At 54.4% G+C, this 56,140-nt stretch carries 57 protein-coding genes, 2 tRNA genes and 1 pseudogene (2 of these 60 cut by a window edge); 24 read left to right on the forward strand and 36 right to left on the reverse strand.

The window, feature by feature from the left end; genetic code table 11:
• Positions 1-397, reverse strand: partial view of a CoxG family protein gene (locus Q1B46_RS09230; RefSeq protein ID WP_299947227.1) — the 5' portion only. The gene continues 119 nt to the left of window position 1, outside the view; the window shows 397 of its 516 coding nt (coding positions 1-397); it begins with the start codon at positions 395-397; its stop codon lies beyond the left edge, outside the window.
• 145 nt (positions 398-542) lie between these two features.
• Here Q1B46_RS09230 and Q1B46_RS09235 point away from each other — a divergent pair, with 145 nt between their 5' ends.
• Positions 543-1,637, forward strand: coding sequence for a CaiB/BaiF CoA-transferase family protein (locus Q1B46_RS09235; protein ID WP_299947230.1), 1,095 nt, complete (start codon positions 543-545; stop codon positions 1,635-1,637).
• A gap of 57 nt (positions 1,638-1,694) precedes the next feature.
• Here the strand turns inward: Q1B46_RS09235 and hemE are convergent, their stop codons facing one another.
• A complete protein-coding gene (gene hemE, locus Q1B46_RS09240; protein WP_299947233.1) occupies positions 1,695-2,729 on the reverse strand; it encodes a uroporphyrinogen decarboxylase in 1,035 nt (344 codons plus the stop codon).
• A gap of 107 nt (positions 2,730-2,836) precedes the next feature.
• On the opposite strand from hemE, the gene hemC reads away from it, so the two are divergent.
• Positions 2,837-3,793, forward strand: coding sequence for a hydroxymethylbilane synthase (gene hemC, locus Q1B46_RS09245; RefSeq protein ID WP_299947236.1), 957 nt, complete (start codon positions 2,837-2,839; stop codon positions 3,791-3,793).
• Positions 3,794-4,020: 227 nt separating this feature from the next.
• Here the strand turns inward: hemC and Q1B46_RS09250 are convergent, their stop codons facing one another.
• Positions 4,021-6,255: an adenylate/guanylate cyclase domain-containing protein gene (locus tag Q1B46_RS09250; RefSeq protein WP_299947239.1), complete on the reverse strand. Its 2,235-nt coding sequence runs from the start codon at positions 6,253-6,255 to the stop codon at positions 4,021-4,023.
• Positions 6,256-6,301: 46 nt separating this feature from the next.
• Complete coding sequence (locus Q1B46_RS09255; RefSeq protein ID WP_299947242.1) at positions 6,302-7,192, reverse strand: FecR domain-containing protein; 891 nt, start codon at positions 7,190-7,192, stop codon at positions 6,302-6,304.
• Between the two features lie 362 nt (positions 7,193-7,554).
• Between Q1B46_RS09255 and Q1B46_RS09260 the strand changes: the two genes are divergently transcribed.
• A tRNA-Ser gene (locus Q1B46_RS09260) sits at positions 7,555-7,644 on the forward strand.
• Positions 7,645-8,104: 460 nt separating this feature from the next.
• Here Q1B46_RS09260 and rplT read toward each other — a convergent pair.
• The 5 genes from rplT to pyk form a co-directional block, all read right to left on the reverse strand.
• Positions 8,105-8,470 (reverse strand): 50S ribosomal protein L20, encoded by a 366-nt coding sequence (gene rplT / locus Q1B46_RS09265; protein WP_074737047.1) that lies wholly within the window; start codon positions 8,468-8,470, stop codon positions 8,105-8,107.
• 14 nt (positions 8,471-8,484) lie between these two features.
• Entirely contained in the window at positions 8,485-8,685 is a 201-nt protein-coding gene (gene rpmI, locus Q1B46_RS09270) for a 50S ribosomal protein L35 (protein WP_010443552.1), read from the reverse strand.
• A gap of 182 nt (positions 8,686-8,867) precedes the next feature.
• Positions 8,868-10,418 (reverse strand): alanine/glycine:cation symporter family protein, encoded by a 1,551-nt coding sequence (locus tag Q1B46_RS09275; RefSeq protein WP_299947246.1) that lies wholly within the window; start codon positions 10,416-10,418, stop codon positions 8,868-8,870.
• Between the two features lie 14 nt (positions 10,419-10,432).
• Complete coding sequence (locus Q1B46_RS09280) at positions 10,433-10,870, reverse strand: universal stress protein (protein WP_299947249.1); 438 nt, start codon at positions 10,868-10,870, stop codon at positions 10,433-10,435.
• A 242-nt stretch (positions 10,871-11,112) separates the two neighbouring features.
• Complete coding sequence (gene pyk / locus Q1B46_RS09285) at positions 11,113-12,558, reverse strand: pyruvate kinase (RefSeq protein ID WP_299947252.1); 1,446 nt, start codon at positions 12,556-12,558, stop codon at positions 11,113-11,115.
• 118 nt (positions 12,559-12,676) lie between these two features.
• Here pyk and Q1B46_RS09290 point away from each other — a divergent pair, with 118 nt between their 5' ends.
• The 3 genes from Q1B46_RS09290 (at position 12,677) to Q1B46_RS09300 (ending at position 14,147) form a co-directional block, all read left to right on the forward strand.
• The gene (locus Q1B46_RS09290; RefSeq protein WP_299947254.1) at positions 12,677-13,414 is read left to right on the forward strand and encodes an N-formylglutamate amidohydrolase; all 738 of its coding nucleotides are present in this window, start codon (positions 12,677-12,679) and stop codon (positions 13,412-13,414) included.
• A gap of 76 nt (positions 13,415-13,490) precedes the next feature.
• Positions 13,491-13,730: a DUF6868 family protein gene (locus Q1B46_RS09295; RefSeq protein WP_299947256.1), complete on the forward strand. Its 240-nt coding sequence runs from the start codon at positions 13,491-13,493 to the stop codon at positions 13,728-13,730.
• 102 nt (positions 13,731-13,832) lie between these two features.
• Positions 13,833-14,147 (forward strand): DUF1244 domain-containing protein, encoded by a 315-nt coding sequence (locus tag Q1B46_RS09300; RefSeq protein ID WP_299947258.1) that lies wholly within the window; start codon positions 13,833-13,835, stop codon positions 14,145-14,147.
• A 43-nt stretch (positions 14,148-14,190) separates the two neighbouring features.
• Here the strand turns inward: Q1B46_RS09300 and Q1B46_RS09305 are convergent, their stop codons facing one another.
• From Q1B46_RS09305 to dgcN, 3 genes are all read right to left on the reverse strand, one after another.
• Positions 14,191-15,051: a D-amino-acid transaminase gene (locus tag Q1B46_RS09305; protein WP_299947260.1), complete on the reverse strand. Its 861-nt coding sequence runs from the start codon at positions 15,049-15,051 to the stop codon at positions 14,191-14,193.
• Between the two features lie 30 nt (positions 15,052-15,081).
• Entirely contained in the window at positions 15,082-16,047 is a 966-nt protein-coding gene (gene dgcA, locus Q1B46_RS09310; RefSeq protein WP_299947263.1) for an N-acetyl-D-Glu racemase DgcA, read from the reverse strand.
• Positions 16,048-16,138: 91 nt separating this feature from the next.
• Positions 16,139-17,140: an N-acetyltransferase DgcN gene (gene dgcN / locus Q1B46_RS09315; protein WP_299947266.1), complete on the reverse strand. Its 1,002-nt coding sequence runs from the start codon at positions 17,138-17,140 to the stop codon at positions 16,139-16,141.
• Positions 17,141-17,436: 296 nt separating this feature from the next.
• Here dgcN and Q1B46_RS09320 point away from each other — a divergent pair, with 296 nt between their 5' ends.
• Positions 17,437-18,399: an L-malyl-CoA/beta-methylmalyl-CoA lyase gene (locus Q1B46_RS09320; protein WP_299947268.1), complete on the forward strand. Its 963-nt coding sequence runs from the start codon at positions 17,437-17,439 to the stop codon at positions 18,397-18,399.
• A 47-nt stretch (positions 18,400-18,446) separates the two neighbouring features.
• On the opposite strand, the gene Q1B46_RS09325 is transcribed toward Q1B46_RS09320, so the two are convergent.
• Both Q1B46_RS09325 and Q1B46_RS09330 read right to left on the reverse strand, forming a co-directional pair.
• Complete coding sequence (locus tag Q1B46_RS09325; RefSeq protein ID WP_299947270.1) at positions 18,447-19,025, reverse strand: PA14 domain-containing protein; 579 nt, start codon at positions 19,023-19,025, stop codon at positions 18,447-18,449.
• 118 nt (positions 19,026-19,143) lie between these two features.
• A complete protein-coding gene (locus Q1B46_RS09330) occupies positions 19,144-19,596 on the reverse strand; it encodes an Lrp/AsnC family transcriptional regulator (RefSeq protein ID WP_299947272.1) in 453 nt (150 codons plus the stop codon).
• A gap of 72 nt (positions 19,597-19,668) precedes the next feature.
• On the opposite strand from Q1B46_RS09330, the gene Q1B46_RS09335 reads away from it, so the two are divergent.
• The gene (locus Q1B46_RS09335) at positions 19,669-20,265 is read left to right on the forward strand and encodes a LysE family translocator (protein WP_299947275.1); all 597 of its coding nucleotides are present in this window, start codon (positions 19,669-19,671) and stop codon (positions 20,263-20,265) included.
• 1 nt (position 20,266) lies between these two features.
• Here Q1B46_RS09335 and Q1B46_RS09340 read toward each other — a convergent pair whose 3' ends face one another.
• Entirely contained in the window at positions 20,267-21,100 is an 834-nt protein-coding gene (locus Q1B46_RS09340) for a GyrI-like domain-containing protein (protein WP_299947278.1), read from the reverse strand.
• 121 nt (positions 21,101-21,221) lie between these two features.
• On the opposite strand from Q1B46_RS09340, the gene Q1B46_RS09345 reads away from it, so the two are divergent.
• The gene (locus tag Q1B46_RS09345; RefSeq protein ID WP_299947281.1) at positions 21,222-22,184 is read left to right on the forward strand and encodes an acetyl-CoA carboxylase carboxyltransferase subunit alpha; all 963 of its coding nucleotides are present in this window, start codon (positions 21,222-21,224) and stop codon (positions 22,182-22,184) included.
• A gap of 4 nt (positions 22,185-22,188) precedes the next feature.
• Here Q1B46_RS09345 and Q1B46_RS09350 read toward each other — a convergent pair whose 3' ends face one another.
• From Q1B46_RS09350 to Q1B46_RS09360, 3 genes are all read right to left on the reverse strand, one after another.
• Positions 22,189-23,319 (reverse strand): lytic murein transglycosylase, encoded by a 1,131-nt coding sequence (locus Q1B46_RS09350; RefSeq protein ID WP_299947283.1) that lies wholly within the window; start codon positions 23,317-23,319, stop codon positions 22,189-22,191.
• A 110-nt stretch (positions 23,320-23,429) separates the two neighbouring features.
• On the reverse strand, positions 23,430-24,077 hold the full coding sequence (locus tag Q1B46_RS09355; protein WP_299947286.1) for a GntR family transcriptional regulator: 648 nt from the start codon (positions 24,075-24,077) through the stop codon (positions 23,430-23,432).
• 30 nt (positions 24,078-24,107) lie between these two features.
• The gene (locus Q1B46_RS09360) at positions 24,108-24,800 is read right to left on the reverse strand and encodes a SprT family zinc-dependent metalloprotease (protein WP_299947288.1); all 693 of its coding nucleotides are present in this window, start codon (positions 24,798-24,800) and stop codon (positions 24,108-24,110) included.
• Positions 24,801-24,900: 100 nt separating this feature from the next.
• On the opposite strand from Q1B46_RS09360, the gene Q1B46_RS09365 reads away from it, so the two are divergent.
• The 5 genes from Q1B46_RS09365 (at position 24,901) to Q1B46_RS09385 (ending at position 29,131) form a co-directional block, all read left to right on the forward strand.
• The gene (locus tag Q1B46_RS09365) at positions 24,901-25,224 is read left to right on the forward strand and encodes a TIGR02300 family protein (protein ID WP_299947291.1); all 324 of its coding nucleotides are present in this window, start codon (positions 24,901-24,903) and stop codon (positions 25,222-25,224) included.
• A 138-nt stretch (positions 25,225-25,362) separates the two neighbouring features.
• Positions 25,363-25,438 (forward strand) — tRNA-Ala (locus Q1B46_RS09370).
• A 282-nt stretch (positions 25,439-25,720) separates the two neighbouring features.
• Positions 25,721-27,247: a site-specific integrase gene (locus tag Q1B46_RS09375; protein WP_299947294.1), complete on the forward strand. Its 1,527-nt coding sequence runs from the start codon at positions 25,721-25,723 to the stop codon at positions 27,245-27,247.
• Between the two features lie 99 nt (positions 27,248-27,346).
• Positions 27,347-28,300: a DUF2971 domain-containing protein gene (locus Q1B46_RS09380; protein ID WP_299947296.1), complete on the forward strand. Its 954-nt coding sequence runs from the start codon at positions 27,347-27,349 to the stop codon at positions 28,298-28,300.
• Positions 28,301-28,570: 270 nt separating this feature from the next.
• Complete coding sequence (locus Q1B46_RS09385; RefSeq protein WP_299947299.1) at positions 28,571-29,131, forward strand: recombinase family protein; 561 nt, start codon at positions 28,571-28,573, stop codon at positions 29,129-29,131.
• 910 nt (positions 29,132-30,041) lie between these two features.
• Here the strand turns inward: Q1B46_RS09385 and Q1B46_RS09390 are convergent.
• The 3 genes and pseudogenes from Q1B46_RS09390 to Q1B46_RS09395 all read right to left on the reverse strand — a co-directional run bounded on the left by Q1B46_RS09390 (position 30,042) and on the right by Q1B46_RS09395 (position 31,298).
• The gene (locus Q1B46_RS09390; protein ID WP_234995214.1) at positions 30,042-30,413 is read right to left on the reverse strand and encodes a hypothetical protein; all 372 of its coding nucleotides are present in this window, start codon (positions 30,411-30,413) and stop codon (positions 30,042-30,044) included.
• A gap of 6 nt (positions 30,414-30,419) precedes the next feature.
• Positions 30,420-30,665: pseudogene (locus Q1B46_RS22190) on the reverse strand (GIY-YIG nuclease family protein); the annotation flags it as partial.
• A 12-nt stretch (positions 30,666-30,677) separates the two neighbouring features.
• Positions 30,678-31,298, reverse strand: a complete 621-nt coding sequence (locus Q1B46_RS09395; RefSeq protein ID WP_299947304.1) for a thermonuclease family protein — start codon at positions 31,296-31,298, stop codon at positions 30,678-30,680.
• Between the two features lie 689 nt (positions 31,299-31,987).
• On the opposite strand from Q1B46_RS09395, the gene Q1B46_RS09400 reads away from it, so the two are divergent.
• The 5 genes from Q1B46_RS09400 to Q1B46_RS09420 all read left to right on the forward strand — a co-directional run bounded on the left by Q1B46_RS09400 (position 31,988) and on the right by Q1B46_RS09420 (position 34,798).
• The gene (locus Q1B46_RS09400) at positions 31,988-32,419 is read left to right on the forward strand and encodes a cytochrome c (RefSeq protein ID WP_299947307.1); all 432 of its coding nucleotides are present in this window, start codon (positions 31,988-31,990) and stop codon (positions 32,417-32,419) included.
• A 10-nt stretch (positions 32,420-32,429) separates the two neighbouring features.
• Positions 32,430-32,771, forward strand: a complete 342-nt coding sequence (locus Q1B46_RS09405) for a copper resistance CopC family protein (protein WP_299947308.1) — start codon at positions 32,430-32,432, stop codon at positions 32,769-32,771.
• Positions 32,772-33,283: 512 nt separating this feature from the next.
• Complete coding sequence (locus Q1B46_RS09410) at positions 33,284-33,640, forward strand: CopD family protein (protein ID WP_299947560.1); 357 nt, start codon at positions 33,284-33,286, stop codon at positions 33,638-33,640.
• A gap of 15 nt (positions 33,641-33,655) precedes the next feature.
• Positions 33,656-34,090: a c-type cytochrome gene (locus Q1B46_RS09415; RefSeq protein WP_299947310.1), complete on the forward strand. Its 435-nt coding sequence runs from the start codon at positions 33,656-33,658 to the stop codon at positions 34,088-34,090.
• Between the two features lie 405 nt (positions 34,091-34,495).
• Positions 34,496-34,798, forward strand: coding sequence for an SH3 domain-containing protein (locus Q1B46_RS09420; RefSeq protein ID WP_299947562.1), 303 nt, complete (start codon positions 34,496-34,498; stop codon positions 34,796-34,798).
• 61 nt (positions 34,799-34,859) lie between these two features.
• Here Q1B46_RS09420 and Q1B46_RS09425 read toward each other — a convergent pair whose 3' ends face one another.
• The 3 genes from Q1B46_RS09425 to Q1B46_RS09435 form a co-directional block, all read right to left on the reverse strand.
• Entirely contained in the window at positions 34,860-36,545 is a 1,686-nt protein-coding gene (locus Q1B46_RS09425; protein WP_299947311.1) for a tryptophan halogenase family protein, read from the reverse strand.
• Between the two features lie 558 nt (positions 36,546-37,103).
• Positions 37,104-38,210 carry an alkene reductase gene (locus Q1B46_RS09430; RefSeq protein WP_299947313.1) on the reverse strand — a complete coding sequence of 369 codons (1,107 nt, stop codon included), beginning with the start codon at positions 38,208-38,210 and terminating at the stop codon, positions 37,104-37,106.
• Positions 38,211-38,332: 122 nt separating this feature from the next.
• Entirely contained in the window at positions 38,333-38,929 is a 597-nt protein-coding gene (locus tag Q1B46_RS09435) for a TetR/AcrR family transcriptional regulator (protein ID WP_299947316.1), read from the reverse strand.
• A 568-nt stretch (positions 38,930-39,497) separates the two neighbouring features.
• On the opposite strand from Q1B46_RS09435, the gene Q1B46_RS09440 reads away from it, so the two are divergent.
• Complete coding sequence (locus Q1B46_RS09440; RefSeq protein ID WP_299947318.1) at positions 39,498-39,917, forward strand: hypothetical protein; 420 nt, start codon at positions 39,498-39,500, stop codon at positions 39,915-39,917.
• A 329-nt stretch (positions 39,918-40,246) separates the two neighbouring features.
• Here the strand turns inward: Q1B46_RS09440 and Q1B46_RS09445 are convergent, their stop codons facing one another.
• Positions 40,247-41,017 (reverse strand): lysophospholipid acyltransferase family protein, encoded by a 771-nt coding sequence (locus tag Q1B46_RS09445; RefSeq protein WP_299947319.1) that lies wholly within the window; start codon positions 41,015-41,017, stop codon positions 40,247-40,249.
• A gap of 454 nt (positions 41,018-41,471) precedes the next feature.
• Between Q1B46_RS09445 and Q1B46_RS09450 the strand changes: the two genes are divergently transcribed.
• A complete protein-coding gene (locus tag Q1B46_RS09450) occupies positions 41,472-44,000 on the forward strand; it encodes a TIR domain-containing protein (protein ID WP_299947321.1) in 2,529 nt (842 codons plus the stop codon).
• 487 nt (positions 44,001-44,487) lie between these two features.
• Positions 44,488-44,667: a hypothetical protein gene (locus Q1B46_RS09455; protein ID WP_058275054.1), complete on the forward strand. Its 180-nt coding sequence runs from the start codon at positions 44,488-44,490 to the stop codon at positions 44,665-44,667.
• A gap of 114 nt (positions 44,668-44,781) precedes the next feature.
• Here the strand turns inward: Q1B46_RS09455 and Q1B46_RS09460 are convergent, their stop codons facing one another.
• Genes Q1B46_RS09460 through Q1B46_RS09470 form a run of 3 tightly spaced genes read right to left on the reverse strand, consistent with a single transcriptional unit; the run spans position 44,782 to position 46,225 of the window.
• Positions 44,782-45,390 carry a dihydrofolate reductase family protein gene (locus tag Q1B46_RS09460; RefSeq protein ID WP_299947325.1) on the reverse strand — a complete coding sequence of 203 codons (609 nt, stop codon included), beginning with the start codon at positions 45,388-45,390 and terminating at the stop codon, positions 44,782-44,784.
• Positions 45,391-45,402: 12 nt separating this feature from the next.
• Positions 45,403-45,894, reverse strand: coding sequence for an SRPBCC domain-containing protein (locus tag Q1B46_RS09465; protein WP_299947328.1), 492 nt, complete (start codon positions 45,892-45,894; stop codon positions 45,403-45,405).
• Positions 45,887-46,225, reverse strand: a complete 339-nt coding sequence (locus Q1B46_RS09470) for a metalloregulator ArsR/SmtB family transcription factor (protein ID WP_010443211.1) — start codon at positions 46,223-46,225, stop codon at positions 45,887-45,889. Before Q1B46_RS09470 ends, Q1B46_RS09465 begins: the two co-directional genes overlap by 8 nt.
• Before the next feature lie 336 nt (positions 46,226-46,561).
• Here Q1B46_RS09470 and Q1B46_RS09475 point away from each other — a divergent pair, with 336 nt between their 5' ends.
• Positions 46,562-47,335, forward strand: coding sequence for a prephenate dehydrogenase (locus Q1B46_RS09475; protein ID WP_299947334.1), 774 nt, complete (start codon positions 46,562-46,564; stop codon positions 47,333-47,335).
• 4 nt (positions 47,336-47,339) lie between these two features.
• Here the strand turns inward: Q1B46_RS09475 and Q1B46_RS09480 are convergent, their stop codons facing one another.
• The 5 genes from Q1B46_RS09480 to Q1B46_RS09500 form a co-directional block, all read right to left on the reverse strand.
• Positions 47,340-47,972, reverse strand: coding sequence for a class I SAM-dependent methyltransferase (locus tag Q1B46_RS09480; RefSeq protein ID WP_299947336.1), 633 nt, complete (start codon positions 47,970-47,972; stop codon positions 47,340-47,342).
• A 38-nt stretch (positions 47,973-48,010) separates the two neighbouring features.
• Positions 48,011-48,229 carry a helix-turn-helix transcriptional regulator gene (locus tag Q1B46_RS09485; RefSeq protein ID WP_010443208.1) on the reverse strand — a complete coding sequence of 73 codons (219 nt, stop codon included), beginning with the start codon at positions 48,227-48,229 and terminating at the stop codon, positions 48,011-48,013.
• 3 nt (positions 48,230-48,232) lie between these two features.
• Entirely contained in the window at positions 48,233-48,682 is a 450-nt protein-coding gene (locus Q1B46_RS09490; RefSeq protein ID WP_299947339.1) for a hypothetical protein, read from the reverse strand.
• Between the two features lie 352 nt (positions 48,683-49,034).
• Positions 49,035-51,452: a DNA topoisomerase (ATP-hydrolyzing) subunit B gene (gene gyrB, locus Q1B46_RS09495; protein WP_299947341.1), complete on the reverse strand. Its 2,418-nt coding sequence runs from the start codon at positions 51,450-51,452 to the stop codon at positions 49,035-49,037.
• Between the two features lie 102 nt (positions 51,453-51,554).
• Positions 51,555-52,127 (reverse strand): TetR/AcrR family transcriptional regulator, encoded by a 573-nt coding sequence (locus Q1B46_RS09500; RefSeq protein WP_299947344.1) that lies wholly within the window; start codon positions 52,125-52,127, stop codon positions 51,555-51,557.
• Between the two features lie 100 nt (positions 52,128-52,227).
• On the opposite strand from Q1B46_RS09500, the gene Q1B46_RS09505 reads away from it, so the two are divergent.
• On the forward strand, positions 52,228-52,794 hold the full coding sequence (locus Q1B46_RS09505; RefSeq protein ID WP_299947346.1) for a carboxymuconolactone decarboxylase family protein: 567 nt from the start codon (positions 52,228-52,230) through the stop codon (positions 52,792-52,794).
• Here the strand turns inward: Q1B46_RS09505 and recF are convergent.
• The 3 genes from recF to dnaA form a co-directional block, all read right to left on the reverse strand.
• Complete coding sequence (gene recF / locus Q1B46_RS09510; protein ID WP_299947348.1) at positions 52,791-53,888, reverse strand: DNA replication/repair protein RecF; 1,098 nt, start codon at positions 53,886-53,888, stop codon at positions 52,791-52,793. The genes Q1B46_RS09505 and recF overlap by 4 nt on opposite strands.
• Before the next feature lie 59 nt (positions 53,889-53,947).
• Positions 53,948-55,069, reverse strand: coding sequence for a DNA polymerase III subunit beta (gene dnaN, locus Q1B46_RS09515; protein WP_299947350.1), 1,122 nt, complete (start codon positions 55,067-55,069; stop codon positions 53,948-53,950).
• A gap of 221 nt (positions 55,070-55,290) precedes the next feature.
• Positions 55,291-56,140 carry the 3' portion of a chromosomal replication initiator protein DnaA gene (dnaA, locus tag Q1B46_RS09520; protein ID WP_299947352.1) on the reverse strand. It continues 527 nt past the right edge of the window, so 850 of the gene's 1,377 nt are visible here — the last part of the coding sequence; its start codon lies off the right edge, out of view — the gene reads right to left on this strand; it ends in the stop codon at positions 55,291-55,293.

A 56,140-nucleotide genomic window follows, 5' to 3' on the forward strand; every position in this document is an offset into this window, starting at 1 on the left:
TCTTCTTAGCGAACCCATCAATCAGGCGGCTGCCCAATTGCGCCAGTTTACCGCCCACTTTGGCATCGACCTCGTAGGTTAGAACGGTGCCACCGGACGTACCGGGCTCGAACGTCACGTTTGCGCTGCCCTTGGCAAAGCCTGCTGCCCCGCCCTTGCCCTCGCCTACAATGGTCAGACGTTCAGCTTCAACCATATCGGACATGGTGACCGTGCCTTTGAACGTCGCCTTCACCGGGCCTACCTTTTGCACCACAGTCGCATGATACCCTTCGGTCGGATCGCCGGTAATCTCTTGCGCGCCGTTAATGCAGGCCTTCAGCACTTCGGGATCCAGCAAAGCAGCATATACGGCGGCAGGTGGTGCCTGAATTTCACGTGTATCGCTTAGCTGCATCTGAGAACCTCTTTTCAAACCTGCGGGTAGACCAACAAAGACCTAGCCCTGAAACATCAGTGCAAGCAACCCAATTGCGCCACACAATGAATCTTCGCTTGCATTCACAACGCCACGCAGAAACCCTGCGCCGCAGGAGAGAGCCATGCTGAACGGTATTCGCATCATCGAAATCGAAGGGTTGGGCCCAGCCCCATTCGCATCCATGCTGCTGGCAGATTTGGGGGCGGACGTCATCACGATCCATCGCACGGGTTCTGCGATCACACCGGGTATGCCCGAACAATCCCTTCTGGACCGAGGCAAACGATCCATCGCGCTGGACCTCAAGGACCCGCAGGATCTCGACACAGCCAAACGCCTGATCACAACCGCCGAGGCGCTGATCGAGGGCTTTCGCCCCGGCGTGATGGAAAAGCTGGGGCTTGGTCCGGAAGCCTGCCACACGCTCAATCCAAAGCTGGTTTATGGCCGTATGACGGGTTGGGGTCAGCAAAGCCCCTTGTCTGGCGCGGCAGGTCACGACCTTAACTACATCGCGCTTTCGGGGGCTTTGTGGTACGCGTCCGCGCCCGGTCAACCTCCTCTGACGCCACCCACTTTGGTGGGCGATATCGGCGGCGGCGCGATGTACCTGGTTACGGGTATTCTCGCAGGGCTTTTGAATGCTCGGACCACCGGCAGGGGCACTGTGGTCGATGCAGCCATCTACGATGGTTCAGCCCATATGATGAACCTGTTGATGAGCCTGCGCCAGACCGGAAACCTGTCCGATGCCCGGGGCGAAAGCTTACTGGATGGCCCCCATTGGAGCCGGGCCTACACCTGCGCAGATGGCGGCTTTATCTCGGTTCAATGTCTCGAGCCCAAGTTTTACGCATGCTTTCTGGATATCCTTGGCCTTGGCGACGAGGCAGAGTTCTCCCAGCAATATGAACGCGCTGCATGGCCCCACCTGACCCAACGGTTGGGCGGCATTTTTGCCCGCAAACCACGCGACGAATGGGCCGAATTGTTTGCGGGAACCGACGCGTGCGTCGCCCCGGTCCTGAGCCCACAAGAAGCGCAGAATCATCCTATGAACGCGGAACGTCAAACATGGATCGACCACGACAAAACCCGACAAGCCGCCGCTGCCCCAAGATTCTCAACCTACGACTGGACCCCCAAGCCCAGCCCGAAACGCGGAGAGCACACTCAAGAAATCCTGAATGAGCTCCCGCCCGCTTCATCTGGCTAAAAATACCTCGGGGGTGAATTGGCCGCAGGCCAAAAGGGGGCTGGCCCCCTCACCGGCTCACCGACTGCGCACCGTGTCGATCATCAACTGAACATTCTCAGGATCCGCATCCGGCGTAATCCCATGCCCCAAGTTGAAGATATGTGGCCCGTTCGAGAATGCCTCGACGATACGGCGTGTCTCATCCACCAGTGCCTGACCACCCGTTACCATGTGCGATGAGGCCAAGTTCCCCTGAACGCACCCATCAATCTGCACATTTTCAACCGCCCATTCAGGCGACACAGAGTTATCCAACGCGACACAGTCCACCCCAGTGGTCTTGGCGAAACCGATATACCCCTGATCCGCTTCACGAGGGAAGCCGATGACGGGAATGCCCGGATGGCGGGCTTTGATGGCCCCGGTTATGACGCGGCAGGGTTCAACCGCGTATTTCTGGAACGAGTCACCTTTCAATGATCCCGCCCAGCTATCGAAAATCTTGACGACCTCTGCCCCGGCATCGATCTGAGCGGACAAGTATTCAATTGTGGCCGCTGTTATTCGATCCAGCAACGCCTCAAACAGCGCTGTGTTTTCTTCGCGCAGCGCATGGGCTGGCCCCTGATCCGGGGTTCCCCGGCCAGCGATCATGTAGGTCGCCACGGTCCAGGGTGCACCCGCGAATCCGATCAGAGTTGTCTCGGACGGAAGCTCGCGCGAAAGAATACGTACGGTCTCATAGACAGGTGAGAGGGTTTCGTGGATATCCTCAACGGCTTTCAACGCATCGAAATCCGATTGCTGCGTGATTGTCGACAACCGTGGCCCCTCACCGGTGACAAACCACAAATCCGCACCCAGCGCTTGGGGCACCAGCAGGATGTCAGCAAACAGGATTGCGGCGTCGAACCCATAGCGGCGGATGGGTTGCAGAGTAACCTCGGCGGCAAGCTCCGGGTTATAGCACAAAGACAGGAAATCCCCAGCCTGAGCACGCGTGGCCCGGTATTCGGGCAGATAGCGCCCGGCCTGACGCATCATCCAGATCGGCGGAACGTCCTGAACTTCACCCGCCAGCGCCCGCAGCAATTTCTTAGTCTCGGCCATTCGTGCCCCCAGTCTTCCGGTTTGATGCAACGGGTCAGGCCTCAGTGGCAATTTGTCAAGCTCTGCCCCCATTGTCAGGGCAATGTGACGCGACTAAAGCTGTGCACATGAGTCTGATATTGCCTACCCCCGCATCGCCTCTGAAAATCGGCACCCGTGGATCACCACTGGCGCTGGCGCAGGCCTACGAAACCCGCCAGAGGCTCAGCGCCGCTTTCAACCTGACCGAGGATGCGTTCGAGATCGTGGTGATCAAGACCACCGGCGACAACCGCGCCATGATCGACGCGGACCGCCCGCTGAAAGAGATCGGCAACAAGGGCCTGTTCACCAAGGAAATCGAAGAGGCAATGCTGAAAAGCGAGATCGACATCGCCGTACATTCAACAAAGGACATGCCGGTGGAACAGCCTGAAGGGCTGGTGCTGGATACGTTCCTGCCACGCGAAGATGTACGCGACGCCTTTATTTCTCCGACCTTGAAATCAATTCACGATCTGCCGGAAGGGGCGGTGGTCGGCACATCATCGCTGCGACGTCGGGCACAATTGCTGAACCGGCGGCCTGACCTGAACGTGGTTGAATTTCGTGGCAACGTGCAGACGCGGCTTAAAAAACTGGCAGATGGCGTGGCAGATTGCACGTTCCTGGCAATGGCCGGGTTACGTCGGCTGGATATGAAAGATGTCCCCGCCACCGCCATCTCGCCCCAAGATATGCTGCCCGCCATCGCACAGGGCACGATCGGGATCGAACGGCGCAGCGATGACAGCCGCGCCGCTGAGATGCTTGAGGCCATTCATCATGTTGAAACCAGCCAGCGTCTCGCAGCAGAGCGGGCGTTGCTGGCGGGTCTCGACGGCTCGTGTGAAACCCCGATCGCGGGGTTGGCAGAAATTCACGACGGTCAGCTCCATCTGCGTGGCGAAGTTCTGCGCCCGGACGGATCAGAGGCGATCAGTGAAGAATCCGACGGACTGGTTGGCAGTGGGGCCGAGATAGGACAGGCCATGGCCGCTTCGCTTTTGAGGAAAGCTGGACCGGGTTTTTTTGATTGGAAATAAGTTTCAATAAATTCAAGCCAATGTGAACTGCTTCACTGTGGTCACTCCGAAAGTGATGCAATATGGGTTTATTCCAATGAGGATAGAGGATCAGTCTCGAATATATCGAAAGTTTTAGCCCGTTTTTTTTTAGATAGTATTCGAGGGGGCGAGATTGATCTTTCTGGTGGGGCGCGGTTGTTTTGACCGCGCCCTGCTTTCGTTTAAGCAACTATAAACTTACGCTTCTATTCAGCAGCTTTGCGCTGACCGTTGTGATGGCTGAACAGGGGACCCCCGGTATGTATCTCTGCTCGGAAATCCGCCGCACGGCCAGGCAACGCCCGATAGAAAGGTGTCAGGCCCGGCTCAACTGCCACCGCCAATCTGGCACACTCATCGCACCGCTCTGCGACAACAGCTTGTGAAGCCTGCTCGCGAATGGCAGCCAACAAACTCAAATGTGCGGCCTGCAATGCCTGAAAGTCTGCACTGCCCGCCAGATCGGTATCACCGACCAGAACATAAACCGGTTCGGGTTCACGCTTGCCTTTCAAATCGACATATCCCGCCTCAAGCAAGGCAAGGTCGGATCGAGTGACCTGTTGCACCGTGTGCGAGACCAGAACATCGTAATCCACATGTCGACAGTTCTGTTCGATCCGGGCCGCCACGTTCACCACATCACCGATCACGGTATAATTGAAACGCCGCCGTGACCCGATATTGCCGACACAGGCAGCACCGGTTGCAACCCCGGTCGCCAACGCGATCGGCGATCGCCCCTGCATGAGATGAGAGGCATTAAAAACATCAAGTGCCTTGCGCATCTTAAGCGCAGCCATCGCCGCACGACACGGGTGGTTTTCCAGCGGGAGCGGCGCGTTCCAGAACGCCATGACCGCATCACCGATAAACTTGTCGATGGTTCCCCGCTCGATCAATATCTGGTCACCAATCTCCGAGAACAATTCGTTCAGCAACTCCACCAAATCGGTGGCCGATACCGATTCCGAAAGCGGTGTGAACCCCCTGATATCCGAAAACATCACCGTGATTTCCTGAGTTTCGCCCCCCAATCGCAGCTGGTGCCCATTGGCTTCCATTTCATCAAGGATCTCTGGCGCGACATAGTGCGAGAATGTCTGACGGATCACCCGCTTTTCCCGCTCGGTTGAAACAAAGAGATAACCTGCAAGCAATCCAAAATTTGCCATTCCGCCCGCCAGCGGGAACGTTGCATCAAACAGGACCGACTGATTTTGAAAGGCCAGCCAACTGATAGCCATTACAACCGCTGCAGCCATCCCGCCCGCTATGAACGAGGCGACCGCACCAAAGCTGGACATCACGACAGTGACGACGACACCGAGAATGACAAATGCCAACAACTCCAACGCGGCGGTCACGTCAGATCGGCTCAGCATATCGCCCAATATGATCTGCTCAATGATCTGCGCATGGATCGAAACACCGGGAACGGACTCACCCAGCGCGGTCTCACGCATATCGAAAAGACCTGCGGCAGAGGTGCCGACCAAAATTATCCGCCCTTCGATTTCGGCCCTGAGTGCAGGATCGTCGGCATCGCGCATGACATCATCTGCCGAAAGATACAGGCCGGGATTGTCCCGACGATATCGCACCCAGATTTCGCCGTTCTCTGTGGTTGGCAAAAGAAAGTCGCCAACCCCTACTTCAAGCATGATGCCCAGCTCGTCCTGCGAACCTTCGGCGAAATAAACCGGCTCACCGATTGCAACCCGCAAAGCCTCGACCCCTAGGCCGGGCATGACGCCGCCGGGCCCGGACCACAAGACAGGCACCCGCCGTACCACGCCCAACCCCCCAAGCGGTGAAACATTGACGCCACCTACACCCGCCGCACTTTCGCCCAAAGGCGGCGCCAACGACGTCCAGTGCGAAACGCCCACCAGGCCAGCAGCCGGGTTTTCACCAATTTCCACAAGCCCCGCCTTCGGAACGATGTCCGAGGCACTTTCAGACCCGCGTGCAGCAACACCAAGAACAACCGGCCATTTCACGATTTCTGCTGCAAACTTGACATCGTTATCCAAGTTAATGGCAGATCGATCCACCTGCAGAATCCCCGACAACGAAGGGTCCTGCAGCAAACGTATCGGCGAGTATCGATCCGGTTCGGCAAACAAAACGTCAAACGCGATTGCCGCCGCGCCATAATCTCCCAGCCGCTCGACCATTTGCCCCAGCTGCGTGCGTGGCCATGGCCATTGCCCCCATGCTGTCAGGGATTTTTCGTCGATGTCCACAACGCGAACAGGTAGATCCGGATCAAAAATCCGTGGCGAAATCCGCTGGAGGATATCAAAGTAAATCAACCGCGACATCTGTACGGGATACGGATCCACAATCCGCACAAAACACCCGATCAGGATCAATCCCAGACCCACAAGCCGAAACCCCAGCCGGCGTCCGATTCTATCCGTTATCTTCACCGCCACTTTTGCCTCCCTGATGCGGGGAGATATGAATTATGAGTCTGTTCGATTACCAGCCAGCCGTTGCTGTAACACCGCCTGCGGATGCCGTGGCCCTTAGGCCCGAACCACCCGAAACGCCAGCCGATACACTCACACCACCGGTGGAACTGACACCTGACCGAGAAGCCGGGCCCAATCCTGCCTCGGCGCTGGCCGATGCCCTTTCTGGCGGCTCGGTCTGTTCCTGTGCTGGTGCATCGCGTTCGGACTGCACTTCGGCCTCCGCACGTTTCGACTGCCGCGGCTCCGCGCCTTCACGCTCGATCCTCGGTGCCAATGCGGTTCTGCCTGAACAGCCCTCGGCTCCTACCTGAAACGGTGGCAGCAAATCTTTCTGCGAGCTTTGAAACGGGAAACCACCCTGCAGTGCTTTGTCATACTGTATCTGGTCTGCGGGGCGACCCACCCGACCACCGGGGCTGGTCGCAAACAAGCTGCACTGGCGACTTGCCGACCGGCAAGAACCACTCCGCCCACACATCTGAACTGTGCCCTCGATCACCAGCATCGCGCTTTGGTTTCCAGACGTGATCCACATATCGAAAGTCGTTCCTCGCACCGCCATCGTAGCGCTTGGTGTTTTGATCGAATACGCCCGCTTTCTGCTTTTGCCCGAAATGAACCGGAAACTGCCCCCCAGGGCCTGGACTGTGAAATTCTTGGCCTTGCGGTTCCCACGCAACATAGAGACATCCAGAACCATACGGGCATTCGGACCGACCGCAATTTTGGTCTGATCTGCAAACAGCAGCTGAACCAGACCCGATTTGTTGGTTGAAATGGTGTCACCTGACACCACCTCCATTCCTTCGCGCAAGCGTATAGTCTTTCCGGCCCGGATCACATCCGCACCTTGATTGACACTCAGAACTTTTCCGATTGATGCCTTTGCTGACACTGGCAGCACCGTCAACATAACTAAAACACAACACAATTTTAACCAGGCCAAAACCAAGTTCCTTCCCCCAACAAGGATCTCAATGAGGTGCCTAAACACCCCACGCCCGATATCTGTTGCCCCCTTGAATGCTAAATTTTCTTAGTCATCGAAATCATCAAGTATCCGCGAATATGCGCCAGAACGGGTGGTTTTGGCAAGTTAACGATTCTTTTCCAGTCGGTTTCACCTGTCAGCTCACCCTTCTTTTCGCGGCAAACTGGGTGGTCCTCTTTGGATTCAAACATCGGATTTCAGAAAAATATTCCTGACACCGAAATTCGTCTTGTATCTGGATGACCGGCGAGGATATACCGGCCAGCGGAGACGTGGCCGAGTGGTCGAAGGCGCTCCCCTGCTAAGGGAGTAGGCCCGGAAGGGTCTCGAGGGTTCGAATCCCTTCGTCTCCGCCACACATCTTTTTCATTCGATTGAAGTGGCTCCAAGTTTTCAGACGGTTGCAGATTTTTGAGGTGTACCAACCACCCGATCTGACATTCGACCTTTTGAGTCCCTTATGCGTTGTCCCTGTCACTTTGTTGTATTGGATCAAACACCAGCTCTAAGGATCGCACGTGCATTCACGCAACTAGGGCCGGTTTGATCTGGTAGCCCCGAATGCAAAAAAACCGCCGAATACCGAAACGGTTATTCCAAACGCAATCAATCCATCAGTTTGAGCACCACCGAGAATGACACTTCGGAAGCCCGGAAATACTCCAAAGAATAGAGCGAAACCAATTATACATATTGGTAAATTGCCTATCCAGAGGAAGCTGTACCTTGTACGGCCCTACCTTCGTTGCGGGAAATGTCAAAAAGGCCGCCCCAAATGGGACGGCCCTTTCATTCACTGTCTCTCTATGAAGAGGATCAGGCAGTCAGTGCGGCCTGAGCCTGGGCGACGATCGCGCCGAACGCTTCCGGTTCGTGCACGGCCAGGTCGGCCAGAACTTTGCGGTCCACTTCGATACCGGCCAATGTCAGGCCGTTGATGAAGCGGGAATATGTCAGTGCTTCGTCATGCGAACGGACAGCAGCGTTGATACGCTGAATCCACAGCGCGCGGAAGTTGCGCTTGCGGTTCTTACGGTCGCGGGTTGCATACTGGTTGGCCTTATCGACGGCCTGACGGGCAACCTTGAAGGTGCTCTTGCGGCGGCCATAGTAACCCTTGGCGGCCTTGATAACCTTCTTGTGACGGGCGTGAGTTACGGTTCCACCTTTAACGCGGGACATGTCTTAATCTCCTCTTATCGGTCGTAGGGCATATAGCCCTTGACGATTTTGGCGTCGGGGGCGGACAGGGTGGTGTTGCCACGTGCATCGCGGATGAATTTCTTGGTCCGCTTGATCATGCCGTGACGTTTGCCGGCCTGGCCAGCAAGGACCTTACCGGTCGCAGTCACCTTAAAGCGCTTTTTGGCGCTCGACTTTGTCTTCATCTTAGGCATTTCCGTCTCCTTTTCCGGGTTCGGTTTCAAACGCGACTCGGCATGCCATCTCGGCCGGTCACGCGATCAGAAGCGCCGTTTACGCAAGTTTGATCATACTGGCAAGGGGGTTTGGACCAGAATCTGCGCTTTTGGCAGGCTAGTCAGGCACCGGGGCAGCGCAGGCCGCCCCGGTGGAATGCTTAATGGCCGAATTTGCGGATTTCGCCACTCTTCAACCGTGCTGCGTACGAGGCCAGCTCCTGCCGCACCACTTTCATCAGGAAGTAGAGAGCAAAGACGTTCACAACCGCCATCGCAAAGATCGCCGCGTCCGAGAAATCGATGACGGGACCGAGGTTGGCCGCGGCACCGATCACAACGAAGACACAGAAGATAACCTTGAACACCAGCTCTTTGGTGTGGCCTTCGCCGAACAGATAGGTCCAGGCCTTGAGGCCATAATAGGACCAGCTGATCATGGTTGAGAAGGCAAACAAAATCACCGCAATCGCCAGCACATATGGGAACCAGCTAAAGGCGCTGCCAAAGGCCGCCGAGGTCAAGCTGACCCCTGAGTTGCCATCGACAGTGGCAATCGCATTACCCGCTTCGTTCAACATGTATTTGCCGGTTTCAGGATCAACGATCAGCTGCTGGGTGATGATGATCACCAATGCAGTCATGGTACAGATCACGACCGTATCGATGAATGGCTCAAGCAGCGAAACGAAGCCTTCGGTAATCGGCTCTTTGGTTCGTACTGCCGAGTGCGCGATCGCCGCAGAACCAACGCCAGCTTCGTTCGAGAACGCCGCACGCCGGAAGCCCTGGATCAGTGCTCCGACCATGCCACCGGCAACACCGAGACCGGTGAAGGCACCAGCAAAGATCTGTCCGAAGGCCCAACCGATCTGATCCGCATTCATGAGGATAATCACCAGTGCGGCTGCCACATACATGACACCCATGAAGGGAACGACTTTTTCGGTCACCCGGGCGATGGATTTAAGGCCGCCCACTATCACCGCAAAAACGATGACTGCAAAGACCAGGCCCGTTATCCAACCGGGATAGTCTCCGGTAATGCCCGCGATCTGTTGGTGCGCCTGATTGGCCTGGAACATATTGCCCCCGCCCAGCGCGCCAAGGATACAGAAGATCGAGAACAGAACGGCCAGAATCTTGCCGCCCGGCAAACCCAGTTCGTCGAATCCTTTGGACATGTAATACATCGGGCCACCCGATACGGTGCCGTCATCGTATTCATTTCGGTATTTCACACCCAGCGTACATTCGGTGAATTTCGACGCCATGCCCAATAGGCCCGCGACGATCATCCAGAATGTTGCACCCGGCCCGCCGATCCCGACGGCCACCGCAACACCTGCGATGTTCCCAAGTCCAACAGTCCCTGACAACGCCGTTGCCAGCGCCTGAAAGTGACTGACTTCACCCGCATCGTTGGGATCGGAATAGTCGCCTTTGACCAGACTGATCGCGTGGCTGAAGAACCGCAACTGCACAAAGGCAAAGTAGAGTGTGAACACTGTGGCCGCGACCACCAGCCAACCCACGATCCACGGGAACCCGGTTCCCGGAAACGGAGCGAAGATAAAGCTGACGAACGGCCCGGTGAAGTCGGCAAACGCCTGATTGATTTTGTCGTCCAGCCCCACCGCGTCCTGCGCGGCGGCAGGAGTTGAGAAGAGTGCGGCGAGCGCAGCCAGACCCAGTTTGTTCTGAATATTCATCATCATCTCTCCCCTCAGTTCACGACCGTGACCGGAACGTCGGCATGCATGACAAGGTTTTGGGTTGAACTGCCAAACAGGCGTTTTTTGAACCCATCCGCCGAAGCCCGGCCCACAACGATCTGAGAGCCAGCGTTTTCAACAGTGATTGCGTTCAGCGTTTCCGCCACATCTCCGTGACGGACGATACCTTGCGCCTCGAACCCTGCGGCTTTCAGCGCCTCGATCGCCGGCGCAATGATCCGCGACGTGGCCAGCGCCACCTCTTCCTCGCGCCGTTTGTGGCGCAGGGCGTTTTCTTCTGGTGTTTGGAATGTGAAAGGAGACCATTCGATGACGTAAACCACCAGCAGCTCGCATGATCCGATGCGCCCAGCCAAATCTTTGGCAAATGCTATCGCACGCTCTCCGGTTTCTGTCCCGTCCAGTCCTATGACAATTTTCGTTGTCATCTCGTTCCTCCGTTATTGTTGATTTAGCCGGAGCCCGTGCCTCCGACAGGGCAGCCGGAATCTGGAACTTGTTTGAGTAGACTGCCCTTGGGGCAGTATCCCGAAAAACACGGAAAAACAGAGGGTTTATTTCTGATTACAACCAACAATTATCTAACTAATTGTAAAAAATACATTATTTTCGCCCAAAAATTAGGCAAGTAGTAAGGTATCAATATGGAATGTCGTTCTTTGGGCCGGGCTTAGCCCGGATCAGTGTTATAAATCAGCCGTTCATCGCACGGAGCAATGCGCAGAATATTGGTCGTTCCGGGCACATTGAATGGCACCCCCGCAGTGACCACAATCTGGTCGGTTTCGGCTGCGAAGCCACCTGAACGGGCCGCACGGGCTGCGCTGACGACCGCACCTTTGAACCGCTCCTGTTCCGGGGTTAGGACACAATGGCAGCCCCAGCTCAGGCAAAGCCGGCGTGCAGTGCCGGTGGCAGGGGTCATCGCGATGATGGGCACACCGGGACGTTCACGGGCGGTCAGCAGCGCGGTGGTCCCGCTTTGAGTAAAGCAGCAGATGGCCTTGATATCGGTTTTTTCCGCAATCTCACGCGCCGCCGCCACGATCCCGTCCGCGATCGTTGTACCTTTTGCAGTGCGCGAGGCGGCGATGATCTGGGTATAGGTCGGGTCAGCCTCGACCTCGATGGCCACTTTGTTCATCGTCTGGACTGCCTCGATCGGATAAGATCCAGCCGCAGATTCAGCGCTGAGCATGATCGCATCGGTGCCTTCGTAGATGGCGGTGGCCACATCCGAAACCTCAGCCCTTGTTGGCATTGGGCTTTCAATCATGCTTTCCAGCATCTGTGTGGCGACAATCACGGGTTTCGCCGCTGAACGGCTTTTGCGCACCAGTCGTTTCTGAATCGGTGGCACGGCCGAAACCGGCAGCTCTACACCCAAGTCGCCGCGGGCAACCATGATTCCGTCAGAGGCATCAAGGATATCATCAAAGGCTTCAACCGCAGCTGGCTTTTCGATCTTGGATAGGATCGACGCGCGGCCATCAGCCAAGGCACGTGCCTCAAACACGTCTTTTGCGCGCTGAACAAAGCTGAGCGCCAGCCAGTCTACACCCAGCTGGCACACAAATTCCAAGTCATCCCGATCCTTGGCCGACAGCGCCGCCAGCGGCAGAACCACATCTGGAACATTCACGCCTTTACGGTTCGAGATCGTGCCCCCGACCTCCACCGTGCAATGCGCAAAATCCTGACCGCAATCCTGTACGATCAGGCGAATCTTTCCGTCATTGACCAACAAACGCGAGCCGGGCTCCAACGCGGCAAAAATCTCAGGGTGGGGCAAGCAAACCCGGGTGATATCCCCAGCAACCGGATCAAGATCCAGACGGAACGCCGCGCCCTCTTCCAGCTCTTCCGCGTCATTTGCGAATACGCCAACGCGCAATTTCGGCCCCTGAAGGTCGGCCAGAATCGCGATCGGGCTTTCAAGATCCTTTTCGATCTGACGAATGATCCGGTGCCTTTCGCGGATTTCATCATGGCTGCCATGGCTCATGTTCAGACGAAACACATCCGCCCCGGCCTCATGCAATGCGCGGATGGTGTCATAGTCGTTGGACGCCGGTCCCAGCGTCGCCACGATTTTCACATTTCTCAGGCGTCGCATTGATCAGGTTCTCCTTAGACGTATAAATGTTACCGCAAACATTTCTCAGGCTGCTTATTGCGCAATTCCCTTTCCAACGCAACTGTCCTACACCTGCGTCAAATAAGATGACAGGCTCATGACATACTCTCCGTTTTTCGTTCACGGCGCAGACCGCCCATCGCGGTGGCTGATTACTTGTGACCACGCAACCAATATCGTACCCTCCGAAGTCAATGGCGGAGACCTTGGCCTGCCGCGTGAAGATATGGAACGCCACATCGCCTATGACGTGGGTGCCTACGAGGTCTCGAAACATCTGGGTGAGGTGCTGAACGCACCCGTGATCGCGGCCAACTTCTCGCGCCTTGTGATTGACCCCAACCGGGGTGAGGATGACCCGACGTTACTAATGAAGCTCTATGATGGTTCAATCATTCCGGGCAATAGAAACGCCGATGCGGCAGAGCGTGAGCGGCGTCTGAACATGTGTTACCGCCCTTATCATGACGCGCTGGCACAGCTTGCAGCCCAACCCGATGCGGTTATCATCTCCATGCATTCCTTTACACGCCAGCTGCGGGGCCGCGACCCCCGGCCGTGGCACATTGGTGTTTTGCACACCTCGGATGATCGGTTTGCGCGCCCATTGATCAACCGGCTTAATGCCGAGGACGATCTGTGCGTGGGGGTGAACGAACCCTATACCGGCGTTCTGCCAGGCGATGCGATCGACAAACATTGCACGGCTTTTGGCCGCCCGAATGCGCTGATCGAGCTGCGCAATGATTTGATCGCCGATCATGAAGGGCAACGCGGCTGGGCGGAACGTCTGGCCGTGATTCTGCAGGATGCTCTACACAAAAGCGGCCTATGACATTGGGTTAACCCAGACTTCGCGATATTGTGAGTCAAGGCGATGGCACCCATATATCCAATGAAAGGGGACGACCATGACTCAGGAATTTCTGACAACCGTCTTCGGTTGGATGACGGTTCTGAACATCGCAGTTTTGCTTTTCAGCACGATAATGGTCTTGGCCTTGCAGGACTGGATTGCAGATGTGCATGGCAGAATGTTCCAGATGGAGCAGGCCGACATAAAACGCGCCTATTTCCGGTATCTTGCGAACTACAAGATGCTAACACTCATTTTTTGCCTGATACCATGGCTGGCTCTGAAACTGGCATAGTTCTCAAGCCTACAATTCCGCAGGCCCGTGAGTTCATTGTAACCAGGCCCGCAGATTGTTAGGTCAGTCCCAAGACGCAAGACAATCATCCGGAGCCAGACCATGGACAAGCAAACCGAAATCGAACTTCAGGCCGCTGCGTTCCGCCGCTTGCAGCAGCATCTGATGCAGGACCGCACCGACGTCCAGAATATCGACATGATGAATCTGACCGGGTTCTGCCGCAATTGCCTGTCTCGCTGGTATCAGGAAGCCGCCAATGCCAATGGCATCGAAATGGGCAAAGACGAGGCGCGCGAGATTTTCTATGGCATGACCATGGATGAGTGGAAGGCCACCTATCAAACCGAAGCCAGCCCCGAGAAACAGGCAGCGTTCAAGGTCGCGTTTGAAGAGAATGTGACGAATAAGGGCTAATGCCCGAAACGATGAAGGCCCGCCAAACAGGCGGGCCTTTTCGTTAGATTGCAGCTTTGCGGCTTTCGTCCAGATAAATCTCACGCAGGCGCTTGGCAATCGGACCTGGCGTACCATCGCCCAGTGCAACGCCATCAATCTCAACCACCGGCATCACGAATGCGCTGGCTGAGGTCGTGAAAGCTTCATCCGCCTCTTTGGCTTCGTCGATGGTGAACAGGCGCTCTTCGACCTCCATCTGTGCCTCAGCGGCCATCCGCAGAACCGCCTTGCGGGTGATACCGTGCAGAATATCGCTGGACAGCGGACGCGTGACGATCTTGCCGTTCTTGACGAAATAGGCGTTGTTGCTGGTGCCTTCTGTCACATAGCCGTCTTCTACCAGCCACGCATCATCGCAGCCCGCTTTCTTGGCCATCATCTTACCCATGGACGGATAGAGCAGTTGCACGGTCTTGATGTCGCGCCGACCCCAGCGGATATCTTCGATCGAGATGATCTTGGCACCCTTCTGCGCCGCTGGGCTATCGGCAAGACCAGGTTTGTTTTGGGTAAACAGCACAAGGCTGGGTTTTGTATCTGCGGACGGGAAAACAAAATCCCGGTCACCATCTGAACCCCGTGTGACCTGCAGATATATCAGGCCTTCCTCAATCCCGTTCAATTCGACCAGTTTGCGGTGGATCTCAAGCAATTTGTCCATGTCACAAGGCTGCACCATGTCCAGCGCGTCCAACGACCGCTTCAGGCGTATCGCATGGCCTTCAAAGTCGATCAGCTTGCCATCCAGTACGCTGGTCACTTCGTACACGCCATCCGCAAACAGAAAACCCCGGTCAAAGATCGAAACACGTGCTTCGGTCTCGGGCAGGTATTCGCCATTCACATATACGGTGCGGGTCATGTCGTATCCTTTTTTGTCTCCGGGCCTTTATTATCCCCAAAGCGCCGCTTTGGGCGGATGTACTCCGGCGTCATCAAAATTCAGCGGTGTATCCCGGTCTTCGGCCAGAAGCAGAGGCCCGTCAAGGTCTGTTACCATCGCGCCCTGAGCCACCAGTGTCGCGGGTGCCATTGCCAGCGAACTCCCGACCATGCATCCAACCATGACGCCATAACCCTCGGCCAGCGCGGCCTTGCGCAGTTCCAGCGCCTCGGTCAGCCCACCGGTCTTGTCCAGTTTGATGTTCACAACATCATATTTGCCTTTTAGCGCTGGAAGGCTGGTCCGATCGTGGCAGGATTCGTCCGCACAGACCGGTACCGGACGCTCCATCCCGATCAAGGCATCATCCTCGCCGGCTGGCAGAGGCTGCTCGACCAGAGCAACACCCAGACGCACAAGGTGCGGGGCAAGATCAGCATAAACATCTGCAGACCAGCCTTCATTGGCGTCGATGATGATTTTCGAATTTGGCGCACCCGCCCGCACGGCTTCGAGCCGGGGCATATCATCTGGCGTTCCCAGTTTGATCTTCAACAAAGGGCGAAACGCATTCTCCGCAGCTTGGGCCTGCATCGCCTCAGGCGTGTCCAGCGACAGTGTATAGGCGGTGATTTCCGGCCCCGGTGTGACGAGTTCGGCCAGCTCCCACGCACGCTTGCCCGCACGCTTCGCTTCCAAATCCCACAGCGCACAGTCCACCGCATTCCGCGCCGCGCCAGCAGGCAACAGGTCCATCAAGGAATAACGCGAGAACACATCGGGCAGCCCTGCAATCTGGGCCTCGACCGAGTCCAGCGTTTCGTCATAGCGGGCATAAGGCACACATTCACCCCAGCCACGATGCAGGCCATCCGATATTCGGACCGTCAGTACCTTTGCCTCGGTTCGTGAGCCGCGCGAGATGGTGAAAACCTGCGCCAGCCGAAACACATCACGAGAAACCTCTATCTGCACGCGCCTGCTCCTTCTTCTTTTCCCAAATGCTCCTCCCGGAAGGCGAAAATTTTTCGACGAAAAATCTCATCCCCCGGGCAGACCGTTCAAATCATATCGCAGCCAGCGCATCCACCAGTTTCCCGGCCCCAAAACGGTAAGGGTCGGTTGCTGGGATACCCATCTCAGCCTCGACCTTGGCGATGTACGCGCGTGCGTCGTCTTCGCCCAGATGCTGAGTGTTGATCGACACACCAGCGACTTTACACTCAGGGTTCGCCACGCGCGCCAGCGGCAGCGCTGTGTCGCGCAATTGCTCAAGCGTCGGCAGAGAATATTCAGGCAAGCCACGCATATGGGTGCGGGTTGGTTCATGACACAGGATTAGTGCATCGGGCTGCCCACCATGGATCAAGGCCATGGTCACACCGGAATAGGAAACATGGAACAATGAGCCCTGCCCTTCGATGTGATCCCAGTGATCCGGATCATTGTCCGGTGTCAGATACTCAACGGATCCCGCCATGAAATCCGCGATAACTGCATCCAGCGGCACACCCTGACCGGTTACCAGAATCCCGGTCTGACCCGTAGCCCGGAACGAGGATTTCATTCCGCGTTTGCGCATCTCGGCGTCCATCGACATCGCGGTGTACATTTTACCGGCAGAGCAGTCGGTTCCAACAGCCAGACACCGCTTACCGGTGCGTTTGCGACCGTTTGCAATTGGGTAGCCTACGGTAGGCACACGGACATCGTGCAAGGTACAGCCATGGGTCTGCGCTGCGGCAACCAGATCACCCTCGTCACGCAAAAGATTGTGCAGGCCCGACGCCAGATCATAACCCATCTCCAGCGCGGCGATCAGAACCTCTTTCCACGCTTCGCTGATGATGCCACCCCGGTTGGCAACGCCGATGACCAGCGTCTTGGCACCGGCGGCCTTGCCTTCGGCAAGCGTCATATCCGTCAGACCCAGATCAGTCGGGCAACCTTCGAGCCTTATTTGACCCACGGCGTTTTCAGGACGCCAGTCCCGGATACCAATGGCCACTTTGGCCGCCAACAAGTCGGGCGCATCGCCCAAAAACAAAAGATACGGTGTCTCGATCATCGCGCTGCACTCCTTCGATTTTGACTTAAGCTAGAGAACCGAATTGACGAGGGTTTCTCGAATTCTCCTTACAACTCGCCAACGCGCAGGATGAAATTGCGTATTTAGATAGAAATCCGCAAAATTATTCGAAGTTTCTAAACTGATCAAACTTTAGGCGTCCTCGACATACGCCAAATTCAGGTCATTCTGCACGCGCATTGCCGCACTTGCACAATCAAGCTTGCACAGCACCACGTAATTTAATATCCAATTATCAGAAAAGAACGTAATTTCATTACCTAGACGAGGTTCAGATGAGTTTCCGCATCCAACCCGACGCACCGGCGCGCCCCAATCGGTGCCAATTGTTTGGCCCGGGCTCGAATACCAAGCTGTTCCCGAAAATGGCTGCGTCAGCGGCGGATGTCATTAACCTGGATCTGGAAGACTCGGTGGCCCCATCTGACAAAGATGCTGCCCGCGCCAACGTGATTGGTGCTTTGAACACGGTCGATTGGGGCAACAAATACCTGTCGGTTCGGATCAACGGGTTGGATACACCTTATTGGTATCGCGATGTGGTCGATGTTCTGGAACAGGCAGGGGATCGTCTGGACCAGATCATGATCCCCAAGGTGGGCTGCGCGGCGGATGTCTATGCGGTAGACGCGCTGGTGACAGCCATCGAGCGCGCCAAAGGCCGGTCCAAACCAATCTCATTCGAAGTGATCATCGAATCCGCCGCCGGGTTGGCACATGTCGAAGAGATCGCGGCTTCATCCCCGCGCCTGCAGGCCATGAGCCTTGGGGCTGCGGATTTTGCCGCGTCAATGGGGATGCAGACAACCGGCATCGGTGGCACGCAGGAAAACTACTATATGCTGCGTGAGGGTGAGAAACACTGGTCCGATCCATGGCACTGGGCGCAGGCCGCTATTGTCGCCGCCTGCCGCACCCATGGCGTGCTGCCCGTGGACGGGCCGTTCGGCGATTTCTCGGATGATGAGGGTTATATCGCGCAGGCCAAACGCTCGGCCACGCTGGGGATGGTGGGGAAATGGGCCATCCACCCCAAACAGATCGCGCTGGCCAATCAGGTGTTTACGCCTTCGGATGAGGCCGTCTCTGAGGCACGCGAGATTCTGGCCGCGATGGAACAAGCAAAAGCCAACGGTGAAGGCGCAACAGTTTACAAAGGGCGTCTGGTCGACATTGCCTCGATCAAGCAGGCCGAGGTCATTGTCGCGCAGGCTGAGCTGATCGCGGCGAGCAATTGACGCACCAATAAAAAAAGGCGCTCACCCGAGCGCCTTTTCCGATATGATTAGCGGCCAAAGACCTCATTGGGTGTCCAGGTGATCCGCTCACCCTGTTTTCCTGATTTCATCATCAGACAGGCAGTGCCGTATTTTTGAAAGTACTTGATATTGAGAGGGTACCAGCCAGCCTTCGGCACCTCGACCTCAGTGCGCTGGTTGGCTTCGCAGCCCTGACGGCCGTTCACATATCCGATCTGCTGCCCCCCGACCCACGCATCAATCCCATCGTTTGACCAGGTTTCAAGCTCGTAAATGCCGGGTGAATCAAACCGCATATATCCGGTGATTTCGGCGGCTACATTGAAGGCCTCATTGAAGGTCAGGACAGGATCGCCCTCGTTCGTGTCCCGGTAATCCAATCCCCGAAGGGGAGAGCCAGGCGTTGCCTTCCTTAGCAATTGCTTAACCTTGGCAAGATTTTGGATCTTGCGGGGCGGGTTACCTTCCCAGCTATACACTACATTTAAGCCCGCTTTTGGGCTTGGCTGAGGGTTTGCCGGCGTCAACTTCACAGGTGCTGCGGTGACAGCGCCAGCAAATACTGCCAAGGCGGCCACAAGCGCTCCGGTCCGAAAAAATGTCATGGTCTTCTCCCTGAATTCGCGCCCGCTTGGGGATCAAACCCTGCAGGCGACACTGTTACCATGACCTTAGGCCGTGAATTTTGGCCCCGCAAGATGGTTACAATTCACATTTTGACCATCACGCGCGCGTATCCTTTGGCGACCCCATCACGACATATGAAGTGATCGAGGTCACATGTGGCAGCGTCCCCAATACTTCGGTGTGGAAGGTTTTATAGGATGGCAGATCCACGCACTCGACCCGCAAAAGGTACTCGATCGTTCCGGTGATGTTGTGGCATTCTACCACTTCGGGTGCCCGCTGCAGGGCCCGTTCGAACCTTTCTTGCGCCACCTTGGTATGCTCACCCAAGCCAACGCCTATGTAGGCGACGAAGCCTATGCCCAGCGCGGTCGGGTCCAAAACGGCACGATAGCCGGATATAACCCCAGCACGCTCCAACTCTTGCACCCGACGCAAGCACGCCGAGGGCGACAGACCAACACGATCAGCGAGATCGAGGTTGCTAATGCGGCCATCCTGCGAGAGCTCATGCAATATCTGTTGGTTTATTTCATCAATCTTCGCCATTAGTTGCGAAACTAGCTCTGTTTTGCACGAAAACGCAATTTCATTTGCTTGTTTTGCCTAGAATATGCGGCCATGACCTACGATATCCTGATTGCCCTGATCGTATTCGCCTTTGTTACTTCGATTACGCCGGGGCCGAACAACCTCATGCTGATGGCGTCCGGGGCAAATTTTGGCTTCCGACGGACCATACCACATATGCTGGGTATCGGGTTGGGCTTTACATTCATGGTCTTGCTGGTGGGATCCGGCCTTGTTCAGATTTTCGATCAGTTTCCAATCAGCTATTCGGTGCTCAAAGTCGTCTCCGTGATCTATCTGCTGTATCTGGCTTGGAAAATCGCCCATGCAGCGCCTGTGAAGGGGCAAAGTGCCATCGGTACACCGATGACATTCTTGCAAGCTGCTGCATTCCAGTGGGTGAACCCAAAGGCCTGGGCAATGGCGCTTACGGCAACGTCGGCTTACGCACCCGGGCAATCGCTTAATGCTATTATTCTTGTGGCGTTGGTGTTTGGTGCAATCAACCTGCCTTCGGTCAGTACGTGGACAGTTCTTGGACAGCAGATGGCGCGAGTCCTGACGAATCCGCGCCGTTTGTTGATATTCAACTGGACTATGGCTGCGCTTCTTGTCGCCTCACTTTATCCAGTGCTTTGGCCGAATTAGATCATTTGAGCGGCAGACAAATCTCAGTCAGCAAGTCCTCGGGGGCGGTTTGACGCGGATCGTTGAGATAAATTTCATAGCAGGGCTGATCCGCAGGCTCTTCGCCTGATTCGGGAAGCCAATTACCGAACAAGGTCTCATATGCGGCATGAATGCCGGAATACGGTCCCTTGTACGTCAGTACGGCCGTTTTACCCCCGGGAATGTTGAGGTGCTCCATCCCATCAGGGGTATCTGAGCCGCAAAACTGCGCCCCTGCAAAGCTGCGCAATTTATCCTCGGGCACGTCATCGGGACTGTCGAGATAAAGCCCGATCATCGGGCCGACCTGTGGCCACAGCTTTCGGGATTCGCATAAGGCACCAAAGGCCTCAAAACTACGACCAATCTCAGCGTAGGCCCCTTTGTGCGGAAGTGCGACGACAGGGCGACAGGGTTCAGTTCGGGTTGTTATGGGATGCATAGGATATTCTCCGGTTCTGAATTTTGGATGGGCCGACAAAATCCGCCCCGCTTTTCGAAACGCGGCGGGGCTGCTGCCGTAGGCCTCGGAAAAGGCCCGCGCGAAAGATTTCAGATTTGGATAACCGATATCGGTCGCGATCCCCGCGACCGGCCTGTCCGATTGCACCAACCAACAGGCGGCTCGGTGCAGTCGTATCCGACGGGTGGCTTGCGCACAGGTCTCGCCCGTGATGGCGCGAAATACGCGATGCCAGTGAAACCGCGACATGGCCGCGACCTCGGCCAAAGCATCCAGCGACAGATCCCCGGCAGGGTGATCGTGGATGTAAGCCAATACGCGCAGCACGCGATCTTCATAGCTGGCAGCCATCGGTATCCTTCCTTCTCTTTGCCTATCCGTGGTCGCATATTCCGCGACCACAAATCTTGCTGAGTTGCATCCGGGACAACCTTTGGTCATATAGCAGAGAACTTCCGCGTTGAGAGGCGTCATGACCCAGTATCTGGATTTCGAAAAACCGCTGGCCGAGATCGAAGGCAAAGCTGAAGAGCTGCGTGCGCTGGCCCGCGCCAATGAAGAAATGGATGTGGCCGAAGAAGCCGCAGCGCTGGATGCCAAGGCCGCCAAGCTGCTGGACGAACTTTATGCTGACCTTACACCTTGGCGGAAATGCCAGGTCGCGCGGCATCCTGAGCGCCCGCATTGTAATACCTACGTGGATGCGCTGTTTACCGAGTTCACGCCTTTGGCCGGTGATCGGAACTTTGCCGACGATCTGGCGGTGATTGGCGGTCTTGCGCGGTTCAACGACCAGCCTGTCATGGTGATTGGTCATGAAAAAGGCAGCGACACCAAATCGCGGATCGAGCGGAATTTCGGCATGGCTCGCCCCGAGGGCTATCGCAAGGCCGTGCGCCTGATGGAAATGGCGGGCCGCTTTGGTCTGCCGGTGATCACGCTGATCGACACAGCCGGTGCCTATCCCGGTAAGGGTGCTGAAGAGCGCGGCCAGTCTGAAGCTATCGCGCGCTCGACCGAGATGTGCCTTAAGATTGGCGTGCCTCTGGTCTCGGTTATCATCGGCGAAGGTGGATCAGGCGGTGCCGTGGCGTTCGCAACTGCCAATCGCGTCGCGATGCTGGAGCATTCGGTTTATTCGGTGATTTCACCCGAAGGATGCGCCTCGATCCTCTGGAAGGATGCCGAAAAAATGCGAGAAGCAGCTGAGGCGCTGCGCCTGACGGCCCAAGATCTGCACAAACTGGGCGTCTGCGACCACATTATTCCTGAACCCAAAGGCGGGGCGCATCGTGACCGCCCGGCAACGGTTGAAGCCGTGCGGTCTGCGATTGCCTCGATGCTGGAAGAGCTTCACGGCAAGGATGCGGCGGCCCTGATCAAGGACCGCCGTCAGAAGTTCCTGGATATCGGCTCAAAAGGGTTGGCGGCTTAACCCGTCAACCACCCAACCGCTGCAGCAATGCCGCCGAAGGCTGGCCGGTCACCGACAGCCCGCTCGCGCGCTGATAGGCGCTGATCGCAGCCTCGGTATTCTTTCCGATCACCCCATCTGCACCCTGAGTGTCATAGCCCGCAGAAGTCAGACGGCGCTGCAGCTCTTTGCGGTCCTCCAGTGTCAACCCAGTGGCATCTGGCCCGAACGAGGCCTGAAACGGCGCCCCCCCGGCAATCCGGTCTGCAAGATGCCCGACGCCAATGGCATAGCTGTCCGAGTTGTTATAGCGTTTGATCACCTGGAAATTGCGGAACACAGCAATACGTGGCCCGGGCGTCTGGGGTTGCAGCACAGCCACCGGAGTGCCAGAGACCGTACCGGCCTCGCCCCCCCAAGGTTGTCCGCGTACCCAACCGGCGCGCGCCAGATAGGCGGCCGTTGAAGCCAGAGAGTCCGCAGGATCTTCGGACCAGATATCGCGCCGTCCGTCGCCTGTGAAATCCACCGCATAGGCCAGATAAGAGGTCGGAATGAATTGCGTGTGGCCCATGGCTCCGGCCCAACTGCCGGTCATGTTGGCGGGTGTCGTGTCGCCCTCTTGAATAATCTTGAGCGCCGCCACCAGCTGCTTTTCAAAGAACGCCCCGCGCCGTCCGTCATAGGCCAGTGTTGAAGTCGCCGAGATCACCGGCACATCACCGCGCCGCGCGCCATACCGGCTTTCCAACCCCCAGACAGCAACGACAACTTCCTTGTCGACCCCGTACTGGGCTTCAATCTGCGACAAGGTACCCGCGTGCCGCACAAGCATCTGCTTGCCTGTATCGATCCGCTCGTCCGAGGCAGCAATGGCCAGATAATCCTCAAGCGAGCGTTTGAACTCGACCTGATTGCGGTCGCGTTCGATCACTTCAGGCAGATATCCGGCCCCCTGAAAGGCGCGGTTTAAAGTGGTCTGGGAAATACCCTGCGATGCGGCCCGGCCTTTGAAACCGGCCACCCACGCATCCCATCCGGCATTCGGAACGGCACGCATCCGAGAAGCCGGGGTACTGGTGGGTGTACTGCCTGTGGAACAGGCGGCTAGCAGGGCTGACCCAAGCCCGACAGAAAAGGTTCTACGATTGATCATGAGAAATCTGCTCTTATTGTGATTTGCAAACAGAATAGCCCAGCCCGACGGCTCAGACCAGAAGAGCGGCACTTGAATTCAACAAGCCAGAAAGATGGGCAACAAGCCGCTCAGGTCACCAGCAGCCGCAACCCCTGCGTCACGTCTGAGCGTACCGCCAACCGCAACCCTGGCTCATCCCCAGCTTTGAGTGCTGCAATGATCAGGCGGTGATAATGCGGCGGCTCAGTGCGCCGCAAACGGCCATAAAGTGCACGCATCGTCGGGCCCAGTTGCAGCCAGACGGTCTCAGCCATGGCCAGCATCGCCGGGGCTTGCGCGCGCAGATAAAGTGTGCGGTGAAACTCTAGATTTGAACGGATATATCCAACTGCATCGCGTTTCGTGACCATCTCAGCCACGGTCATGTTGATGCTTTGCAACCGTTCAATCAGCGCCATATGCGCACGTGGCAGGGCGCGGCTGGCCAGTTCAACCTCAAGCAGCGCACGCAGCGCGGCCAGCTCTTCGATCCGGTCCCGGGTCAGCTCAGGTGTTGCTACGCGCCCCGAAGAGGACAGAGACAGCGCACCCTCTGCCGCCAGCCGCCGCACAGCTTCGCGCGCCGGGGTCATCGACACGCCAAATTCTTTGCCGATACCGCGCAGAGTCAGAGCCTGCCCCGGCGCCATCTCGCCATGCATGATACGGGATCTCAGGGCACGATACACGCGATCATGCGTGGCGGTGTGAGACTCGGCGGTGCGTGTGGTCAACATGGGTTTATGTGATCACAAATCATCGCGACGTCAAGCAGCCGGGTCAAAGCGATAGCGGTGAAGCGCTGCCCCGTTGTCGCGCAGCCAGCGGCGGGGCTCTTTATACGGGCCAAAGATCCGTTCAACCTGCGTCCAGAAGGCAGGCGAGTGATTCATCTCGACCAAATGCGCCACCTCATGTGCGGCCACGTAGTGCAACACCTCTGGGGGCGCAAGGATCAGGCGCCATGAAAACATCAACGCACCCGCAGAACTGCAGGACCCCCAGCGCGAGCGCGTATCGCGCAGCGTAATGCTGCTATACGGACGACCCAGCATCGCAGCATAGTCATCACAAGCCCCGGTCAACCGATCACGGGCCAGTTCTTTGAGGAACCGCGCGAGCCGTCGCGCTTCTGCCCCGGATGGAACACCGATCTCGTCGCGGTGCAGCAGGACCCGTCGACCCTGGGCGGGAACGATTCGCCGCATTTTACCCTCGATTGAAATGGATTGGCCGAACTCTACAGTTTCCGCATCTGGTCGATCCTGAAGATGACCGCGAATCCAATCCTCTTTCTGATGTGCAAAATCCAAGGCCTCGGTCTCGGCGACCCCTGTCGGATAGGTGAGTGTAACCCGCCCGTCCAGTTGAGAAATCCGCAAACTGATCCGTCGCGCCCGCGCAGATTTTCGCAACGTCAGCGGTACCGGGGGCGTTCCCGGCAATGCGTGTCGCCCCATGGGTCGATCTCCTTAGCGCAAAGGCTTTGACAGTGCCCGCCGCTTGTGGCAGGTGACCTGAATCATCGATGAGATTCACCTGATATCAAGGGGATTTGATATGCCCAAGGAAGAATGGGGCGTAAAGCGTGTCTGCCCGACCACCGGCAAACGCTTTTATGACCTGAACAAGAACCCGATCGTCAGCCCCTATACCGGCGAGATCGTTGAATTGGAAACCGGCAAGAGCCGGATGATCGCAGCAGACGCCGAAGACGCAGCATCGGTCAAAGCACGCGAGGCTTCGTCGGATGAAGAGATCGTTCTGGACGATGACGATAGCGTAGATGTCGAACTGGACGACGATCTACTGGACGACGAAGACGACAGCGATAACGTGCCTCTGGACGATATCAAGGACATGTCGTCAGAAGACGAAAACTAATGGTTTCCGGGGCGGCTCGTGCCGCCTCGTCCAACCTGCGTTGCCGACGCGAACTTTTTCGCCGAATTCAATTTTAATACTTGAACTCGTGTGCGCCGTCTCATAAATGTCCGGCCACCGCTTCGGCGGTACCTGTATGGGGCCTTAGCTCAGTTGGGAGAGCGCTTGCATGGCATGCAAGAGGTCAGGGGTTCGACTCCCCTAGGCTCCACCAAATCCTAACAGAACAACTAGATAGCAAGCATTAGAGCGGTGTGACACACAGGTGTGACACAAAATGAAGCTGCATGCGTATCTCTCACTGTCCCGACATGGCATCTACTACTTTCGTTGGCCACTACCCGACACAAGACCAAAACCCCACACCAGACCAAACACCACACGTAAGACCCTTCGGGTGTCATTGCGTACGAGATGCCCTAAAGAGGCTGGAACTCTGGCACGGCGTCTTGCAGTGTGCGGCGACACAATAACAAGGCACATAGAAGTATCGGGCATGAACCACGGCGAACTGCGCACAAAGGTGCATGAGCACTTCACGGAAGTACTAAAGAAGGCAAAGGCACGTAGGGATGAACTCGGCCCCTATTCCGAGCTAGAGAAGGAACGCATCGCCGACACCATCCGCCACCATGAAGCGGGCAATGAAGACTACTGGGACCTGCTTGGCAGAGACTACGCCCGCTCAGAACTTGATAAGTTTTGTAACGGCGCGGGGGTTGAGCAGCCCAAGACGCGCGAAGACGCCTTTCTGATTTTAGGTGAAATTAAGAAAGCTCAGTTGGCACTGGCCAATGCTTTACTGGAACACGATAAGACTTTTGAGAAATACGATTTTGGCACGCAGCTCAGCACGCTTGTGAACGCCCCAGAGAGCGGTCAGCCTAGTTCCGGCACTGTCCCAGCTAAAGTTGCGAAGAAGCCCACAGACGCGCTTTCCAGTCCGCTCCTATCGATCCTGTTTGCTGAGAGAAAAGCTGAGGCGGAACAGACGAGCCAATGGTCAGACAAGCTGCTGAACGACTATCAGGCTTGGACAGACCTCTTCATAGAGTTGCAAGGCGACCGTCCGGTTCTAGACTACAAAAAACCGGACGCACGCGACTTTAAGAATGTCCTGATCGAGCTTCCAAGCAACAGGAATAAACTACCGCAAACAATTGGCCTAACGCCTAAGGAAGCCATACAAGCAGCTAAAGACCACGGTCTGCCAACGCTATCCGTAAGTACAGTCAACAAGGCCTTGGGAAGGCTGCAAGGAATATGGAATTGGGCGGACAAACAGTTGGACGAAGAGGTCGCAGACATCTTTGGACCGATGAAGATAGCTGACAACAACAACGCCAGAAACCAACATGACCCGTTTAGCAAAGAGCAACTGCAAGACATCTTCAACAGCCCACTGTACACCGGATGCAAGTCTAAGCGGTTCCGCAGTGAGGCGGGAGATACAGACCTGAGCGAAACCAGTTGGTATTGGCTTCCACTACTGGGCCTATGGACAGGCGCACGACTAAATGAATTGTGCCAGTTGCGCGTTGACGACATTGACCAAGAAGAGGGCGTACCCCTAATTCGGATACAAGAAGGCGACGAAGACCAACGCGTCAAGTTCGGCAAAAGCAGACTTATTCCCATACACCCCGAGTTAGTCCGGCTTGGCTTCCTCCGCTTCGTACAGGCTCGGCGACAGACAGGCTACGAGCGGATATTCCCTGAACTAAAGTTGGGAGCGACAGGCTACTACTCAGATCAAGCCAGCAAAGACTTTAACCGCTACATCGACAGAATTGGCGCGAAGACGGCCAAGACCTCTTTCCACTCCTTCCGCCATAACTTCAAAGATGCTTGCCGTCATGCTGGTGTACAACCTGACATCAATGACATCCTCTTGGGTCATGCGCTGCCCGGTATGGCGGGGCGCTATGGCGACGGCAGCGTACCTTTGCCGGTTCTGTACGAAGCCATCTGCAAAGTCGCGCACAGAGAGTTGTTTTTAGAGCACATCAAAGGGTATCGCTAACTTGGGTGGTGGGGGGCCAATTGATGGATGTCATTCCATATTGCATCCAGACGTAACATAGTGTTGTCACTGCTAAACAACTGGAAGACGAGGGAAGCAGTGGAATACGATGAAGCCACCGTTCGGTTCAATCAAATTTTCCATCCCGGACTGATGGAAGAAAACATGGCTGTAGTCGCTGAGAACAAGAGGTTCGTTTACTACACGTCTGCCGATACTGCGATGAAGGTTCTGCGTAACCAAGAACTGTGGTTCAGAAACGCGACGGCTATGAACGACTTCTCGGAGATATCATATGGACTACACTTAATCCGAGCCGTTTTCTCCGGGCCTGAAGGCCAAAGGTTCCGAGAGGCCGTTGAGGACATTTTTCCGGGCACCATTGAAAAAGCCGACGAGCTTCTTGCCGGCTGGGAGCGTGACTGGCAGTTTGAAACGTACATCGCATGTGTTTCACTCCACAATCCAGAAGAAGACAAGCGGGGGCGGCTTTCAATGTGGCGCGCCTACGGGGATACCGCGCTTGTCGTAAAAAACACGCCTTTGACCGCAATTACCGACCTGCTGGCCGTATACTCAATTCCAGTATTGTATTTATCCGAGGAAGACCTGACCGCACACCTTGCATTGATAACAAATGGTATTCTGATCAATCGGAAATACTTGCAGGGTTTAGGGCAGGAAAAACTGGTGGCCTACATTCACAATATGCTGTTTCGTTTCGCAATTGCGACGAAGCACCCTGGCTTCCGGGAAGAGAAGGAGTGGAGACTGTTCTATCGCCCAACAGAAGCGAAAAGTCCTGGTATGACCGAAGAGATTGTTGTCCTTAACGGCGTGCCCCAGAAAGTTTACAAGCTAAGATTGGCGAACGACCCAGAGAATGGTTTGCATGGTGCAGACATTCCTTCACTTCTAGATCGAGTTATAGTTGGGCCTACAGAGTTTCCTTATGTAAGCCATGGTGCATTCGTAGAAGTGCTTGAGGGTTTAGGTGTTCCGGAAGCTCACTCGAAAGTCATCTTGTCCGACATTCCTCTCCGCGTCGGTTGAGCGGGCCGCTAGCAGTGAGTATATTTCATCGAATTTCCAAACTTCTGGCGAATTTTTTCGAGCCCGTATCTATCGTATTCTTTAGGCAAGTTCCCCCATAGGGCACGGCAACTGACGCTTGATCGACTTAGGCGTGACTGGGATGTATCTCTAGGCCCTGCCCCAGAGACACGACTGACGCATACGCAAATTGTGTCTCACATATATTGACTTTGCCTTTTGCGACAGTATGTGTCTCAATATCTAAAACCTTGAGAGACGGAACAGATCATGCTTGTTGGCTATGCTAGGACTTCCACTTTGGATCAAACGGCTGGGCTTGATGCTCAACTACGGGAACTGAAAAAGGCCGGGTGCGAGAAGGTATTCACCGAGCAGGTATCCTCAGTGGATGTGAGAGCGCGTGAGAAGCTCGCAGAAGCACTGAACTTCATCCGGGAAGGCGATCACCTAATAGTCACCAAACTGGACCGTCTGGCGCGCTCCATGGCTCACCTGATGGAAATCCGCAGCCAGCTTGATGTCGTTGGCGCACACTTAACGATCTTGGGGTTAAGTCTCGACACTTCTACGGCCCAAGGGAAGCTGATGTTGAACCTGTTGGGAAGCGTTGCCGAGTTTGAGCGTGAGATTATGCTGGAACGTCAGCGTGAAGGAATTGCCAAGGCCAAAGCCGCCGGAAAGTACAAGGGGCGCAAACCAACTGCGTTGGCAAAGTCGGACGAGGTACTTGCTCTGGCAGGTAAAGGCGTCGGTGCTACCAAGATCGCTAAACACCTCGAAATCAGCCGCGCATCGGTATACCGGATACTCAATGCAGGCCAAAGCTGACCGCTGCTACCCCATTTGTTGGAGGACACGAGGGGTGTATATCCGTCCCTGAACAAATGTACGCTTGTGCCGGGTCATCTATCTTCTTTGTAATTCATGTGCAAAAATGTGTATCTAGGCTTACCCCTCCCTCATTTGAGTAATAAACCGGTTAGACAGATGCAAAAAACGTCATCTGTCTGCCGCTGCACGGTTAGTTATAGATTGCATTTACCGAATGTGTGATCTGTCTGCCGCTGCACGGTTATGTATTAGATTATACACAAGATTGAATACCAGTATGTACCAATGCGGTATGATATACCTGATACGAACACATAGATTGTGAACATAGGTCACTATCATAGTTGATACACATAGTATGCCTACCGGGTGTATATACCGAGTATAATACTCCATGGTTAGTAGCTGGATAGTATACCCTAAATATATAAATAGATGTATATACATAGTAAATCTAATAATATGATGCATAGTATATGAACACTTATTGTATATACCTAGTATAGCAAATAAATATCTATACACAGCACCTTGGTGCAAATCACCTGTATAGTTAGCAGTGGTAAACCACCCAATTGATATACTTGGTATATGCAATAGATGAGCAGATAGCTTATCTATCTGTTTTAAATATCTTCCGGCCTGCCCGCATGAAAACTTGTAGGCTTAGCAAAAGCAAGACTAGGGAGCTGTATAGTGTTAACTGACTATGCCAGAAAGGACGAAGCAAAAGAGATAGGAGCCAATCGGATACTCGGGACTTCCAGAGCGTCCTGATCTCAATTCCGGCAGAAGGAGCAAGTTACCCCAATCAATCGGCCTGCCTGCCCTAGTCCCTTTCGCGTAATTCCCCAATAAGTTTGACGGAATGGTCTTCAAGGCTCGATGGCCCTCGGCGTTCTGTATGTCACTCATCCTCTTCGTCGTTGTCGTCTGCCTGATGTGTACTAAGCCGCTCTGACAGTGTTTGTCCGTCTAGCCCCCAGTATTGCCAACCGTTGACAGACTTCCACGTGTAACCCTCACGGTGCAGCAAGATCAGTGCAGCTTTACTGACACTCATCGGTTCGCCTTCGAATAGTATCTTCTTCGGTGCCACGACTGTAGCAGTGATGCTGTCGTCGCCGGAATATGTAAGCACATCACCGACTTTCACACCTGCATTGTCGAACACATAGTTACGCTTCTTTGACACCGCTTTCGATAGGGCCTCGATGCCTGTGTCGTCCTCTGCGATATCATCCTTAGGTGTGACGTCTTTGCCGCCAGTCAATTTCATGGCGGCAATCACGCGCTGTGGATCGATCTTAAAGAACTCGCGGTTTGGACGAGTACGATGGTCTGCGAAGGCCTGGTGTAGAAGTCTTTCTGCTTCAGCTTCATTCGGAACATCCACCGCATACACACAACGAAACGGTAAAGGAACGCTGGTATTGTCCAATTGCCGGAGCCGTTGAGTGAGGTCGATAGTCCTTCCGATCTTCACATAGCCGTCCAAAGCCGGATTAGTCAGCACATATACTATTGGCACCGTTGAGGCTCTCTATTTGTTTTGATTGCGCGCGACTTGCTTGGCTTCATATTGCTCCCAGACATTCATTCGTCCCTTTTGCCGAGCGTCAGCCAGCCACAACTTCTTTCTTGCATCAGGTAGTTCAAGCGCGCTGTACTTACCACCTGAGAATTTAGGCCAATCTATTGCCATCCCGAGTTTGACCATTTCCGCAGACAGGTCGCGCCCATCTTCAAGGTAGCACTTTGCCACCGTACGACCGTGGGTATCCTCAGCAGTAACCACTGCCCTCACCTTTTGCCCCTTACAAAGGGATACCAAAGCCCACTTGGCCTTCTTGCCGTACGGGTGGTTAATCTCAGGTGCATCTACGCCAAACAAGCGCACTTGTGTTTTCTGTATTTTTATCGTGTCGCCGTCCACAACATATGCTGAGCCTTCCAGTACCTTTTCTTTGGGTTCTGCTACGGCACTGCCAGCATCGAAACGCGGGGGCTGCTGAACGACTTGCGGGCGGGATGCACCCAATCTCGGCTTCAAGTCCGAAGTTGTTTGATAGGTCGGCTTAGTGTTTCTGTCGGGCTGGCGTTTGCTAAGCATAACGAACAGCACAACTACCCCTACAATGATGAGCAGTATCAATACTTCCACAGGATCGGGCCTTGTTAATTGTTTAGTTCAAAACAAATGCACAGAAGTCCGCAAACACACTGCACGTTATGGTTGATACTGGTGTGAGTGAGAGGTTTTATCCAGTGGAAAATGGCCTAAATCACGACTTGAACATCCGCCTTGGACCCAAGGCATAACTGGTCGCTACAAAATACCTCGTGTACCAACGTTGTAATGTGTCTTCCTCTGCATTAGCGTCCCGAACCATGGTCATAAGGCGATACTCCCGTGTTCTGCTAGTCAGCGTTCTGGTCATACTGACCGGGTTTGGCACCATTGCTCAGGCCCTATCAATTGGCTGCATCGGCCACCACTGTGAAGGCCAAATGCAATCGGCGACACACACTGTCGAAGCAATGAGCAGTGGCGATATCACAACCTCAACTACCCACCATGACCCGGACAGTTCAGGAACCGGGGATTGTAATCCCGCTTTCTGTCAAGCAGTTGTATTGTTGTCCCAGAACCATGAAGCCGAGCAGGATCAACTAGATATTGACCCCGAGTTCCAGAGTAGAGCCCAAGCCAAGCTGAATGAACCAGACAGCCCTTACAGGCCCCCTGACCTTTAAAGCAGCGTAAATCCTTGCGGACGTAAGCGAACGGCACGTGCGGCTGTTCGCGATGTTTCGCAGCGTTACCAGCTTCCAGAATGTCAGGACTAATCCATGAAAAAAAGATACCTACTAGTCGGCGTATGCACCGTCGCTGCCGTCGCCGCTTTCATAACTCTTCGGCCCGGTTCAATCGAAGAGGCCGCACCACAGGAACCACTTGAAGGCGATGCTATGGTCGCAATTCAGATGCCGCCCATCGAGGGTAATGCCGCAATCGGCCAGCGTGTCTTTGAGGTCTCCTGCGCCTCTTGCCACGGTGGCAATGCGGTCGGTGTAGAAGGCGCAGGACCGCCTCTGATCCACAAAATATACGAACCCAGCCACCATGCTGATGAAGCCTTTCAGAGAGCTGTTTCACAAGGTGTAAGAAGCCACCATTGGCAGTTTGGCGACATGCCGCCCGTGGAAGGTCTGACGCGAGGTGACGTTGCTATGGTGATCGCGTACATTCGTGAAGTTCAACGTGCCAACGGGATAAATTGAGGACAGCACCATGAAAAAGTTCATAACGCTCGCACTCATGGCTGCTCTTCCCAGCGGCGTACTGGCGCATTCCAAGGTCGAAGAAACAACCCCTGCCGACGGAGTTACAATATCCACTGTGCCCGCTGAAATTGGCCTCAACTTCTCTAAGAGCATTCGGCTGACACTGATAGAAATGGCCCATGAAGAACACTCGGCAATAAGCCTAGAATTGGGCGACCAGACAAGTTTTGGTCAGGAGTTCACGTTCCCACTTCCGAGCAATGGAACGGGCACCTATGTCATCGAATGGCGAGGCTTAGGTGAAGACGGCCATGCGATGCAGGGCGATTTTTCCTTTACCGTGGAATGAGCATGCCAGACATTTGGGGTATTGCCGCAGTTCTCGCAAAGCTAGGGCTCTACATCGGCTTTGCGGGCTCCACCGGGCTTATGATTGTTAGCTGCCTCTATTCCAGCTTTGTCGCACCGGTACACCGAGTGATGAAGCGCCAAGCTAGGGCCTTAGCGTGCTTTGCATTCGCCGCAACGGTAGTTGGCTTCATGCTTCGTGGAGCCGCCTTAACGGGCGGAGTTGACGGCATGGTAGACCCGGAGATGCTTGGTTTACTTTGGCAGACCCCCGTAGGCGACGTACTAGTTTTCCGGCTTGTCGGCGCTGCATTGATCCTTGTGGGATTATCTATTTCTCGATTTGGCCACTGGATCGAGCTCGTGGGTGGTACATTGGCTATGTGGTCCTTTGTGCAGATAGGGCACGTGCCGGAACTAGAGAGTGTTGGCGTCCAACTCTTGCTCCTATTGCACCTGCTATGTGTAGCCTTCTGGGTCGGCATCTTTAGCCCGCTACGGAGTATGGCTCTAATGCCTGAACACCTGACTAATGCAGCTGAACTAGGGCATAGGTTTGGGCAAGCTGCTACATTGGTTGTGCCAACTTTAATCGTAGCAGGTCTCTGGATGGCTTGGTTGCTTGTTGGCAATCTCCATGGGCTCTTGTTCACTGGCTACGGGCAAGCACTGTTGTTTAAAGTGTTTCTTGTCTCGCTGCTGTTGATCCTCGCCGCTGCGAACAAGCTCCGATTTGTTCCGGCGATGCAAAGTGGAGATGCAATGGCCGCTCAACGCCTAGCCCGATCCATCGAGGTTGAGGCAATAGTCGTATTAGCGGTTCTGGCGACAACGGCGACACTCACGAGCGTTCTAACGCTTCCGAATTGAGGTAGATAGGTAGAGATGAACAAACACCTTTGCGCGCTCGCTATATGCAGCATTGGCACTAGCGTCGCTGCAGATCATGAGTTGTTAGATAGAAACCTAGCGAATGGACAGGAACTCTACACAGAGCATTGTGCCTCATGCCATGGAGTTAATCTGGAAGGCCAACCCAACTGGCAAACACCCAATGATGACGGAGTGTTACCTGCACCACCACACGACGTGACAGGGCACACATGGCACCATGATAACCAGCTACTGTTCGAGTACACCAAACTAGGTGGTGCAAACGCATTGGCAGCACGCGGTATTGAAGACTTCAACAGTGGCATGCCGGGCTTTGAGGGCACTTTGACTAACGAAGACATATGGGACGTGCTGGCCTACATACGCTCCACTTGGCCCGACGATGTTCAGCAAATGCAGGCCAGTCGCAACCTTCCGCACCAGTAGAAGACAGTAGTCTGGTGTAGGTGTGGGTATGCAGAGTTCGACGCAGCATGTTGCACACTTCAAAGTGTGACACTAAGGTGAGACACAGTACAAACCAACACACTACAATAGTGTTTACTATCAGTATATTAGGTGTTCGACGGCGTTTCCCCTAGGCTCCACCAAATCCTCTCAGTGATCCGCTATCCATATTTGTTCCTGTTCGACAGAGGAAGCTACCTTTGGGTTCGAACCGGCCCATTTTTCAGATCTTAGAACACGAGAAAATCTCATGCCGAACCTCCAGCAAAGTTGAGAATTTTGGTTCAATGGCAGAACAAGACGTGCGCATTTTTGTTGTCAGTAGTTCCGCTTGATGAGCTGAGTCGCTACGATAGTGAATGAGGCAACAGGCAGGTTAACATGATGCGCAGTGCAATCTTCTTACCCGTAGCGGCATTTTTCTTGGGCGCCTTTGTCCAAGCTGAACCTACGGCGGCGGCTTCTCTTGGACGATACGAGGTTTTTGGCGTTGAAGATGGGGGCATGCTGAAATTGCGTGCAGGGCCTGGAACAGGTTTCAACGTGATCGTGGGTCTTCCAAATGGAACCGCTTTGCGAGTTCACAGTTGCGAGCAGACCGGCGGCACACGTTGGTGCCGCGTGTCCTTGCAACGCGCACGTGGGCTAAAGGGATATGTCTCGTGGGCATATTTGCGAAAAGTCTGACTTAATACTGGTTAGCGTCGCCGTTTTGGTCGCACCCACAAAATGACGACGCAACACCACCTCAGAACAACTGCAAATCCTTCGCACCGCTTTGAATTTCCGCAAAGTTCGGCATGTTCTGGACAACCAAAGGTGCGTTTGGCGCGCCCGGCATTGCCACTGTTGGCTGGGCCGCCACCGCCTTGCCAAAGGCCGGTTTCTCCAACTCTCCTCGGATGTCGCGTAGCAACGTTTTATGATCCGGCATTGCCTTAAGTATATGCGCAAGGTCCACTTTTGCGCCCTTCCACCACTGGAACCAGATCGGTTTCTTCAACGGCCGGATACGATCTCGGATACCAGTGCCATAGCCTGTGTCATAGACCTGCTTGCCCAGAAGGACCGTCTGGTAGACGCGGAAATTAAATAGGGTTGCGAACTCGATATCGTGTTCCATCGGCAGGCGGTGTTGCCACAGCTCCAAGTTCTCGGCCAGCCGATCCGGTATCTTCATTTCGGTGCGCGCATCGATCCAGTATTGATCATCCGTTCGGTTGCCCAATCGGTAGTGCAGGCAGATGAAATCCAACACCTCATCATAGAGCTTGTTCATCTGCTGGTTATATCTGTTGCGCAGTGAAGGCTCGATATCTCGTGTGGGAAGATGCTCGGCGAACCAGCGTATCGCATGATCTATCATATGGATCGCGGTGCTTTCCAATGGCTCAATAAACCCGCCTGAGAGCCCAATCGCCACACAGTTCTTGACCCACGCATTGCGCACGCGCCCGATGCGCATCGGAATGACGCGCGGCGTTAATCCCTTGCCGCTATCACCCAACCATTCAAGGTATTCGTCTGCAGCCTGATCATCGGTGCGATGCGCGGACGAATACACATAGCCCGTTCCCACCCGGTTATAGAGCGGCACCCGCCATGTCCAACCTGCGCCAAGAGCGGTTGACCGTGTGACGCTTTCAATCTTCTCTGGATCAGGATGTTCGATCTGCAACGCCATGGCGCGATCGTTTGGCAGATATTCCGAATAGTCCATAAATGGCTCACCAAGAGCCTTGTTGATGATCAAACCCCGGAACCCTGTGCAATCTATGACCATCTCAATGTCATGACGGCCTTTGCGTTCCAGCATCAGATGGCTGACATTGCCCTGTTCATCCAACTCAACCGATTGCACCTCATCCTGGATATGCTCAACACCGCGCTTGGCGCAAACCTTGGTTAGCATACCCGCGAACTTCACTGCATCCAGATGATAAGCATAGCCAAATCGTTGTTCAAATTCAGGCTGACCCAATTGCCGCGCGCCCTTACACAGGCGGGCTAGATCGTCATGCGGCGAGATGGATTGCGTAAAATCCCGATCCCCGTTGCCGAATCGCAGGAAATACTCGGCGGCCTCCAACCCCTCCAACATCTGGCCGTGGGCAAATGGATTTACATAATCGATGCGATTGCCCTTGGCGTCCTTGTTCCAATTGCAGAACTTCACACCTAGTTTGAATGAGGCGTTGGTCTCGCGGAAGAAATCCCGCTCTGAAATACCGGCCTGGCGGAGCGTAACAGGCATGCGTGGCACAGTGGCTTCGCCCACACCCACAGTCGAGATATTGGGGCTTTCGATCAGACATATACGCGGTCGATCCTTTGGCGCCGACGTGCGCGAAAACACCATATCCAGGATTAAAGCGGTCATCCATCCTGCTGTACCACCACCTACGATGGTGATTTTACGCAAACGATTATTCATGTTTCTCTGTCCCTGTTGGCTCGGGGGAATGTACCGCTGTTTCCTCTTTTTTTGAGGATTATCTACCAGCGTTCCCTATTGGCTTAAGAGAAACATAACAGCTTTCCAGCGTTCAGCTAGAATTTATGACGCAACGAAGCTACATGCACGTCTGCATATCGATCACACAACCGCAAAACATTGTAGGGGCGCTCATAACGCTGCATCCTCGCCATTGATATTACTCACAAAAATTGAAGACTTTCGCCCATAATATTGCGCGCCTTTTGCGCATAAGTTTGCACGATTTGCCCATAACATTGCGCTGTTCGAGAAACGCGTTCAATTAATGGTAGTCACCGCACATCTTCTTCAACTAAAACCGGGCGCCTCTCAATCAAGAGTGCATTCTGATTGGAAATATTCAACCCTGATCATAGGGAAGCAGTTCACTCGCAGGCTTGTGTTAGAACCCGGCTTCAAGAAAGGGTATTGCTGTGCCCGCGAAGTGAGCGCGTCCAAATCGGCGCGCTCACTCTATTTGGTATTGCCTGTCACTACGGAGGCTAGAGCGATGTATTACTCTGCGGCAACCGCTTCCTCTGCTAGTGCCGGGTAATCGGTGTACCCTTTTTCATTGCCGCCGTAGAGGGTAGTTGGATCGAGCTCATTCAGAGCGGCGCCTTTCTCCAACCGGTTGACAAGATCAGGGTTGGAAATAAACGGCCGGCCAAAGGCCACCAGATCGACGGCTCCGGTTTCAACCGCTTCAACCGCCATTTCCCGGTCATATGCGTTGTTGCCCATTTTCGCACCGTCAAACAATTCATAGAGCGCCTTCAGATCGCCACCTTCCGGAATATCGCGCGGGCCGCCGGTCTGTCCCTCCACGAGATGGAGATAGGCCAGCCCATAGCCATTCAGCAATTTGACCGCATGGGTGAATGTCGCCTGCGGGTCGCTGTCGGAGATGTTGTTGGCGTCCGAGAATGGGCTGAGGCGGACACCAACGCGGTCGGCGCCCCAGACATCGGCAACCACGTCCATGACCTCTTTCAGGAACCGTGCTCTATTCTCGACAGGACCGCCGTATTCGTCTTCACGCTTGTTGGATTCGTCCCGCAGGAACTGATCGATAAGGTATCCGTTGGCTGCGTGGACCTCGACACCGTCGAAACCGGCTTTCTTGGCGTTTTCCGCAGCCCTCCGGTAGTCGGCGACAATGCCAGCAATTTCTTCGATGCCCAGAGCCCGCGGCTCAGATGTTTCAACAAACTGCTCACCATCAAAGGTCTTGGCCTTAGCGCCAATTGCGGATGGTGCAACAGGGGCGCCACCATCCTGCTGCAAGCTGTAGTGCGAAATCCGGCCCACGTGCCAAAGCTGGATTACAATCTTCCCGTCCTTGGCATGGACGGCCTCAGTCACTTTTTTCCAGCCGTCAACCTGTGCTTGTGAATAAATGCCCGGGGTCCAGGCATAGCCTTTGCCTTGAGGCGAGATTTGCGAAGCTTCCGTGATGATCAGACCAGCACCCGCCCGCTGTGCGTAGTATTTGGCCTGCAATTCATGGACGCTGTCATCCTCGGCTCTTGCCCGGTTGCGGGTCAGTGGCGCCATGACAATGCGGTTTTTCAGCTCGATTGCACCAGCTTTGATGCCGGAGAACAGTTTTTCATCAGCCATTGCTGCTTCCTTCTTTCGTTTACTTCGTTCAGATATTTTTGGACTATTTGGTCCAAATTTAAGGTCGCGGTCTCTTGTTGGAACTTTTGTTACGTTTCATGCCCTTATTTTTAGGGGAGGACTTAAGGCGAAATCACCAACCGGACTTGTTTCAGGGTTTGCGATATCTGCTCATCGGGAACGCCTGCCTTGCGTAGAGCCAGCGTGCCGATTGCAAGAGAGGCATAGGCGCGTGCCTTGTCGAGGGCCTGACCCGGATCTGAAGGCTCAAGCGCTCCCGCAATAATCTCGTCAATACTCTCCAAATGCTGTCGCCCGAGAGCCGCCACTTCATCATCATGCGGGGCAAGTTCCGTAAGGCAATTGATCAGCATGCAACCGTCACGACCGCCTTGCGGGTTCGCCAAAGCTTCCATTATCGCACCAACGGGGTCATTTCCGCCCGCATCTGCAACGTCACGCAGATTTTTCAAACCTCGCCTTGAATAGTGCCTGAGGGCTTTGTGAAATAAAGTCTGCTTGTTGACGAACGTTCCATAGAAGCTGGACCGGCTCAATCCCATGGCCTTGGTCAGATCATCCACAGATGCCGTCTCGTAGCCCTTGTGCCAAAAAACGCACAAGGCTTTTTCCAAAGCCTCAGCCTCGTCAAAGGCACGAGGTCTACCCGGACCTGCGGGTGATTTGATGTCGCCATTTGGGAGAGTTTTTTTGCTCATGCGCATGATTTGGAATGATTGGTCCAGAAATTCAAGGCGGCGGTGAGAAATTTTTGGAATGGTCAGTCCGTATTGTGATCAGAGAAAGGAATTTAGGTCGGTAGAAATACAAAACCTCCCCGTCGCGCATGGTGTCACGCCAATCTTAGGATCGAACCATTTGTCTATTTGCGGGAGTGTCAGAAGAAGAGGATCGTGATCGTAGAAAGGAGAGGCCACCTTCGGCACTAGTTTCCAACAATGGACAGAGTGACTGGCGGCTTTGTCCAATGCGTTGATGTTGATCACTCACAAACCAGAGATTGGTTCGGTAGATCCATGGCCAATGCCCTCAACTTGTGAGGATTACTACCCCAATGTGTAACAAAGCCACGAATTCAGAACTGGTTTTAGGAGCATCAGAACGGCGGGCCATCGTAAGCAAACCAACAATAATTTCAGCGCGCTAGATAAAAAAGCCAGATTAGCTGAAGTTTAATTTGCCCAATGTGAACTTCTTAACTTTGGCTAGAATATTTTTTTGGCAGTATCGTTTCATGAGTTGTTAGTGAGTTCAGTGAGTAAGTAGATGTATTTGCACAAATTCGAGGGACATTGTTGCGCGGTCAATGACATCCGGATGGATGATTTTGCGCGTGAGTATCCGTTGCTGGACGATGCCGGTGTACACGCACAATGGCAGAAGGGCTCCTGGCAGATCACGCGGATAGCCGACATCTGGACACGAACTGGGAAGGTACTTTCTTTGCCTTACAATGGGGCCAACGCCTATCCATCTTTCCAGTTTGCTGAGGATGGAACCCCGCTTCCTTTGATGGAAAAAGTGTTGAAAGCCCTGCCACGTGAAATGACCCCGTGGCAATGCGCGTTCTGGTTAACCTCACCCAAATTGGAACTCGGAGGAGAAAGCCCAGCAAATCGCATTCCAACCGGCGATGACTGCATAGTCGATATCGCAGTCGAAGCTGGTGGTCTGATAGCAGTTTAGTGTTAGCTTTTGGTCACTCATACGTCGTACAGCATCTGGCAAAATCGTGTCTCTCCTGCTTTTTCTACCTCCGGCAGGAATAGCGAGATCAGGGCACTCAAATGTCCATTTTCTTCTGAGGGTTCAGTCGCAATACCAAGCAGTCCAACCATAGATATGATTGGCTAAAAGCATACTGAAATACGGGTCATATCTAGGTCTTCGCATATCGATACCCGTTGGAGAAAACCCCACCGACAAGTACAGCTGCTCCGCAAATATGTTATCTGCCGCTACGCGTAGCCGAAACTCAACAAACTCGGTTTCTGCATATTTCTGTCAAACAGACTTCACCGTTCAAACACAGCCATCATCTGCCTGCGCAATCGCGCCAGATCCTCATCCACACTAGCGGCAGGATCGCACGCGAATGTTGGCAATGCCTCCACACGGATCGTCCCGCTGCGCGGTAAATGTTTGCCGCGTGGAAGTAGACTATCGCTGTCGTGGATGACAATAGGGGTGATCGTACGGCCGGTTTCTCGGGCGACTAAGACAGCACCCGCTTTAAAGTCCCCTAGCGATTCTGTTTTGGCTCGGGTGCCTTCTGGGAATAGCACGATGGAACAGCGGGCAGGCATTTCCCTGACAGCCTTTATCAGCGTATCCATGGCCGTTGAACCGGAGTCCCGGTTGATAGGGACGAGGCCCGCTCCATCAAAACCAGTGCGCAGGAGTTTGCTGTTCCAGAACTCTGCCTTCGCCGCGAAAGTGAACCATTTGGTGTCGGGCACCACATGCATAAGACAGAAGCCATCAAGATGGCTACGGTGGTTGACCACGATGATGCTGTTGTTGTCGGCGGCGAGGGCATTCTTTTCCTCAGGACGCATCTCGACGCGGATGCTGAGGAGCCACAGCAGGCGTGAACATGACCGTTTCACAAGGCGCCAATACCAACCCCGAAACCCTCTGCGCCGAACGCAAAGAAGAGGGGCAAAGGCCACGAAGAGGAAATAAAACAGGCCGATAAGAACCAGTATAGCGCGCTTGATAAGGCGTATCGGCAAAGGGTCGATGGCGCGAGTGGCGCGGTCTTGTCCGTCAGGTGAAAGGGGCATGACGTCCTCTAATAGGGCCTGTGGCAGGTGCGTGAGCCGTGAATAAAGGCCACCGGAGATCCTCCGGCAGCGCTTTGACATGCGCAACTTGCGAAGGAAGACAGCCACCGCACACCTCTCTATCTGTCGAAGCCAGTATCAGATCAATGAGAAAAGACGGCGTAGGGGAATGTATCTTGGTGCTTCAGTGTGACTTGAGTACCAACTGACCGGCCTTGGCATAGAATATCAGTAAGAGCCCTGAGCCGTCATTGCTGATCCAACAGAGTGCTGCGTACGCATTCGGCAGGTCTACCCCCAAAGCGGACCTTAGGTAGCAAATTTTTGGTTAATCATGTTTCGGAGCGGTGCCCCAAAATGTTTCCGACTTTTGCTCTGTACTGTTGCGTTCGGCTTGGATCTCGTTGCAAATGCTGAGTGAAATTCGGCTTCATAATGCACGGATAGGGATAGAATGGACAACTCCGAAGAAATGTCTCCAGGTTTGAGCGCAAAGCTGCGGAATGCTTCGGCTAACGGTACTGAGACGATATCAATCCGCTCATTTGAATGGGGCAAGTTGACGATATTCCCGGAAGAGCTCGGTGAGTTGGAAAGCGTAAAATCCCTTACAATTCACAGCCCCACCCTTAAGAATATCAGTGCTATAGTTGGAATGAAGCAACTTACAAGCTTAACCATGCAGTATGGGAAGCTGGACGACCTTTCATTGCTCAACGAACTGCCAAACTTGCGAACACTGAATATTGACCGCTCAGAGTTGGCGAACATCGATTCGCTGTCAGGGTTAAAAAAGCTGTCGAAGTTTAGCTGGATCGGAGGACATTTGGAGAGCGTTCAACCTCTATCTGGCTTGAGTAACCTCACGCACGTTACGCTGGCGCACTCTTCACTATCGGATTTGGATGGAGCAGAAACCTTAGCCAAGCTGAGTCATTTGGATGTCGCGCAGACTTCCATTCGCGATTTGACTCCTATCGAAAATTTAACAAACCTTCGGTCGCTTAACCTGTCTCGAACTGACATTGTTAACGTATCCCATTTGGCCAAATTAGAAAACTTAAGGGTTTTGAGCCTTTTGGGATGCGACATCACTGATCTCTGGCCCTTGGCCGAGTTGTCACAGCTAGGTTTCCTAAATCTTAGTGGTAGTTCCATCACCGAGCTCTCGGGCATTGAAAGACTCAATAAAATTAGTAGGTTATATGTTAATGACACTGAAGTTTCGGAAATTGCGCCACTGGCGAAACTGACTCGCCTCTCAAAATTGGAGCTTAAGAACACCAAGATTCGCAATTTGACTGGGATCGATGATGCACGACATCTCAGAAACCTTGATGTTTCCGGCAGCAGTATATCTGACATTTCTGCTATTGCTGGACTTCGCGGTCTTGAAACCCTCAGTTTGAGAGCCTCTCCCATTTCCGACATAACCCCCTTGAAAGGTTTGTTTCGTCTTGAAGAGATTGATTTATCGTCCACAAATGTTGTTGACCTTGAGCCGTTGAGGCGGCTGAGTAGGCTGCGCAGTCTTAACCTGAACCACACGCCAGTCATGGACTTGAGGCCAGTAACAGATATTCGCCGTTTGAAGACATTTTCGAGAAACGGCGGCCTTCAATTTGAGGGAACTCTAGCCGCAAAAACGGACCCAGAAATTGCCCGTATTTCAGCAAACCCAAGAGAGAGGGCCCGCGCAAAATCGCTAGCCGATCAACTCGTGGATTGGAAGTTACCTGAGGCAGAAGATCAGAATGAAAACCCCGCTCCAATACCGCTGCCTTCGTCTTTCGCTTTTCTGTCTTATTCAAACAAGGATAGAGGCCGAGTGGGCAACATTCACTCGTTCCTGCTGGATCAATCTGTTCCGCTTTGGTGGGATGCCGACATAGAAGCGGGCGCAAGTTGGCGAGATGAGATTGCGAAGCGACTTTCCTCTGCGAAAGTTGTCATAACTTTTTGGACGGAGCATAGCGTCTGCTCGAAAAGCGTTGTTGAAGAGGCCTCCGAGGCCCAAAAACGCAAAAAATTGATCCACGTCCGATTGGATGACGCCGTTTTGCCTTACGGGTTTGCGGAGACTCAATACGTCGATCTTCGGCAGTGGGATGGTACAGCAGAACACCCTCAGATGAGGAAGCTTCTTCAATCCATTCGAGACAAGATTGACCCTCCTAGCCAAGATGTCTTGTCATCTCGCCTCATGGCTTCTAGCCCCATCATCTTAGTTGCCTCAAACGGACGTTTGACGCCCAAGGACACCCCGCCAAACGTAAGGCCTGAAGTTGAAAATGCGGTTGACTTAGCAGATCGATTAATTGGCTTGAGGCAGACCGTTCAGGCTGTTGTCACCAAAGTTAACGACAAAGAATCCTATCAACTACCGAACGACTTGAGATACGCACTTACTTCGATTGAAACTGCAATAAACGGCGATAAGTTAAGCTGGTATGCGATTGAAGACGTCAATGAGACCCTCAATGATTGTATGGAGGCGCACTATGCAAAGGATGCATGGAACGAAACCTTGGTTCAAGAGCTGTGCAGGATAAGCAAGCGTTTGGGCGAACTACAACCTCTTCTACAACCGAAACAGATTCCTATAGGTGTGGCCGGTGCAAAGCCACCTGAACTTGACCCACTTGTTCGTGAGAGCGATCTAGAGAGCGTTGTCGCTCGTGCAACGGAGCTAAAGAATGTACTTGCGTCTGATGACGCACATTCGGTGCTGGATGATAGTGCTAGAGAGTTGGTGTCGCGTGAGATTCACAATCTTCAATCAGTGGAAAAGGAGCCAACCCCCCAGCGCAAGCTTGCTCGCAGTAGGCGAAGCGTTAGGTGGTTAGCGTACACAGTCGGCGGGGCTATAACCGCTATTGCAACACCAGTAATCGCAAGCTTGTTAACAGCGCCAGAGGCTGCGCTTACACTAGCTGCAAGGCTAAAGCCAATTTACGAGTTCATGTTGAAGCTATTCAGCTAGCATCAAGTATTGTGTTCGTCTGCGCGAAATGGGTGCAGCGCAAACGAAAGATAAAAACCCAAGGTCGGGAAAGTTCTGTATTGTGTGAAACCGACCGACCCCGAACTTTGCAAGTGCAGCGAATGTCCGGACTCATGGGCAACACCGCAGCATCCTTAGAAAAGGTTCCATAGCCACTATTTGCCGAACCCTGAGCTTTGCAAAGGTCGCTATGCGCAAATCGCAGCCATTAGCTAGGACTGATGCTGCGAGTGCAGCGAAGGGCCGTTGTGTGGCCGACTCCACCAACTCTGATCCTTGGAGGAACGTCTGTTTTATCCGAGGTAGGATGACGACGGAATGTTCGCATCGGGATGGGTGCCGTCATTTGTCGCGTTTGGCATCAACCCTGCTTCTTGAAAATACTCGTGATTGCCCTTGCGCTGGCACCAACACGATGACCATGCTTTATGACAGATCAGGCACATTAATAAGGTAGACGAAAACCATGGCAGAACGTTTTGAGCGCCACCGTCAAGCTTGGACACAAGAAGAAATTCAAAAATTGCACCTACTGGTGTCAAAGGGCATGGGCTTGAAGGCCATAGCCAAAGCTCTCACACGCTCTGAGGAATCGACCAAGAGCAGAGCGAAGCTTGACAAGATAAAGATCAAGAAAGCACGTTGATCTTGGTGCCCTAAGTGTACTCCTGTCGTTCTTTGCAGCCGCGACCAATGGCTTCTTTGGGCTGCGAACAATCAATTGAGCTGAGCGTATGGCATGGTGGCAACGAGCCCAGTTTCACGGCTGCTGTGTGAAGATTGAGTGATCACTTTCGGGCTGGTAGAACAGCATCGTTGCACCATTTCCACAGTGCTCAAATCTGGTAAGCTTTAGTCGGCATGGCGGGCTGCCGTTCTCGAAAAGGCGCTTTCCGCCGCCAACAACTACCGGAAAAATCCACAAGCGGAACTCGTCGATAAGGTTATGGGCTAGAAGAGTTTGTATCAGCCGGGCGCTGCCATGAACCTGCAAAAGAGGCCCATCCCGTGCCTTCAAAGACGAGATCTCGCCGACGACGTCATCGTTGATCGGGTGCGAGTTTTCCCAGCGCAAACCGTCAGGCTGCGATGTCACTACGTATTTTCTGGCCCCATTCATTCGGTCTGACAGAGCGGATTTTGGTGCGTTCGGCCAATGACCCGCGAAGATGTCGTAGGTCTTGCGGCCAAAAACCATGTCATACGGTTCGGACATGGCGTGACGTTCAACCTGATCCATCACGCCCTCCCAAAACGGCGCGGCCCAGCCGCCGTGTTCAAATCCTCTGGACGAATCTTCTTCTGGAATACTAGGTGACTGCATCACTCCGTCGAGTGTCACGAATGTCAGACCGGCAAGCTGTCGCATGTGGTCTGCCCGTCAGTCGCTGCGCGTTGAAGCAAGATACTCGCCAAGCTTGTCAAAGGCTTGGTTCCAGCCGCCCGCGCCAGCTGTGCCTTCTTCGACGCCAATATGAACCATAGTCATCAGTGTTTTTCCGTTCGCATCAGAGAGTTCAACAATGATCTCGGTGATGTCGGGGAAGTCATCCGGCATACCCATCGCCTGAGGCGAGATAAGGATGCCATCTTCATCACACATACTCTCGGTATAGACGAGACGATGCGGTCGAGTGACCTCTTTGTACACGCCTGTGAACCACATTTTCATGGGTCGCTCAGCCGACTTCATTTCCATGCAAACCTTACGCGTGCCGCCAACAACCACGTCCATTTCGGCTACTGGAACCGACATGCCACGGGGTCCGTACCATGCACTAAACAGGGCCGGGTCAGTCCACATGTCCCAGATGGTGCCAATCGGGGCTTCAAATTCTCGCTCGATCTTTACCCATTTCTTCTCGTCATTCATCTGGTGTTTCCTTCATTCCATTCAGAATTCTGTCCATGGCGTCGAACCGAGCCTCCCAGATGAAACGGTATTGGTCGGTCCAGTTTGAAACGGCCTCCAGCGGTTTTGCGTCTAATGCACAGGGGCGGAACTGGGCGTCCTTTCCACGTGTGACCAAACCAGCAGCCTCCAACACCCGGATATGTTTGGAAATCGCAGGTAAGGTCGCATCGAAGGGTTCTGCAAGCTCGTTCACGGTCGCTGTACCTTTGGCCAATCGGGCCAGAATTGCGCGCCTCGTTGGGTGCGCCAGTGCTGAAAAAGCTGCATCAAGTTGTTCATCACCTGTCATGGTGACATATTATACCATTTAGTTAATTAATCAACAGGTATAATAGGGTTCTGCAAGTACGTGTTCGCATTCGCCGCTTTTGCGCGACTTAGGCGGGTCGAAGTTCGGTAGCTGTAGCAGACACCATCAGCTTTGAACTGTTCCCATGCAAATGGTTGACTTCAACCTGTATGGTGAACTAGTTCGATACACATGATGAAAGCGTTCGACACTTCCAAAGGGTATTATCCTCAGCTTGCATAGCTGCGGACGCTTCACTGTGAATTTTCCGCTGCCCTGACAGCGGTCTTAACACGAAGTGATCTCTTGCCAGGCGGCAGTTTTTGAGGTCATGAGATGAAAAACTCGACAGTTGAAAAAGCCACGACATCCGTCGGTATCATCGGTTTCGGCGCATTTGGGCAGCTGATCGCCAAACATTTGAATCAGAAATTCGAGTTGCTTGCATATGATCCGTCACCACACCTGGGAGAAGACGTGTCGAAATTCGGCGTGTCACTTGCTTCTCTTGATCAAGCTGCAAAGTGCGACGTGATTGTAATCGCTTCACCTGTTTCAAGCTTTGAGAGCGTAGTGAAATCCATTGCTGCAATCTGCCGTCCAGGTGCGATCATAGTTGATGTTGGTTCGGTAAAAGTTCAGCCCTCTGAGATTATGGATAGGTTTCTTCCAGAATATGTCAGTATCGTCGCAACCCATCCATTGTTTGGCCCGCAAAGCGTCCGCAACGGTATCAGAGGTCTAAAGATCGCTGTTTGTCCAATACGCGGACATCACTATATCCACGTTGCGGCTTTTCTACGAAAGCACCTGGGCCTTCACGTCATAATGACGACACCAGACCAGCACGACAGGGATGCAGCAACTGTTCAAGGCATTACCCATTTGATTGCTAAAGTGTTGCTGAATATGGGGCCTTTACCGTCTCGTATGACGACCAAGAGTTTTGATCTTATCTCAGAAGCTATCTCGATGGTACAGCATGATGCGCCGGAGGTTTTTGAGGCTATTGAGAACGCGAACCCCTACGCAAAAGAGATCAGGCAACGGTTCTTTGGTTTGGCGTTCGAACTGAGTTCCAATTTGGAAGATAGCGAGGAGCACGATTGAGCAGTTACCTGCGCCTAGCCCCGTTCCTCGCGACGATGAATGCAGCCGAACCGTTCTCCGGACGCCATTTGTGTTCGATGCTGAACCCGAACGCCTGCATTCTCTCGACAAGGATTTCTTGGGTAAGAACGCGGATCTTGGGCAACAAACCAATGGCCCCGAGGGCCGGTATGGCGTATTTTTCCATGCCTTCCAGGCAAACTGTCGAGCTGAAGAGCAGGCCACCTTCTTTCAATGAGCTTCGAACACGCTCCAAGGCTTCATCAAGATCCAGCATCAGGTGCAGTATCGACATAGCCAATACCGCATCATACTTCTGATCCTTCAACGGAATGGGCCAGCAATCGAACGCGCTCACTTCGAAGTTCACGTTCCCAACGCCCTGCTCGCTGGCTTTCTCCTGAGCAATTGCGATCATTTCTGAAGAGTAATCAATAGCGTCGATATGAGCGACATTTGGAGCGTGAATGAGTGCCGTCGTTCCCGTGCCGCAACCGATTTCCAGGAGGCGGTCCTGAGAGGAAAGATGTCTCGCAGTAAAGTCGAGCTTGTATTCGTAGGCAGCTTGGTTTCCGACGGGGCGGCGCGCATATGAACGTGCCATCATGTTCCAAAATCGTGGTGGATGGATGAGCATATCTATTCCTTGGAATAATGTGTTGCAGTCGCGAAGACTTAACTGGCGTCTTGGATGTCGAAGACTTTTTCGAGGGGCTTGTCGAAGACACGGGAAATCAGGATCGCCAATTCAAGCGTTGGTGAATATTTTGCATTTTCGATGGCAACGATTGTTTGCCGGGTGACACCAACTCTTTCGGCGAGTTCTTTCTGGGTCATTTCGTCGGCGTCAAATCTTAGCCGTCTGATGTTGTTGGTGATCTTGAGCTTTCCCATCGCTCAATACCCGCGCCGATAGCTAACAAACTTGACGATATCTGCCGCAAAAGACCCGAATGCCATGCCGAAATAGATAATGTTAAACCCAATCAAAGCTGATGCGTTGAAGGCCAGGGCCAGGACGGCAGAGACAAAGCCTGCACCTGCGAAGACAATGATCGCAAGGCTACCGCGGCGTTCGAACAGTTTGTCGCGTTCATCGACGACGAAACTGGGCTTGGGTTCGCGTGTGACAATTGCAAAACCGATATTGAACAAAATTGTGCCAATTATGGTGGCGACAATGCCCAGGGGGATTAACCAGATCACCATGCGGGCCCAATTGTTGACGGCATCAGGGCCATCGAACATCCCAGAGGCATTCATGTCCAGAAGCCGAAAAACGACGAAGGCACTGACAGCAAGATTCACGAAGATTGAGACGACAGTGTTGCGATCTTGGTAGGTCATATCTGAGGTCTCCAGAGTGCAGCATTCAATCTGCGAGTGTCCAGTATCTAATACATGATGTATGCATTACCATACTATGTGTCAAATATTCTTTACACATCATGTAATCGCGTTTCTGGCGTTGGCTTTGAGACTGGGCATCTATTGACGCTACCATTTCAGACGTTTGTACGCTCATAGCGCGCGCGATTTGGACTGCAACCAGGCCGCAAGGGACTGCGAATCAAAGTGCTCGAAACAGGCTGACTTGGCTCACGACGACTTTATAGAAAGGTTGAGTGACGCCAATTCACACACGTTTTGGCAGAAGGGTCCCGGAACTACGCGGTGGAAATCCAAAAACTTCAAACATTCAAAAATCCAGATTCTCGACGCTCAGCGCGTTCTTTTGAATGAACTCGCGGCGCGGCTCTACGACGTCGCCCATCAGTTTTGTGAACAGGTCGTCAGCCTCAACCATGTCATCAACGCGAACCTGCAATAATGTCCGTGCATCGGGGTCCAGCGTTGTCTCCCACAGCTGATCCGGATTCATCTCACCCAGACCCTTATAGCGTTGAAGCGACAGACCCTTTTCGCCCTCTTCCAGAATGGCACGCAGCAGATCCAGCGGCCCGTGGATGGCCTGCAAGCGGTCGCGGCGGATCAGTGTAGCCGGGGTGTTATAGATCTCTTGCAGGCTTTGTGTGAAGCTGCCGGTCTTGCGGGCCTCGCCAGAGCGCAGCATCGGGCCGTCCAGCGTGCGGACTTCTTCAACGCCGCGCAAGATACGTGCCAGGCGGATACCGTGATCCTGCGTGATCCTGCCCTGCCAGCCACGTTCGTATTCCAAGGCTATTTGGTCAAGGCGCGCAGCGACCTTGTCGGCCACCCCTTGCAGGTCAGCATCGACTGCGCCGGGCACAAACGCGCCAGCGACGGCGGCTTGTTCAAGGATGTGCCGGGGGTAGTGGGTCGGGAAGGCATCCAGAACACGCTTCAGTTGCCGCGCCTCATCAACCACGCGCGTCAGATCCTGGCCAATGATCTCTTCACCGGTCCCAAGCTTCAGAATCGCGCCCTCAACGCCCTGATTGATCAGGTAATCATCAAGCGCTGACTGATCTTTTAGATATACTTCGGACTTGCCGCGCGACACCTTATAGAGCGGCGGCTGCGCGATATAGAGATACCCACCCTCGATCAACTCCGGCATCTGCCGGTAGAAGAAGGTCAACAGCAGGGTCCGGATATGCGCGCCGTCCACGTCGGCGTCAGTCATGATGACAATCTTGTGGTAGCGCAGCTTTTCGATGTTGAATTCATCACGTCCAATACCGGTGCCCAATGCCATGACGAGATTGCCGATCTCCTGCGACGACAGCATCCGGTCAAACCGCGCGCGTTCCACGTTCAGGATTTTCCCACGCAAGGGCAGAACGGCCTGAGTTAACCTGTCCCGCCCTGTCTGTGCAGAACCACCAGCCGAGTCCCCCTCAACCAGGAAAACTTCGGTTTTGGATGGATCTTTTTCGGAACAATCTTTCAGTTTCCCCGCCAAATAGTTTACGTCCATCGCTGTCTTGCGACGGGTCAACTCGCGCGCCTTGCGCGCGGCCTCGCGCGCCAAAGCGGCCTCGATGATCTTGCCAACAATACTCTTGGCCTCATTCGGGTTCTCCTCGAACCACTCGGCCAGTTTCTCGTTCATCAGACCTTCGACCGCCGGGCGGACTTCGGACGACACCAGCTTGTCCTTGGTCTGGGACGAGAATTTCGGGTCGGGTACCTTGACCGACAACACGCAAGTCAAGCCCTCGCGCGCGTCATCACCGGTGAAGCTTATCTTTTCCCTCTTAGCAATCCCGCTGGATTGCGCATAGTTGTTGATCGTCCGGGTCAGTGCCCCCCTGAAGCCCGCCACATGCGAACCCCCATCCCGTTGTGGAATGTTGTTGGTGAAGGGCAGCACCGTTTCGTGGTAGCTGTCGTTCCACCACATCGCGATCTCAACACCGATCTCGTCGCGCTCACCCTTGATATAGATCGGCTCTGGCATCGCCGGGGTTTTCGACCGATCCAGATATTTGACGAATTCCTTGACGCCGCCTTCATAAAACAGCTCGGTTTCCAGCCGTTCGGCGGGGCGTTCGTCGATCAGGATGATCCGCACACCCGAATTCAGGAAGGCCAACTCGCGCAAGCGCTTCTCCAGCGTCTCAAACACGTATTCAAGGTTCGAGAACGTGCTGGTCGAGGCCAGAAACCGCACTTCGGTCCCGGTGCGATCACCGCATTCGCCTACGACTTTAAGATGCTCCGCCGTCTCGCCGCCCTCAAAGCGCGCAACATGTTCTTTACCTGCGCGCCAGATGCGCAATTCCAGCCAATCGGACAACGCGTTCACGACCGAAACGCCCACTCCGTGCAGACCGCCAGACACCTTGTATGAGTTGCTGTCAAACTTACCACCGGCGTGTAGTTGGGTCATGATGACTTCTGCGGCCGAGACACCCTCTTCCTGGTGAATATCGACGGGAATCCCACGTCCATTGTCACTGACCGAGACACTGGAATCCGCGTGAATCTTAACGGTCACATGGTCGGCGTGACCGGCCAGCGCCTCATCAATTCCATTGTCCACAACCTCATACACCATGTGGTGCAGACCTGAGCCATCATCCGTGTCTCCGATATACATGCCGGGGCGCTTGCGAACCGCCTCTAAGCCTTTGAGAACTTTGATGGAATCAGCGCCGTATTCCTGGGGTGCCTGTGCGTCGTCGGACATTCAGTCAGTACCTATATTATTTTCGTAACTTATACGTTCTCTGGTGGGGAATGTCACGCAATCCCCCAATATTTTGTGTGTGTTTCAGCAAATTCGTGCAGGTCAGAGACGGTCGATGTCAGCTGCGATATCCTCGGCGATTGCGAGGGCATCGACGTCAATGCGTTCAGCCGACAAACGCAGCCCCAAAAGGTCGGATTGATACCGCGCGGCCAACCGATCCGGGTCATGCGCCTGCCCGATTTCGCCTGCCTCTTGCGAGCGGCGGAAAAGTTCGGCAAAGCACGCACGCATCTCAGCGAGATGGGCGCATGCCCTATCAGCCAGTTCGTGATCTTTCGCCTGCAATTCCGCATAGGTCTTTGCCAACATGCAGGCTTTAGTTGGCATTTCAGCCCCTTCCGCCACCAGACGTGGCTGCGTTTGCAACGCCGCCTTGGGCCCGATGTCATCCGCCAACGCGGTCATCCGTGTCACGCCGTCCGCCGCATACCGTTCCAACGCCAGCGCATAAAGCGCATCCTTGGAACCAAAGGCCGCATAAAAGCTGCCGGGCTTCAACTTTAGCTCACGCTCAAGGTCTTTCAGAGACGTCCCCGCCCAGCCCTGGCGCCAGAACAAATCTCTGGCACGCAAAATTAGGGCATCCCGGTCATATTCTGGTTTTCTCGGCATTGCTTTCGCCATTTCTTGAATGTTCGCTCAAATATATACTTGAGTGATCGCTCAATAAACCCTATTTCCGAACTGTCACACCAAAAACCGGAGTTACAAAATGGCACACTTCCCCTCCCACGACCTCGAAACCGCCCCCGAAGGATCGAAACCACTGCTGGAAAAATCCCAAGCCGCCTTTGGCCGCCTGCCTGGGTTGCACAAGGTCATGGCAGAAAGCCCTCAGCATCTTGAAGGCTATCAGGTTCTGCATGGCCTGTTCCTGCAAACCGATTTCGACAATGACGAAAAAACCGTCGTATGGCAGACCATCAACGTGGAAAATGAATGCCATTATTGCGTACCTGCACACACCGGTATCGCTAAGATGATGAAGGTATCCGACGAGATTACCGAGGCCCTGCGCAACGAAACTCCACTGCCGACTGCCAAGCTCGAAGCGCTGCGCACATTTACGCTGCAAGTGATGGAAACCCGCGGCAACCCAAGCCAGGAGCAGCTGCAGGCGTTCTTTGATGCCGGTTACACGCACCGTGCCGTACTGGACGTGGTCCTTGGTCTGGCGCAGAAAACCATGTCGAACTACATAAACCACATGGCCAAAACTCCGGTCGACGAAGTTATGCGCGGCTTTCTGTGGGAGCGTAAGGTAAACGAACCCGCTTAAGCGCTCACGACCGAGCCCGCATCCCCGTCGGTGACAACCAGCGTTTGGGCCCGATCCCCCAGTTCCGCAAACAGCTCAGGCCCGGTGCCCGTCATCCAGGCCTGAGCGCCCAGTGCGCAGATCTCGTCATAAAGTGCGGCGCGCCGTCCGGCATCCAAATGCGCGGCCACCTCATCCAACAACACAATCGGAGGCGCGCCCACCAACCCGGCCAACGCCCGTGCATTCGACAGGATCAAGGACACCAGCAGCGCCTTCTGCTCGCCCGTTGAACAATCCTTGGCCGGAACGCCTTTGGCTGCAAAAACCCCATACAGGTCCGACCGATGCGGCCCTACCAGAGTACGCCCTGCAGCCAGATCCCGAAACCGGCTTTCGTTCAGCGCCTCGCGCAGATCGCCCGCTGTCTCTGGCATCGCGCCTTCAGTTTGCACCAGTTCCAGCTCTGCCGAAGGAAAAGCCGTTTCTGCCTGGTTTTGTGCCGCGCGCAGATGGTCCAGCGCAGCAAGGCGTGCGGTATGGATGCGGCTCCCCATTTCGGCCATCTGACCTTCCAATGCCGCATACCAATGGGCGTCCCGGACCTGCTCTTTCAACAGCCGGTTACGCTCGCGCATTGCCTTTTCATACGTCAACGAGGCTTCAGCATGAGACGGATCAAAACTCAGCGTTATCCGGTCCAAGAACCGACGTCGCCCCTCGGCCCCCTCAATCCACAATCGGTCCATTGAAGGGATCAGCCAGACCACCCGCGCCAGCTTGCCCAACTCGATCTGATTTGAAGCTTTGTCGTCAATCCGAACCTGACGCGCAGCCCCGTCTTCCGACCATGTTTCGATCTCATAATTCTGCCCCTGCACGTTCAACAGCCCGGACAGTTTCCAGCCCAGCGCCTCAGGGCGCCGGGTCATCTCGGCCGCACTTGCCCTCCGCATCCCGCGCCCGGGAGAGAACAGCGATACAGCCTCAAGAATATTGGTCTTTCCAGCCCCGTTCGGGCCGTGAATCGCAATCGGCCGCCCGTCCAAGGACAATTGCGCCAGCTTGTGAGACCGAAAATGCGAAACGGTAAGCTCGGTCAGGGCCAATCTCATGACCCCTCCCTTCTTCTTGTCAAAAATACGGTCGCCGAAGGCATCGCGCGTCAGCGCGATCAGACGCGCATCGGCATGACAACATAAACCGCGCTCTGGTCATTGCCTTCCCGCATCAAAGTCGGGTCCCCTGCCGAGTTGAACATGAACACAGCATTTTCACGATCCACCTGAGACGCGATTTCAAGCAGGTACTTTGCGTTAAAGCCGATCTCAAGCCGTTCATCCCCGTACGCAACAGCAAGCTCTTCTTCTGCCGCACCGCTATCCGGCGCATTCACCGAAAGAACCAGCTTATCCGCATCCAGTTGCAGTTTCACCGCGCGGGACCGTTCCGACGAAACCGTCGCTACCCGATCCACGGCCTGTGCAAACTCGGCGGCGTCCACTTCCAGTTTGCGCGTATTTCCTTGCGGGATGACGCGGGTGTAATCCGGGAACGTCCCGTCGATTACCTTCGAGGTCAGCGTGATGTCGGGTGTCGCGAACCGCACCTTGGTTTCGCTGACGGATACAGCAATATCCATCTCATCATCGTCCAGCAGTTTGCGCAGTTCGCCAACGGTCTTGCGCGGCACGATTACGCCGGGCATATCCGCCGCACCATCAGGCAAATCCGCATCAATGCGCGCCAAACGGTGCCCGTCGGTGGCCACGCAGCGCAGCACCTTGCCGCCCTCAGAGCCGTCCGCCACGTGCATGTAAACGCCGTTCAGATAATACCGTGTCTCTTCAGTCGAAATCGCGAATTTCGATTTGTCGAACAACCGGCGCAGCAACGCCGCCGACGCGGTGAAATTCGAATGGTATTCTGAGGACGCCATGACCGGGAAATCTTCTTTCGGCAGCGTTGCCAACGAAAAATTCGACCGGCCAGCTTCAACAGTCAGTCGCCCAGCCGCGCTGTCGGCGGTCAACGTCACTAGCGCCCCGTCAGGGAGCTTGCGAACAATCTCGTGCAAGGTGGTGGCTGCAACGGTCGTCGCACCCGCCTTCTCAACCTGTGCCGGGGCTTTGTCGACAACCTCGATATCCAGATCAGTCGCACGAAACTGCGCCTGATCCCCTTCGGCTTCGATCAGCACATTGGCCAGGATCGGAATGGTGTTGCGACGTTCCACAACGGATTGGGCCTGCGAAACGGCCTTGAGAAGCGTGCCGCGTTCGATGCTGATCTTCATACCCTCAGTTCCTCTGACTTGAGTGCTACATGGGCGGGACTGGCAAGTTAGCGGTTCAGCCCTGAGGCACAAGGATTTTTTATGATTTTCTGGGTTGGTTTATTCGAACCGTCAAGGCCCGCAGGCCAACCCTTCGCCAGTTCGCCCGAAATCGTGGATTATTGCGCACATGAAAATGCCCCGGCCAGGCGGACACGGGGCATTTCTAAAGCAAACTTGGCTTAGGCTTCCAAGGCCCGGCGCAGCATCTCGACATCTTCTGCAATCTGACCATCGGTCAGTTTCAATTCTTCGATGCGTTTGACCCCATGCATGACCGTGGTGTGGTCACGCCCACCAAAGCGGCGGCCAATCTCAGGCAGGGACCGGCTGGTCAATTGCTTGCACAGATACATCGCCACCTGCCGCGGGCGGGCATAGGACCGCAGCCGCTTTGGGCCAATGATGTCGCTGAGGCGAATGTTGTAGTATTCCGAGACTTTGCGCTGGATCTCTTCGACGGTGATCTTACGCTCGGACGCACGCAGCACATCGGCCAGACAATCCTGCGTCAGCTCCATGTCGATCTCGCGCCCGACTAGCGAGGCAAAGGCAAAGAGCCGGGTCAGCGCGCCTTCCAGCACACGCACGTTGGTCGAAATACGATGAGCGAGGAATTCCAGAACCCCATCCGAGATTGTCAGATCAGGATAGGTGGAGCTATACTGCTGAACCTTGGTCTGTAGGATGCCCAGCCGCAGCTCGTAATCGGTGGGGTGCAGGTCAACCACAAGACCGCATTGCAGGCGCGATTTTACACGATCTTCAAGATCCTTGATCTCACCCGGTGCACGATCCGCCGAAATAATGATCTGTTTGTTTTGATCGACCAGAGCGTTGAAGGTATGAAAGAACTCTTCCTGCGTCGAATCCTTGCCTGCGATAAACTGCACGTCATCCACCATCAGAACGTCAACCGAACGGAACAGGTGCTTGAAATCCATCATGCGGCGTTCCCGCAGGGCCTGCACGAAGCGGTACATGAATTGTTCTGCCGACAGATAAAGCACGTTCAACTCGGGATGTTTGGTC

The organism is uncultured Ruegeria sp. (genome assembly GCF_947500045.1).
In the GTDB taxonomy this organism is placed as follows: domain Bacteria; phylum Pseudomonadota; class Alphaproteobacteria; order Rhodobacterales; family Rhodobacteraceae; genus Ruegeria.

Excerpts from the sequence above, each read along its gene's own strand:
- Q1B46_RS09235 (WP_299947230.1), top strand. The coding sequence starts at position 543 with ATGCTGAACGGTATTCGCATCATCGAAATCGAAGGGTTGGGCCCAGCC.
- hemE (WP_299947233.1), bottom strand. The coding sequence starts at position 2,729 with ATGGCCGAGACTAAGAAATTGCTGCGGGCGCTGGCGGGTGAAGTTCAG.
- hemC (WP_299947236.1), top strand. The coding sequence starts at position 2,837 with ATGAGTCTGATATTGCCTACCCCCGCATCGCCTCTGAAAATCGGCACC.
- rplT (WP_074737047.1), bottom strand. The coding sequence starts at position 8,470 with ATGTCCCGCGTTAAAGGTGGAACCGTAACTCACGCCCGTCACAAGAAG.
- rpmI (WP_010443552.1), bottom strand. The coding sequence starts at position 8,685 with ATGCCTAAGATGAAGACAAAGTCGAGCGCCAAAAAGCGCTTTAAGGTG.
- Q1B46_RS09275 (WP_299947246.1), bottom strand. The coding sequence starts at position 10,418 with ATGAATATTCAGAACAAACTGGGTCTGGCTGCGCTCGCCGCACTCTTC.
- Q1B46_RS09280 (WP_299947249.1), bottom strand. The coding sequence starts at position 10,870 with ATGACAACGAAAATTGTCATAGGACTGGACGGGACAGAAACCGGAGAG.
- pyk (WP_299947252.1), bottom strand. The coding sequence starts at position 12,558 with ATGCGACGCCTGAGAAATGTGAAAATCGTGGCGACGCTGGGACCGGCG.
- Q1B46_RS09290 (WP_299947254.1), top strand. The coding sequence starts at position 12,677 with ATGACATACTCTCCGTTTTTCGTTCACGGCGCAGACCGCCCATCGCGG.
- Q1B46_RS09295 (WP_299947256.1), top strand. The coding sequence starts at position 13,491 with ATGACTCAGGAATTTCTGACAACCGTCTTCGGTTGGATGACGGTTCTG.
- Q1B46_RS09300 (WP_299947258.1), top strand. The coding sequence starts at position 13,833 with ATGGACAAGCAAACCGAAATCGAACTTCAGGCCGCTGCGTTCCGCCGC.
- Q1B46_RS09305 (WP_299947260.1), bottom strand. The coding sequence starts at position 15,051 with ATGACCCGCACCGTATATGTGAATGGCGAATACCTGCCCGAGACCGAA.
- dgcN (WP_299947266.1), bottom strand. The coding sequence starts at position 17,140 with ATGATCGAGACACCGTATCTTTTGTTTTTGGGCGATGCGCCCGACTTG.
- Q1B46_RS09320 (WP_299947268.1), top strand. The coding sequence starts at position 17,437 with ATGAGTTTCCGCATCCAACCCGACGCACCGGCGCGCCCCAATCGGTGC.
- Q1B46_RS09325 (WP_299947270.1), bottom strand. The coding sequence starts at position 19,025 with ATGACATTTTTTCGGACCGGAGCGCTTGTGGCCGCCTTGGCAGTATTT.
- Q1B46_RS09330 (WP_299947272.1), bottom strand. The coding sequence starts at position 19,596 with ATGGCGAAGATTGATGAAATAAACCAACAGATATTGCATGAGCTCTCG.
- Q1B46_RS09335 (WP_299947275.1), top strand. The coding sequence starts at position 19,669 with ATGACCTACGATATCCTGATTGCCCTGATCGTATTCGCCTTTGTTACT.
- Q1B46_RS09340 (WP_299947278.1), bottom strand. The coding sequence starts at position 21,100 with ATGGCTGCCAGCTATGAAGATCGCGTGCTGCGCGTATTGGCTTACATC.
- Q1B46_RS09345 (WP_299947281.1), top strand. The coding sequence starts at position 21,222 with ATGACCCAGTATCTGGATTTCGAAAAACCGCTGGCCGAGATCGAAGGC.
- Q1B46_RS09350 (WP_299947283.1), bottom strand. The coding sequence starts at position 23,319 with ATGATCAATCGTAGAACCTTTTCTGTCGGGCTTGGGTCAGCCCTGCTA.
- Q1B46_RS09355 (WP_299947286.1), bottom strand. The coding sequence starts at position 24,077 with ATGTTGACCACACGCACCGCCGAGTCTCACACCGCCACGCATGATCGC.
- Q1B46_RS09360 (WP_299947288.1), bottom strand. The coding sequence starts at position 24,800 with ATGGGGCGACACGCATTGCCGGGAACGCCCCCGGTACCGCTGACGTTG.
- Q1B46_RS09365 (WP_299947291.1), top strand. The coding sequence starts at position 24,901 with ATGCCCAAGGAAGAATGGGGCGTAAAGCGTGTCTGCCCGACCACCGGC.
- Q1B46_RS09375 (WP_299947294.1), top strand. The coding sequence starts at position 25,721 with ATGAACCACGGCGAACTGCGCACAAAGGTGCATGAGCACTTCACGGAA.
- Q1B46_RS09385 (WP_299947299.1), top strand. The coding sequence starts at position 28,571 with ATGCTTGTTGGCTATGCTAGGACTTCCACTTTGGATCAAACGGCTGGG.
- Q1B46_RS09390 (WP_234995214.1), bottom strand. The coding sequence starts at position 30,413 with ATGAAATTGACTGGCGGCAAAGACGTCACACCTAAGGATGATATCGCA.
- Q1B46_RS09400 (WP_299947307.1), top strand. The coding sequence starts at position 31,988 with ATGAAAAAAAGATACCTACTAGTCGGCGTATGCACCGTCGCTGCCGTC.
- Q1B46_RS09405 (WP_299947308.1), top strand. The coding sequence starts at position 32,430 with ATGAAAAAGTTCATAACGCTCGCACTCATGGCTGCTCTTCCCAGCGGC.
- Q1B46_RS09410 (WP_299947560.1), top strand. The coding sequence starts at position 33,284 with ATGCCTGAACACCTGACTAATGCAGCTGAACTAGGGCATAGGTTTGGG.
- Q1B46_RS09415 (WP_299947310.1), top strand. The coding sequence starts at position 33,656 with ATGAACAAACACCTTTGCGCGCTCGCTATATGCAGCATTGGCACTAGC.
- Q1B46_RS09420 (WP_299947562.1), top strand. The coding sequence starts at position 34,496 with ATGCGCAGTGCAATCTTCTTACCCGTAGCGGCATTTTTCTTGGGCGCC.
- Q1B46_RS09425 (WP_299947311.1), bottom strand. The coding sequence starts at position 36,545 with ATGAATAATCGTTTGCGTAAAATCACCATCGTAGGTGGTGGTACAGCA.
- Q1B46_RS09430 (WP_299947313.1), bottom strand. The coding sequence starts at position 38,210 with ATGGCTGATGAAAAACTGTTCTCCGGCATCAAAGCTGGTGCAATCGAG.
- Q1B46_RS09435 (WP_299947316.1), bottom strand. The coding sequence starts at position 38,929 with ATGAGCAAAAAAACTCTCCCAAATGGCGACATCAAATCACCCGCAGGT.
- Q1B46_RS09440 (WP_299947318.1), top strand. The coding sequence starts at position 39,498 with ATGTATTTGCACAAATTCGAGGGACATTGTTGCGCGGTCAATGACATC.
- Q1B46_RS09445 (WP_299947319.1), bottom strand. The coding sequence starts at position 41,017 with ATGCCCCTTTCACCTGACGGACAAGACCGCGCCACTCGCGCCATCGAC.
- Q1B46_RS09450 (WP_299947321.1), top strand. The coding sequence starts at position 41,472 with ATGGACAACTCCGAAGAAATGTCTCCAGGTTTGAGCGCAAAGCTGCGG.
- Q1B46_RS09455 (WP_058275054.1), top strand. The coding sequence starts at position 44,488 with ATGGCAGAACGTTTTGAGCGCCACCGTCAAGCTTGGACACAAGAAGAA.
- Q1B46_RS09460 (WP_299947325.1), bottom strand. The coding sequence starts at position 45,390 with ATGCGACAGCTTGCCGGTCTGACATTCGTGACACTCGACGGAGTGATG.
- Q1B46_RS09465 (WP_299947328.1), bottom strand. The coding sequence starts at position 45,894 with ATGAATGACGAGAAGAAATGGGTAAAGATCGAGCGAGAATTTGAAGCC.
- Q1B46_RS09470 (WP_010443211.1), bottom strand. The coding sequence starts at position 46,225 with ATGACAGGTGATGAACAACTTGATGCAGCTTTTTCAGCACTGGCGCAC.
- Q1B46_RS09475 (WP_299947334.1), top strand. The coding sequence starts at position 46,562 with ATGAAAAACTCGACAGTTGAAAAAGCCACGACATCCGTCGGTATCATC.
- Q1B46_RS09480 (WP_299947336.1), bottom strand. The coding sequence starts at position 47,972 with ATGCTCATCCATCCACCACGATTTTGGAACATGATGGCACGTTCATAT.
- Q1B46_RS09485 (WP_010443208.1), bottom strand. The coding sequence starts at position 48,229 with ATGGGAAAGCTCAAGATCACCAACAACATCAGACGGCTAAGATTTGAC.
- Q1B46_RS09490 (WP_299947339.1), bottom strand. The coding sequence starts at position 48,682 with ATGACCTACCAAGATCGCAACACTGTCGTCTCAATCTTCGTGAATCTT.
- gyrB (WP_299947341.1), bottom strand. The coding sequence starts at position 51,452 with ATGTCCGACGACGCACAGGCACCCCAGGAATACGGCGCTGATTCCATC.
- Q1B46_RS09500 (WP_299947344.1), bottom strand. The coding sequence starts at position 52,127 with ATGCCGAGAAAACCAGAATATGACCGGGATGCCCTAATTTTGCGTGCC.
- Q1B46_RS09505 (WP_299947346.1), top strand. The coding sequence starts at position 52,228 with ATGGCACACTTCCCCTCCCACGACCTCGAAACCGCCCCCGAAGGATCG.
- recF (WP_299947348.1), bottom strand. The coding sequence starts at position 53,888 with ATGAGATTGGCCCTGACCGAGCTTACCGTTTCGCATTTTCGGTCTCAC.
- dnaN (WP_299947350.1), bottom strand. The coding sequence starts at position 55,069 with ATGAAGATCAGCATCGAACGCGGCACGCTTCTCAAGGCCGTTTCGCAG.